Source organism: Streptomyces sp. NP160, from assembly GCF_006335115.1.
Taxonomy (GTDB): domain Bacteria; phylum Actinomycetota; class Actinomycetes; order Actinomycetales; family Quadrisphaeraceae; genus Quadrisphaera.
In genome coordinates, this window is record NZ_VDMJ01000001.1 from 1 (window position 1) to 48,593 (window position 48,593).

The 48,593-nt window shown below is 75.5% G+C and carries 42 protein-coding genes and 1 pseudogene; 23 read left to right on the forward strand and 20 right to left on the reverse strand.

Annotated elements, in window-relative coordinates:
- Together FHN55_RS00005 and FHN55_RS00010 are read left to right on the forward strand one after the other, a co-directional pair.
- Positions 1-437, forward strand: a 437-nt coding sequence (locus FHN55_RS00005) for an alpha-hydroxy acid oxidase (RefSeq protein WP_139709551.1), incomplete at its 5' end; no start/stop codon positions are given.
- Between the two features lie 62 nt (positions 438-499).
- On the forward strand, positions 500-1,648 hold the full coding sequence (locus tag FHN55_RS00010) for a 5-methyltetrahydropteroyltriglutamate--homocysteine S-methyltransferase (RefSeq protein ID WP_139709553.1): 1,149 nt from the start codon (positions 500-502) through the stop codon (positions 1,646-1,648).
- 180 nt (positions 1,649-1,828) lie between these two features.
- Here FHN55_RS00010 and FHN55_RS00015 read toward each other — a convergent pair whose 3' ends face one another.
- From FHN55_RS00015 to FHN55_RS00025, 3 genes are all read right to left on the reverse strand, one after another.
- Positions 1,829-2,863 carry a PDR/VanB family oxidoreductase gene (locus FHN55_RS00015; RefSeq protein WP_257570579.1) on the reverse strand — a complete coding sequence of 345 codons (1,035 nt, stop codon included), beginning with the start codon at positions 2,861-2,863 and terminating at the stop codon, positions 1,829-1,831.
- Positions 2,860-3,963: an aromatic ring-hydroxylating dioxygenase subunit alpha gene (locus FHN55_RS00020; protein ID WP_139709555.1), complete on the reverse strand. Its 1,104-nt coding sequence runs from the start codon at positions 3,961-3,963 to the stop codon at positions 2,860-2,862. Before FHN55_RS00020 ends, FHN55_RS00015 begins: the two co-directional genes overlap by 4 nt.
- 107 nt (positions 3,964-4,070) lie before the next feature.
- A complete protein-coding gene (locus FHN55_RS00025; protein ID WP_139709558.1) occupies positions 4,071-4,817 on the reverse strand; it encodes an IclR family transcriptional regulator in 747 nt (248 codons plus the stop codon).
- 100 nt (positions 4,818-4,917) lie between these two features.
- Here FHN55_RS00025 and FHN55_RS00030 point away from each other — a divergent pair, with 100 nt between their 5' ends.
- Positions 4,918-6,423, forward strand: a complete 1,506-nt coding sequence (locus tag FHN55_RS00030; RefSeq protein WP_139709560.1) for a benzaldehyde dehydrogenase — start codon at positions 4,918-4,920, stop codon at positions 6,421-6,423.
- A gap of 57 nt (positions 6,424-6,480) precedes the next feature.
- On the opposite strand, the gene FHN55_RS00035 is transcribed toward FHN55_RS00030, so the two are convergent.
- Positions 6,481-7,695 carry a 4-hydroxybenzoate 3-monooxygenase gene (locus tag FHN55_RS00035; protein WP_139709562.1) on the reverse strand — a complete coding sequence of 405 codons (1,215 nt, stop codon included), beginning with the start codon at positions 7,693-7,695 and terminating at the stop codon, positions 6,481-6,483.
- A 67-nt stretch (positions 7,696-7,762) separates the two neighbouring features.
- On the reverse strand, positions 7,763-8,548 hold the full coding sequence (locus tag FHN55_RS00040; protein ID WP_218974203.1) for an IclR family transcriptional regulator: 786 nt from the start codon (positions 8,546-8,548) through the stop codon (positions 7,763-7,765).
- A gap of 126 nt (positions 8,549-8,674) precedes the next feature.
- On the opposite strand from FHN55_RS00040, the gene pcaH reads away from it, so the two are divergent.
- The 8 genes from pcaH (at position 8,675) to FHN55_RS00080 (ending at position 17,646) form a co-directional block, all read left to right on the forward strand.
- Entirely contained in the window at positions 8,675-9,511 is an 837-nt protein-coding gene (gene pcaH, locus FHN55_RS00045; RefSeq protein WP_139709565.1) for a protocatechuate 3,4-dioxygenase subunit beta, read from the forward strand.
- Entirely contained in the window at positions 9,508-10,113 is a 606-nt protein-coding gene (gene pcaG, locus FHN55_RS00050; RefSeq protein ID WP_139709567.1) for a protocatechuate 3,4-dioxygenase subunit alpha, read from the forward strand. The genes pcaH and pcaG overlap by 4 nt, the downstream gene beginning before the upstream one ends.
- Positions 10,114-10,145: 32 nt before the next feature.
- Positions 10,146-11,396 (forward strand): lyase family protein, encoded by a 1,251-nt coding sequence (locus FHN55_RS00055; protein ID WP_218974204.1) that lies wholly within the window; start codon positions 10,146-10,148, stop codon positions 11,394-11,396.
- Positions 11,393-12,571: a 4-carboxymuconolactone decarboxylase gene (gene pcaC / locus FHN55_RS00060; protein WP_139709570.1), complete on the forward strand. Its 1,179-nt coding sequence runs from the start codon at positions 11,393-11,395 to the stop codon at positions 12,569-12,571. Before FHN55_RS00055 ends, pcaC begins: the two co-directional genes overlap by 4 nt.
- Positions 12,572-12,802: 231 nt before the next feature.
- Positions 12,803-14,599, forward strand: a complete 1,797-nt coding sequence (locus FHN55_RS00065) for an FAD-dependent monooxygenase (protein ID WP_139709572.1) — start codon at positions 12,803-12,805, stop codon at positions 14,597-14,599.
- On the forward strand, positions 14,596-15,687 hold the full coding sequence (locus tag FHN55_RS00070; protein WP_139709574.1) for a maleylacetate reductase: 1,092 nt from the start codon (positions 14,596-14,598) through the stop codon (positions 15,685-15,687). Before FHN55_RS00065 ends, FHN55_RS00070 begins: the two co-directional genes overlap by 4 nt.
- Before the next feature lie 23 nt (positions 15,688-15,710).
- Entirely contained in the window at positions 15,711-16,583 is an 873-nt protein-coding gene (locus FHN55_RS00075) for a dioxygenase (RefSeq protein ID WP_257570580.1), read from the forward strand.
- Positions 16,584-16,653: 70 nt separating this feature from the next.
- Entirely contained in the window at positions 16,654-17,646 is a 993-nt protein-coding gene (locus FHN55_RS00080) for an AraC family transcriptional regulator (RefSeq protein WP_139709577.1), read from the forward strand.
- 22 nt (positions 17,647-17,668) lie between these two features.
- Here FHN55_RS00080 and FHN55_RS00085 read toward each other — a convergent pair whose 3' ends face one another.
- Positions 17,669-18,556: a LysR substrate-binding domain-containing protein gene (locus FHN55_RS00085; protein ID WP_139709579.1), complete on the reverse strand. Its 888-nt coding sequence runs from the start codon at positions 18,554-18,556 to the stop codon at positions 17,669-17,671.
- A gap of 81 nt (positions 18,557-18,637) precedes the next feature.
- Here FHN55_RS00085 and FHN55_RS00090 point away from each other — a divergent pair, with 81 nt between their 5' ends.
- The 5 genes from FHN55_RS00090 (at position 18,638) to FHN55_RS00110 (ending at position 24,017) form a co-directional block, all read left to right on the forward strand.
- A complete protein-coding gene (locus FHN55_RS00090) occupies positions 18,638-19,837 on the forward strand; it encodes a thiolase family protein (RefSeq protein WP_139709581.1) in 1,200 nt (399 codons plus the stop codon).
- Positions 19,834-20,583: a 3-oxoacid CoA-transferase subunit A gene (locus FHN55_RS00095; protein WP_257570582.1), complete on the forward strand. Its 750-nt coding sequence runs from the start codon at positions 19,834-19,836 to the stop codon at positions 20,581-20,583. The genes FHN55_RS00090 and FHN55_RS00095 overlap by 4 nt, the downstream gene beginning before the upstream one ends.
- Positions 20,580-21,251 carry a 3-oxoacid CoA-transferase subunit B gene (locus FHN55_RS00100; protein WP_139709582.1) on the forward strand — a complete coding sequence of 224 codons (672 nt, stop codon included), beginning with the start codon at positions 20,580-20,582 and terminating at the stop codon, positions 21,249-21,251. Before FHN55_RS00095 ends, FHN55_RS00100 begins: the two co-directional genes overlap by 4 nt.
- Positions 21,252-21,425: 174 nt before the next feature.
- Complete coding sequence (locus FHN55_RS00105) at positions 21,426-23,828, forward strand: DEAD/DEAH box helicase (RefSeq protein ID WP_218974205.1); 2,403 nt, start codon at positions 21,426-21,428, stop codon at positions 23,826-23,828.
- 54 nt (positions 23,829-23,882) lie between these two features.
- Entirely contained in the window at positions 23,883-24,017 is a 135-nt protein-coding gene (locus tag FHN55_RS00110) for a hypothetical protein (RefSeq protein WP_306821772.1), read from the forward strand.
- A gap of 29 nt (positions 24,018-24,046) precedes the next feature.
- On the opposite strand, the gene FHN55_RS00115 is transcribed toward FHN55_RS00110, so the two are convergent.
- The 3 genes from FHN55_RS00115 to FHN55_RS00125 form a co-directional block, all read right to left on the reverse strand.
- Positions 24,047-24,796: a helix-turn-helix transcriptional regulator gene (locus tag FHN55_RS00115; protein WP_139709583.1), complete on the reverse strand. Its 750-nt coding sequence runs from the start codon at positions 24,794-24,796 to the stop codon at positions 24,047-24,049.
- 672 nt (positions 24,797-25,468) lie between these two features.
- Positions 25,469-26,002 (reverse strand): hypothetical protein, encoded by a 534-nt coding sequence (locus FHN55_RS00120; RefSeq protein WP_139709584.1) that lies wholly within the window; start codon positions 26,000-26,002, stop codon positions 25,469-25,471.
- Positions 26,003-26,206: 204 nt separating this feature from the next.
- Positions 26,207-27,493, reverse strand: coding sequence for a glycosyltransferase (locus FHN55_RS00125; protein WP_139709585.1), 1,287 nt, complete (start codon positions 27,491-27,493; stop codon positions 26,207-26,209).
- Positions 27,494-27,783: 290 nt separating this feature from the next.
- Here FHN55_RS00125 and FHN55_RS00130 point away from each other — a divergent pair, with 290 nt between their 5' ends.
- Positions 27,784-27,987 carry a hypothetical protein gene (locus FHN55_RS00130; RefSeq protein ID WP_139709586.1) on the forward strand — a complete coding sequence of 68 codons (204 nt, stop codon included), beginning with the start codon at positions 27,784-27,786 and terminating at the stop codon, positions 27,985-27,987.
- Positions 27,988-27,996: 9 nt separating this feature from the next.
- Here the strand turns inward: FHN55_RS00130 and FHN55_RS00135 are convergent, their stop codons facing one another.
- Positions 27,997-28,842 (reverse strand): OBAP family protein, encoded by an 846-nt coding sequence (locus FHN55_RS00135; protein ID WP_257570583.1) that lies wholly within the window; start codon positions 28,840-28,842, stop codon positions 27,997-27,999.
- 115 nt (positions 28,843-28,957) lie between these two features.
- Complete coding sequence (locus FHN55_RS00140) at positions 28,958-29,386, reverse strand: hypothetical protein (protein ID WP_139709587.1); 429 nt, start codon at positions 29,384-29,386, stop codon at positions 28,958-28,960.
- 343 nt (positions 29,387-29,729) lie between these two features.
- On the opposite strand from FHN55_RS00140, the gene FHN55_RS00145 reads away from it, so the two are divergent.
- A complete protein-coding gene (locus FHN55_RS00145; protein ID WP_139709588.1) occupies positions 29,730-29,996 on the forward strand; it encodes a hypothetical protein in 267 nt (88 codons plus the stop codon).
- A gap of 57 nt (positions 29,997-30,053) precedes the next feature.
- Here FHN55_RS00145 and FHN55_RS00150 read toward each other — a convergent pair whose 3' ends face one another.
- Positions 30,054-31,643 carry a methyl-accepting chemotaxis protein gene (locus FHN55_RS00150; protein WP_139709590.1) on the reverse strand — a complete coding sequence of 530 codons (1,590 nt, stop codon included), beginning with the start codon at positions 31,641-31,643 and terminating at the stop codon, positions 30,054-30,056.
- Between the two features lie 110 nt (positions 31,644-31,753).
- Positions 31,754-32,752 carry an SDR family oxidoreductase gene (locus FHN55_RS00155; protein ID WP_139709592.1) on the reverse strand — a complete coding sequence of 333 codons (999 nt, stop codon included), beginning with the start codon at positions 32,750-32,752 and terminating at the stop codon, positions 31,754-31,756.
- An 81-nt stretch (positions 32,753-32,833) separates the two neighbouring features.
- Between FHN55_RS00155 and FHN55_RS00160 the strand changes: the two genes are divergently transcribed.
- Positions 32,834-33,979, forward strand: a complete 1,146-nt coding sequence (locus FHN55_RS00160; protein ID WP_139709595.1) for a hypothetical protein — start codon at positions 32,834-32,836, stop codon at positions 33,977-33,979.
- Positions 33,980-33,986: 7 nt separating this feature from the next.
- Here FHN55_RS00160 and FHN55_RS00165 read toward each other — a convergent pair whose 3' ends face one another.
- Positions 33,987-34,793: a triose-phosphate isomerase gene (locus tag FHN55_RS00165; protein WP_257570584.1), complete on the reverse strand. Its 807-nt coding sequence runs from the start codon at positions 34,791-34,793 to the stop codon at positions 33,987-33,989.
- Between the two features lie 71 nt (positions 34,794-34,864).
- Between FHN55_RS00165 and FHN55_RS00170 the strand changes: the two genes are divergently transcribed.
- Positions 34,865-35,878, forward strand: coding sequence for an alpha/beta hydrolase (locus FHN55_RS00170; RefSeq protein ID WP_218974206.1), 1,014 nt, complete (start codon positions 34,865-34,867; stop codon positions 35,876-35,878).
- Here the strand turns inward: FHN55_RS00170 and FHN55_RS00175 are convergent.
- Positions 35,832-37,409, reverse strand: a complete 1,578-nt coding sequence (locus FHN55_RS00175; protein WP_180357536.1) for a PepSY domain-containing protein — start codon at positions 37,407-37,409, stop codon at positions 35,832-35,834. The two genes, FHN55_RS00170 and FHN55_RS00175, sit on opposite strands and share 47 nt — an antisense overlap.
- A 195-nt stretch (positions 37,410-37,604) precedes the next feature.
- On the opposite strand from FHN55_RS00175, the gene FHN55_RS00180 reads away from it, so the two are divergent.
- The 3 genes from FHN55_RS00180 to fgd all read left to right on the forward strand — a co-directional run bounded on the left by FHN55_RS00180 (position 37,605) and on the right by fgd (position 41,413).
- A complete protein-coding gene (locus FHN55_RS00180; protein ID WP_139709597.1) occupies positions 37,605-39,215 on the forward strand; it encodes a xylulokinase in 1,611 nt (536 codons plus the stop codon).
- Positions 39,216-39,293: 78 nt separating this feature from the next.
- Entirely contained in the window at positions 39,294-40,406 is a 1,113-nt protein-coding gene (locus tag FHN55_RS00185) for a GGDEF domain-containing protein (protein ID WP_139709598.1), read from the forward strand.
- Complete coding sequence (gene fgd / locus FHN55_RS00190; protein WP_139709600.1) at positions 40,403-41,413, forward strand: glucose-6-phosphate dehydrogenase (coenzyme-F420); 1,011 nt, start codon at positions 40,403-40,405, stop codon at positions 41,411-41,413. Before FHN55_RS00185 ends, fgd begins: the two co-directional genes overlap by 4 nt.
- A gap of 19 nt (positions 41,414-41,432) precedes the next feature.
- Here the strand turns inward: fgd and FHN55_RS00195 are convergent, their stop codons facing one another.
- The 5 genes and pseudogenes from FHN55_RS00195 to FHN55_RS24205 form a co-directional block, all read right to left on the reverse strand.
- Positions 41,433-44,540, reverse strand: a complete 3,108-nt coding sequence (locus FHN55_RS00195) for an aminotransferase (RefSeq protein ID WP_218974207.1) — start codon at positions 44,538-44,540, stop codon at positions 41,433-41,435.
- A gap of 84 nt (positions 44,541-44,624) precedes the next feature.
- A complete protein-coding gene (locus FHN55_RS00200; RefSeq protein WP_139709603.1) occupies positions 44,625-46,040 on the reverse strand; it encodes a heparan-alpha-glucosaminide N-acetyltransferase domain-containing protein in 1,416 nt (471 codons plus the stop codon).
- Between the two features lie 76 nt (positions 46,041-46,116).
- Positions 46,117-47,211 (reverse strand): magnesium and cobalt transport protein CorA, encoded by a 1,095-nt coding sequence (locus tag FHN55_RS00205; RefSeq protein WP_139709624.1) that lies wholly within the window; start codon positions 47,209-47,211, stop codon positions 46,117-46,119.
- Between the two features lie 200 nt (positions 47,212-47,411).
- Positions 47,412-48,005, reverse strand: a 594-nt coding sequence (locus tag FHN55_RS23155) for a LacI family DNA-binding transcriptional regulator (protein WP_218974208.1), incomplete at its 5' end; no start/stop codon positions are given.
- A 2-nt stretch (positions 48,006-48,007) separates the two neighbouring features.
- Positions 48,008-48,545, reverse strand: a pseudogene (locus FHN55_RS24205) (LacI family DNA-binding transcriptional regulator); the annotation flags it as partial.
- Between the last annotated feature and the right edge of the window lie 48 nt (positions 48,546-48,593).

Sequence of the window (48,593 nt, forward strand, 5' to 3'; positions counted from 1 at the left end):
TGTGGCCCGGCAAGCTCGCCATCAAGGGCGTGCAGTCCGTGGCCGATGCGAAGGCCTTCGCCGACGCCGGAGTGGACGCGGTCGTGCTGTCCAACCACGGCGGGCGCCAGCTCGACCGCGCCCCGGTCCCCTTCCACCTGCTGCCCGAGGTCGTGAAGGAGGTCGGCGCCGACCTGGAGGTCATCGTGGACACCGGCATCATGAACGGCGCCGACGTGGTGGCCTCGATCGCGATGGGAGCACGCTTCACCCTCATCGGGCGGGCCTACCTGTACGGGCTGATGGCCGGCGGACGCCCCGGCGTCGACAAGGCCATCTCCATCCTGTCCGAGCAGGTCGTGCGCACCATGAAGCTGCTCGGCGCGCACTCCCTCGAAGAGCTCACCCCCGACCACGTCACCCAGCTGGAGCGCCTCATCCCCCGCGCCCGCCGCTAGGTGCACCACCAGGCCCACCCCCTCCAGCTGGCGAGCGACGCCCGACGCGCCAGGCTGGGGAGATGACGTCGAGCACTGCCGCCCCGTCCGACACCGAGGTCGTCCCCTTCCACGCCGACCACGTGGGGAGCCTCCTGCGCCCGCCCGCGCTGAGGCGGGCCCGCGCCCAGCGCGCCTCGGGTGAGATCACCGCCGACCAGCTGCGCGACGTGGAGGACGCCGCCGTCCGCGACGTCGTGCGCCGCCAGGCCGACCTCGGCCTGCGCGTGGTCACCGACGGCGAGCTGCGCCGCCACTACTGGCACGAGGACTTCATCCTCTCCCTCGGCGGCGTCGAGGCCAAGGAGGCGTTCACGCGGCAGTTCCGCACGCTGGACGGCGAGCCGGTCGACGTGCCGCTCACCCGTGTGAAGGCCACCGCTCCGGTGCACCTGGAGCACACGGTCTTCGCCGACCACCTGGCGTTCCTGCAGGAGGCCGCCGCGGCGCAGGGCGCCGGGCAGGTGCCCAAGCTGACGATGCCCTCGCCCAACCAGGTGCACAACACCTTCATCCCGCTCGACGGCACCGAGGCCTACGGCGAGGGCGGTCCGGGCACGGAGGCGGACGCCCGAATGCGCGCCGACATCGCCGCCGCCTACGCCGAGCAGCTGCGCCGCCTGCACGCCCAGGGCCTGCGGTACGCCCAGCTCGACGACGTGTCGCTGACGTTCTTCGGGGACCCCAAGGGCGCGGGCCTCGCGGAGAGCCGCCTGCCGGCGTTCATCGACCTGTTCAACGCCGCCATCGCCGACCGCCCCGCGGACCTCAAGGTCGCCACGCACCTGTGCCGCGGCAACTACCGCTCCTCCTGGGCGCAGACCGGCGGCTACGAGCAGATCGCCGACACGCTCTTCAACAGCCTCGGCGTGGACGGGTACTTCCTCGAGTTCGACGACGAGCGGTCGGGCTCCCTCGACGTCCTGCGCTTCCTGCCGCCGGGCAAGCGCGTGGTGCTCGGGCTGGTCACCACCAAGGTGCCGGCCCTGGAGGACGAGGACGCCCTCGTGCGCCGCATCGAGGAGGCGGCGACGTTCGCGCCGCTGGAGCAGCTGGCGCTCAGCGGGCAGTGCGGGTTCTCCTCCACCGAGGAGGGCAACGACCTCACCGAGGACGAGCAGTGGCGCAAGCTCGACCTCATCGTCCGCGTGGCGAGGCGCGTCTGGGGCTGACCCCGCCCCCTCCGTCGGGCTCCCTCGATGGCACGGGGTGGCCCTGTGCCCGACCTACTGGCACAGGGCCACCCCGTGCCAGTCAGGGACTGGCGTGGATCCACCCAGCGGATGGCCGATCGCCCATGATCACGGCGGGTTCTGCTCGCAGCGTCCATGGTCACGGCCGGGCGGGGAGGGTCAGGGCAGGCGGAGCACCAGCTCCGCCTGCTCGCCATCCGTGGCGGCGACGCGGGAGACGCACACGCACACCGCAGTGCCCGCTTCCTGCTGGCGACGGCTGAGGAAGACGTCGCGGTGGTCGAGCACGCCCCGCACGGACGCCACCTCCAGGCGGCACAGCCCGCACTCGCCCTTGCGGCAGTCGTACATGAGGTCTGCACCCGCCCGCTGCAGCGCCTCCAGCAGCGTCGTGTCCGGGCCCACCTCCGTGCGCAGCCCGACCTCCGGGATGCAGGCGGTGAAGGGCTGCGGTGCGTACCAGCCGGAGCTGCCGAACGTCTCGAAGCGCAGCGTGCTCGCCGGCAGTCCGCGCGCCTCCCACCCGCGGCGCACCGCGTCCATCAGGCGGATCGGCCCGCAGACGTAGGCTTCCACGCCCCCGGGCACCCCACCGTCGCCGTCAGCAGCAGCGACCTCGTCGAGCAGCGCGGCGACGTCGAAGCCGCCGTCCTCGTCGTCCACGTGGAGGCGGTACCGCTCCCCCAGCAGCGCGGCCAGGTCGTCGGCGTACGCCGCCCGCGAGCGCGTCCGGACCACGTGGTCGAGCACCACGTCGGCACCCCGCGAGGCCAGGCGCCGGGCCATCGCCACCAGCGCCGTGACGCCGATGCCGCCGGCCAGCAGGTGGTAGCGGCCGGCGCCCAGGCGCAGCGGGAACCCCTGCAGCGGGGCGCTGCACTCGACGTCGTCCCCGACCACGAGGGAGTGGACGTAGCGCCCGCCGCCGCGCGACGTCGGGGTGAGCAGCACCGAGATGGCCGAGCGGGTGCCGTCGGCGCTGGCGTCCACCACCGAGTACGAGCGCACCTCCCGGCCGGCGGAGGTGTGCACGGCCAGCTGCAGGTGCGCGCCGGGCTCGGCGGGCCGCCCGGGCGCGTGCTCGAGGACGACGCGGCGCACGCCGTCGGCGACGTCGCGCGCCTCCACGACGCGCGCCGGTCGCAGCGCCGTGGCTGCCGCGCCGGAGAGCGCCGGCGCAGCGGGCGCACTCACGCGCGACCCTCCGCCCGGAGCATCTCGTCGAGGATGCGGCGCACCCACATGCCGCCGGCGTCGATGTTGAGCGAGTAGAACTCCTTGCCCGGGTTGGCGTCGATGGCGCGCTGCTGCGCGGCGAGCATCGCCTCGTCCTCGCCGAAGACGCCGTGCACGCCCTCGCGCAGCTGCGTGGTGATGAGCTGGCTGTCGAGGCGGTAGTCGCGCATGAACGCCCAGAAGTAGTGGGAGGTGCGCTCGGTCTCGGGCGTGATGGTGTTCATGACGTAGCCGTTGACGCCCTGGCTGCGGTCGCCCTCGGGGGCTCCGGTGCCGGTAGGGGCCACCCCGACGTCGATGCAGATGGTCGACGGGGCGTAGTAGTGGATGATCTGCCACCGGTCGACCCGACCGGAGAAGTCCGGGAAGCGGTCGCGGATGTTCTTCAGCCAGAACGGCGGCGGGGCCACGTCGCGCATCCAGCGGGTCACCGTCACCGAGCCGTCGGCCTCGCGGCGGGTGGTGAAGTCCGACTCGCTCAGCTCGTCCTGGCCGATGCTGGATCCGTGCACGAACTCCTCGTGCGTGAGGTCCATGAGGTTGTCGAGGATCAGCTGGTAGTTGCACGGCGCCTCGATGGTGAGGCCGTCCCCGGCCCACTCCGGGGAGTCCATCTGCTGCATGTCGGGGATGGACGCCGGGTCGGCCAGCAGCGGGTCGCCGGGCCACACCCACACGTACCGGTACCGCTGCTCGACCGGGTAGGAGGTCACCAGCGCGCTGGGGTTGACCGTCTCCTGCGCGGGCATCCTGGTGCAGCGCCCCGCGGAGTTGTACTGCAGCCCGTGGTACGGGCACTGGATGCCGTCCCTGCCGACCAGCTTCCCCATCGACAGCGGCGCCAGCCGGTGCCAGCAGGCGTCAGCCAGCGCCACCGGGCGTCCGTCGGCCGTGCGGTACAGCGCCATCGGGGTGCCGGCCACCGTGCGGGCGAGCGGCTTCTTCGCGGTCACCTCGTGGTCCCACGCCGCGACGTACCAGGCGTTGAGCGGGAACGGGAAGATCTTGGCGTTGACCTGTCCGGGCGCCGCCAGGACCTCGTCGTGCACGTCCGTCATCGGGGGCGCTCCTCACCGTGCTGGGTCACGTCGTCGTGGTCCACGGAGGGTCGACGACGACGACGACGCCCCGCAGCCGCCCTTCCGACAGGCGGAAGACCCGCCCGTCAGGACCGGGCGTCCGAGCGGGCCGCCAGGGCGCGGGAGATGCCCAGCGCCGCGGCCCTCACCGCCGGTACGAGCGGAGCGGCGGTGGTGCGGCCGGTCCGGTAGACGACCGACACCGCGGCCACCACCTCACCGCGCCCGGCGCGCACCGGGGCCGCGACGGAGGCCGCCCCCTCGGTGACCTGCTGGTCGCTGAACGCGACCCCGGTCCTGCGCACCTCGGCGAGCAGAGCGCGCAGGCGATCGGGGTCGGTCTCGGTGCGCTCGGTCCAGCGGCGCACGGGCACCGCGAGCGCACCGTCCTGCACGGCGGCGGGTGCGTGCGCCAGGAGCACCCGGCCCACGCCCGTGGACGGCAGCGGGAAGCGCGCGCCGACGCGCGTCATGACGCCCACGGAGTCCGGGCCGGTGAGCCGCTCCACGAAGACACTCTCGAGGTCCTCGCGGACGGCGAGCTGCACGTTCTCCCGCGTGGCGGTGTAGAGGTCCTCGAGGAACGGTAGGGCGGCCTCGCGCAGCTCCGGCCCGCGGGGCGCCAGCGATGCGAGCTCCCACAGCCGAAGGCCCACCGACAGCGTCCCGTCAGGTGCGCGCTCGAGCGCACCCCAGACGACCAGGTCGTTGACGATGCGGTGGGCGGTGGTCAGCGGCAGCCCGCTGGCCGCAGCGACCTCGGCCAGCCGCAGGCGCGGGTGGCGGGGGGTGAAGGCCCCCAGCACCTGCATCGTGCGGGTGGTGAGCGTCATGGCCGGGAGCCTCCCACCTGGCGGAACCAGGTGTGCGGGGGCACGGGGCCATCACCTACCGTCCGCTCACGCACGCAGTGCCCGAGCAGGAGGTTCGACGATGACCGCCACCGCTGAGACCAGCACCACCACGCACGCTCCGACCGCGAGCCTCATCGACGAGGCGGCCGTGAGCGGGAAGATCTTCATCGACGGTGAGTGGGTGGCCGGGGCCTCCACGCTGGCGTCGGTCGCCCCCGCCACCGGCGAGACCATCGCCACGGTCGGCCTGGCCGGCCCCGACGACGTCGCCCGCGCCGCCGAGGGCGCCGCCCGGGCGCAGAAGGCCTGGGCGGCCACGCCGCACCCGCAGCGCGCCGCCGTCCTGCGCCGCGCGGGCCAGCTGTGGGAGCAGCACGCTGAGGAGGTCATGGGCTGGAACGTCCGCGAGGTCGGCGCGATCCCGCCGCTGGCGGGCTTCGCCCTGCACGTCACCGCCGCCGAGTGCTACGAGGCCGCGTCGCTGCCCTCGGCGCCGCGCGGCACCGTGCTGTCCAGCGAGGAGCCGCGCCTGTCCCTGGCCGAGCAGGTGCCCGTGGGCGTGGTCGGTGTCATCTCCCCGTTCAACGTGCCGCTCATCCTCGGCATCCGCGCGGTGGCCCCGGCCCTCGCGCTCGGCAACGCCGTGCTGCTCAAGCCGGACCCCCGCACCGTGATGACCGGTGGCGTGGCGTTCGTGCGGATCTTCGAGGAGGCGGGGCTGCCCGCCGGCCTGCTGCAGCTGGTGCCGGGCGGCGCCGACGTCGGCGAGGCGCTGGTCACCGACCCGCGGGTGCGCGTCATCGCCTTCACCGGCTCCACCCGCGCGGGCCGCTCGGTGGGCGAGCTGGCCGGTCGCCACCTCAAGCGCGCCCACCTCGAGCTGGGCGGCAACAGCGCGTTCCTGGTCCGCGAGGACGCCGACGTCGACAAGGCCGTCAACCTGGCCACCTGGGGCTCCTTCCTCCACCAGGGCCAGATCTGCATGACGGTCGGCCGCCACATCGTCCACGAGTCGGTCTTCGACGAGTACGTCGAGAAGCTGGCCGCCAAGGCGGACTCGATGCACGTCGGCGACCCTGCCGCCGGGCAGGTGCACCTCGGTCCGCTCATCGACGAGGTGCAGCGCGACCGCGTGCACACCCTCGTGCAGGACGCCGTCGCCCAGGGCGCGGAGCTCCGCGCCGGCGGCACCTACGAGGAGCTCTTCTACCGCCCCACGGTGCTGGCGCACACCCCGAAGGACGCCCAGGCGTACTGCGAGGAGGTCTTCGGCCCGGTCGCGTCGGTGGTCTCGTACGCCACGGACGACGAGGCGGTCGAGCTGGCCTCGGCCACCGAGTACGGCCTGTCGCTGGGGATCGTCAGCAAGGACGCGCTCGGCGCGCTGGACCTGGCGCGCCGCATCCCCACCGGGATCGTCCACATCAACGACCAGACGGTGAACGACGAGGCAAACACCCCGTTCGGCGGCGTCGGCGCGTCCGGCACGGGCTCGCGGCACGGCGGCGCGCAGGCGAACGTCGAGGCGTTCACCGAGACCCGGTGGATCACCCTGCGCCGCGAGCCGGGCCAGTACCCCCTCTGACCCCCACTCCGTGATCATGGGCGGTCGGCCACCTCGGAGGTGGCCGACCGCCCGTGGTCAGGACCGGGTGGGGCGCTCCGGCCAGCCGGTGTAGCCCTCCGCGAGGAACGTCCGCCCGGCACGGCTGGAGACCAGCGAGCCCAGCTCGGCCTCCTGGCGGCGCACGTCGAACGGCGTCGCCTCCGGCAGCGCGTGGAGCATCGTCGTCATCCAGTAGCTGAAGTGCTGCGCCTTCCACACCCGCGCCAGCGCGCGGCCGGTGTACTCCTCCAGCGCGTCGTCGTCGCACTTCTCCACGGCCCGCTCCAGCAGCTCCGCGAGCAGCCTCACGTCGGCCAGCGCCAGGTTGAGGCCCTTGGCGCCGGTGGGCGGCACGGTGTGCGCGGCGTCGCCGGCGAGCAGCATCCGCCCGTGCCGCATCGGCTCGTGCACGAAGCTGCGGAAGCGCAGCACGGCCTTCGACGTGATGGGGCCTTGGACCACCTCGACGCCGTTCGGCGCCAGCCGCGCGGCCATCTCCGACCAGATCCGGTCGTCGCTCCAGGCGGAGGCGTCCTCCTCGGGGTCGCACTGGAAGTACATCCGCTGCACCGACTCGGTGCGCTGGCTGACCAGGGCGAAGCCGAGCGGGGAGTGGCTGTAGACCAGCTCGGGGGCGCTGGGCGGCGCGTCGCAGAGGATGCCGAACCACGCGAACGGGTACTCCTTGCCGGTCTGCACCCGGGCGCCCTCGGGGATCGAGCGGCGGCACTGGCTGCGGGAGCCGTCAGCACCGACGAGGTGGTCGCACACCACCTCCTGCGCGCTGCCGTCCGCCGCGGTGAACCGGATGCGCGGGGCGTCAGAGGTGGTGTCGAGCACCTCGGTGTCCCTGACCCCCCAGCGGACGTCCCCGCCGGCGCGCTCGCGGGCGTCGGCGAGGTCGGCGAAGACCTCCGTCTGCGGGTACAGCCACGCCGACGCGCCCACCAGGTCGGCGAAGTCGATGCGGTGGCGGCCGCCACCGAAGGCCAGCTCGATGCCCTCGTGCTCGTAGCCCTCGGTGAGCACCCGCTTGCTGGCGCCGGAGTCGACCAGCAGCCGGACGGTGTCGTGCTCGAGGATCCCGGCGCGCACCGTCGTGTAGATCTCCTCGCGGGTGCGGTCGTCGACCACCACCGAGGAGATGCCCGCGAGGTCGAGCAGGTGGGACAGCATGAGCCCGGCGGGCCCACCGCCGACGATGCCCACCTGGGTCCGGGTGACCTGCCGCGTGCCGCTGCTCTGCGTCATGGGCACATGGAACGCCCGGCCGCCGCGAACACCAACACCGGGGTTCCGCTGGGCGGAAGCCCCGCGCTCACACCACCCCGTCGTCCGCTCCGCCCACCGCCGGCGCCCGCTCGAGGGAGCGGGAGATGCCCTGGGCCGCCACCTGCAGCGCCGCCACCAGCCGGGGCCGGTCGCGGGTGAGGGTGGGGACGACGACGCCGAGCGCCGCCACCACCCGCCCGCGCTGCGAGACGGGGACGGCCACCGAGCACGCCCCGAGACCCAGCTCCTCCGCGGTGGTCGCGTACCCGTCGCGCAGCACGAGGGTGAGCTGGCGGCGCAGGCCCCCGGGCGCGGTGATGGTGAAGGGGGTGAGGCGGGGCAGCTCGCGGAACACCTCCGCCTGCACCGGCTCCGGCGCGTGCGCCAGCAGCACCTTGCCGACGCCCGTGGCGTGCAGCGCCAGCCGCGAGCCCACGGTGGCGACCACGGGCAGGGAGGCGTTGCCGCGCAGCCGGTCCACGTACAGGGCGCGCAGGCCGTCCCGCACCGCGAGGTGGACCGTGGCCCGGGTGGCGCCGAACAGGTCCTGCAAGTGCGGGGAGGCCACCTCGCGCAGGCCCGACTGCACCGGCGCCAGCAGGCCGATGTCCCACAGGCGCCGTCCCACGACGTAGTCGCCCGCCGGCGTGCGGGCCAGCGCCCCGAACTCGACGAGGTCGGCGACCAGCCGGTGCGCCGTCGGCAGCGGCATCCCGGCGCGCTCGGCCAGGGCGGTCAGGCCGAGGCGGCGGTGGTCCTCGTCGAAGGCCGCGAGCAGGCTGAGGGCGCGGGAGGTGACGCTCTCCCCCGCCGCCCGACCGCCGCCCGCCACGGGGCCCATCCTGGCGTGCGCGCTCCCCGGGACGTCACCCCCGGCTCGCAGCCCCACTCGATCGGGCTTCCGCTGGACGGAAGGGCGTGCGGGTGCTCCGTGCTGCGCGCGCCTACCGTCGCCGTCATGAGCAGCTCGCGGGTGATCCAGGGCGCAGCGACGCGCCACCCCAGCACGGGGCTCGTGCACCAGCACGTCATCGATGACGAGATCGCGCAGGTCCGCCGCGCCCACGAGGCCGCCGGGGTGGCCGAGCTGCAGCCGCGCCTCGACTACGCGCCGTACCGCTCCAGCCTGCTGCGCCACCCCACCAAGGACCTGCACCACGCGGACCCGGAGGGCGTGGAGCTGTGGGCGCCGTGCTTCGGCGAGCGCGACGTCGACCCCCTCGAGGCGGACCTGACCATCCAGGGAGGCGGGGAGCCGATCGGCGAGCGCATGGTCGTCACCGGCCGCGTGCTCGACGGCGACGGCCGCCCCGTGCGCCGCCAGCTGGTGGAGGTCTGGCAGGCCAACGCCGGCGGCCGGTACGTGCACAAGCGCGACCAGCACCCCGCCCCGCTGGACCCCAACTTCACCGGCGTGGGCCGCTGCATCACGGACGACCAGGGCCGCTACCGCTTCACCACCATCAAGCCGGGCCCGTACCCGTGGCGCAACCACCACAACGCCTGGCGCCCGGCGCACATCCACTTCTCCCTGTTCGGCACCGACTTCACCCAGCGCCTCGTGACGCAGATGTACTTCCCGGGCGACCCGCTGTTCGCGCTCGACCCGATCTACCAGTCCATCGTCGACCCGAAGGCCCGCGAGCGGCTGGTGGCCACCTACGACCACGACCTCACCCAGCACGAGTGGGCCACGGGGTACCGGTGGGACGTCGTGCTCACCGGCGGCCACCGCACCCCGCTCGAGGGCGACCTCGACGTCGAGCGCGGCGAGGACGAGGAGGCCGGCCGATGACCCTCACGACGACGAGCGCCGCCGAGCTGGGCAGCGCCTCGCTGGCGCCGACGCCCGCGCTGCCCCCGACGCCGGGCCAAACCGTGGGCCCGTTCTTCCACTACGCGCTGCCCTACGACGGAGACCGCCAGCTGGTCGCCCCCGGCATCCCCGGGGCGCTGCTGCTGCACGGCACCGTCACCGACGGCTCTGGGCTGCCCGTCCGCGACGCGCTGGTGGAGATCTGGCAGGCCGACCCCGCCGGGCGCGTGGTGCAGCGGCAGGGCTCGCTGCGCCGCGACGGGCACGCCTTCACCGGGTTCGGGCGGTGCACCACCGACCGCACGGGGCGCTACGCCTTCACCACGCTGCGCCCGGGGTCCGTCGAGGGCGGGCTGCCGTTCTTCGCGGTGACCGTCTTCGCCCGCGGCCTGCTGCACCGCTTGTTCACCCGGGCCTACCTGCCGCTGGAGGGCGCCGAGCCCGACGCGCTGCTGCGCGCCGCGGGCGACCGCGCCGACACCCTGCTGTGCGTGGACGACGAGGACGGCCTGCGCTTCGACGTCGCGCTGCAGGGCGAGCGCGAGACGGTGTTCCTGACCTGGCCGCGCGAGGGCCGGTGACCCCCTCCGACCGGCCCGGCAGGATCGGCGGTGTGGACGGCGTGACGGACTCCCCCCTGGACGGGCTGTGGTGGCCGGGTGACCACCGCGGCGGCGCTCTCATGACGGGCACCGCGCTCCTGGGGGCCGCGGTGCGCGTGGAGCAGGTGTGGCTCGACGCGCTCGTCGACGTGGGCGCCGCCCCGGCGGGGGCCCGCGCCGACCTCGGGGACCTCGCCGGGGAGCTCGACGCCGCCGCGCTGTCGCAGGCCTCCGAGGCCGGCGGCACCTTCGTGATGGCGCTCGTGGCGTCGCTGCGCGCGGCGCTGCGGGACAGCGGCCGGGAAACCGCCGCCACCTGGCTGCACCGCGGGCTGACCAGCCAGGACGTGCTCGACACCGCCGTCCTGCTCTGCGCCCGCGACGCGGTGCGCGCGGTGCGGCGGGAGCTGCGCGCGCAGGCGGAGCGCCTCGTCGTCGTCGTCGAAGAGCACCGGGGCACCTCGGTGGTGGCGCGGACCCTGACGCAGCCGGCCGTCCCGACGACCTTCGGCGCCAAGGCCTCCGGCTGGCTGCACGGGCTGCTCGACGCCGACGAGGCGCTGGCCGCGCTGCGCTGGCCCGTGCAGCTCGGCGGGGCCGCGGGCACGCTGTCCGCGGTCGTCGAGCTGGCGGGCGCCGACGGCGCCCGCGCGCTGCAGCGCGCGCTCCCCGCCGGGCTCGGCCTGGAGCCGGCTGCGCCGTGGCACACGCGACGCACCCCCGTCACGCGCCTGGGCGACGCCGCCACCACCGCCGCCGACGCGTGGGGGCGGATCGCCAACGACGTGCTGGCGCTGGGGCGGCCGGAGGTCGGGGAGCTGCGCGACGGCTCGGCCGGCGGGTCCTCGACCATGCCGCACAAGGCCAACCCCACCCTCGCCGTCCTCGTCCGGCGCGCGGCGCTGGCCGCCCCGCAGCTGGCGGCGACGCTGCACCTGGCCGCGGCCGAGCAGGTCGACGAGCGCGCCGACGGCGGCTGGCACGTCGAGTGGCAGACCCTCGCGCAGCTGCTGCGCCGCACGGTCGTGGCGGCGGGCCAGGCGAGCGACCTGCTGCGGGGGCTCCACGTGGACGCAGAGCGCATGGCCGCGCGGGTCGAGGACGGCGCCGACGCCGTGCTCGCCGAGCAGCGCTCGATGGCCGCGCTCACCGGCAGGCCGCCGGCCGCGACCTACCTGGGCCTGGTCGACGACCTCGTGGACGAGGCGCTCGCCCGGGCCCGCACGCACGAGCACCCCGTGAACGCGCAGGAGGACCTGTGAGCACCACCCTCGTCCGGCTGGCCGGGCACGACGGACTGCCGCTGCTCGTGGTCGGCCCGTCGCTGGGCACGAGCGTCGAGGCGCTCTGGTCCGCGGCGGCGGAGCACCTCGGCGACGCCTTCCACGTGGTGGGGTGGGACCTGCCCGGCCACGGGCGGAACCGCTGGGTGCCCCCCGCCGACGGGCCCGGGACCTCGATGGCCGACCTCGCCGCCGATGTGCTCGCCGCCGTCGACGCCCTCGCCGGTCCGGGAGCGGCGTTCGACGTGGCCGGCGACTCGGTGGGCGGCGCGGTGTCCCTCCAGCTGCTGCTCGACGCGCCCGGCCGCGTGCGCTCGGCGGTGCTGCTGTGCACCGGCGCCGCCATCGGCACGCCCCAGTCCTGGGAGGAGCGCGCCGCGGCGGTGCGGGCCTCCGGCACGCCGTCGCTGGTGTCCGCCTCGGCGCAGCGGTGGTTCGGCCCCGGCTTCGTGGAGCGCGAGCCGGCGCGCAGCTCGGCGCTGCTGCACTCCCTGTCCCAGGCCGACGACGCCGGCTACGCCGCGGTGTGCGGGGCGCTCGCGGGCTTCGACGTCCGCGACCGGCTGGCGGAGGTGGGCGCTCCCGTGCTCGCCGTGGCCGGCGCCCACGACGTCGCCACGCCTCCCGACGGCCTGCGCGAGGTGGCCGACCGCGTGCAGCGCGGACGCCTCGTCGTCCTCGACGACGTGGCGCACCTCGCACCGGTCGAGGTCCCGCAGCGCGTCGCCCAGCTGGTGCGGGAGCACGCCACGACGGCGGCGCGCAGTGCGATGACGCTGGCGCAGGTGCGCGACGCCGGGATGGCCGTGCGCCGCGAGGTGCTCGGCGACGCGCACGTCGACCGGGCCACCGCGGCCGCCACCGACCTCACGCGCGAGTTCCAGCAGTTCATCACCGAGTACGCCTGGGGGAGCATCTGGACCCGGCCGGGCCTGGACCGGCGGATGCGGTCGGTGGGCGTGCTCACCGCGCTCATCGCGCGCGGCCACCACGAGGAGCTCGCCATGCACGTGCGCGCCGCGCGCCGCAACGGGCTGACCGTGGAGGAGATCAAGGAGGTCGTCCTCCAGGCGGCGATCTACTGCGGCGTGCCGGACGCGAACACCGCCTTCCGGATCGCCCAGCAGGTGCTCGCCGAGCCCACCCCCTCGTGATCGTGGACCTCCGGAGCACACCGAGACCGTGATCATGGGCTTCCGGAGCGCCGGTGCTCGAGACGTCCATGATCACGGCGGCGGGGCGCGCGGGTCCTGGCCTGGACGCGCCATCCCTTCGCCTGTTCCCGCCACGATCGGCTCCACCCGCTGACACGGCCGCTGCGCGCACCGAGGCTGGGCGGGTCCGACGGTGGCGAGGTGCGCGACGGTGCGCGGTGGAGGCGTCCAGTGGCTGTGTTCGACGACGGGATCGCCGCGACGGCGCTCCCGACCGGCTCCCGGGTGGAGACCGACGTGCTGGTCGTGGGCTCCGGCCCGGCGGGCGCCTCGACGGCGCTCGCGCTGGCCACCTACGGCATCTCCACCACGCTCATCACCAAGTACCGGTGGACCGCCAACACCCCCCGCGCCCACATCACCAACCAGCGCGCCATGGAGTTCTTCCGCGACATGGGGCTGGAGGAGCAGGTCAAGGCGGTCTCCACCCCGCACCACCTCATCGGCGACACGGTGTTCTGCTCCTCGATCGCTGGGGAGGAGTTCGGCCGGATCCTCGCGTGGGGCACCAGCCCCGAGCGCGAGGGCGACTACGTCAAGGCCTCCCCCACCATGAACTGCGACGTGCCGCAGAACTACCTCGAGCCGGTGCTCGTCAGCGGTGCGGCCCAGCGCGGGGCGCAGGTGCGCTTCTCCACCGAGTACCTCTCCCACGAGCAGGACGCCGACGGCGTGACCACCACGGTCCGCGACCGCGTCACCGGGGCCGTCCACGAGGTCCGCTCCCGCTACCTGGTCGGCGCCGACGGCGCCCGGTCGAAGGTCGCCGAGGACCTGCAGCTGCCGATGGAGGGCCGGATGGACATCGCCGGCTCGATGAACATCACCTTCAAGGCCGACCTCGCGCGCCTGGTCGGCCACCGGCCCTCGGTCCTGTACTGGGTGGTGCAGCCGGGCGCCAACGTGGGAGGCATCGGGGCGGGCCTGGTCCGCATGGTGCGGCCCTGGAACGAGTGGCTCGTGGTGTGGGGCTACGACATCTCCCAGCCCCCGCCGCAGGTCGACGAGGCCGCCGCGCTCGAGATCGTGCAGTCGCTGCTCGGCACCACCGACACCGCCATCGAGATCACCGGCACGTCCCTGTGGGGCAACAACGAGCGGTACGCCACCGAGCTGCAGCGCGGCCGGGTGTTCTGCGCCGGTGACGCCGTGCACCGCCACCCGCCGTCGAACGGGCTGGGCTCCAACACCTCCGTGCAGGACGCCTACAACCTCGCCTGGAAGCTCGCCGCCGTGCTGCGCGGCCAGGCCGGCGAGCGCCTGCTCGACTCCTACACGGCCGAGCGCGCCCCGGTGGCGAAGCAGGTCGTGCTGCGCGCCAACCAGTCGAGCCGCGAGTTCGGCGGGTTCTTCGACGCGCTCGGGGTGACCAGCGCGGCTGACGAGGCCGGCATGGTCGCCGCCATCGAGGAGCGCAAGGCGGCCACGCCCGAGGGCCGCGCCAAGCGCGAGGCGCTGAAGAAGGCCATGGAGCTCAAGCACTACGAGTTCAACGCCCACGGCGTGGAGCTGGGGCAGCACTACGCCTCCGGGGCCGTCGTCAGCGACGGCACGACGCTTCCCGCGCCCACCCGCGACCCCGAGCTCTACTTCACGCCGTCCACCGTCCCCGGCTCCCCGCTCCCCCACGCGTGGGTGGGTGACAGCGCCACCAAGGTCTCCACGCTCGACCTCGCGCCCAGCACCGGCTTCACCGTGTTCACCGGCATCGCCGGCCAGGCGTGGGCCGACGCGGCGGTGCGTGTCGGGGCGGCGCTCGGCCTGGAGCTGCGGTCGGTGGTGGTCGGCCCGGGGCAGGCCGTCACCGACCTCTACGACGACTGGGCCCGCCTGCGGGAGGTCGACGAGGACGGCGTGCTGCTGGTGCGACCCGACAAGATCGTCGCCTGGCGGTCGCACCGGCTCGTCGAGGACCCGGCCGCAGCCCTGGAGGGCGCGCTGCGCCAGGTGCTGGGGCGCGACGCGTGAGCAGCACGGCGTTCGACCACACCTCCCTCGGGCAGCGGGTGCTCTTCGGCTCTCGCGCCGCGGTCGAGAACACCGCCCGGGCCGTGGCGGACCTCGGCGCCGAGCGCGTGCTGCTCATCGCCGGCAGGTCGTCGGCGCAGGCCGCGCGCGACGTGGCCGGGACGCTGCCCGTGGTGGCGAGCGTCGACGAGGTGGCCCAGCACGTGCCCGCCGACCGCGCGGCCAGCGCCGTCGCCCTGGCCGAGGGCAGCGACGCCGACCTCGTGCTCACGATCGGCGGCGGCTCCGCGACCGGTCTGGGCAAGGCCGTGGCCCTGCGGACGGCGCTGCCGCTGGTGGCCGTGCCCACCACCTTCGCCGGGTCCGAGGCCACCGACGTGTGGGGCATCACCACCGACGGGACCAAGAAGACCGGGTCGGACCCGCGCGTGCTGCCCCGGGCCGTGGTGTACGACGCGGCGCTGACCCTCGGGCTGGCGCCCCGCTCCGTGGCGGCGTCCAGCCTCAACGCGGTGGCCCACGCCGTCGACGGGCTGTGGGCCCCCCGGGCCGACCCGATCAACCGCGCGCTCGGCACCGAGGGCCTGCGGGCCCTCGTCCCGGCGCTGCAGAGCTTCGCGCGGGGACCGGCAGACGGCGACGACCTGCCCCTGCGCGAGCAGCTGCTCTACGGCGCGCACCTGACGGCCGTCGCGTTCGCCTCCGCCGGGTCGGGCCTGCACCACAAGGTCTGCCACGTGCTGGGCGGCGCCTTCGGGCTGCCGCACGCGGAGATGCACGCGATCGTGCTGCCGCACGTCACGGCCTTCAACGCCCCCGCCGCCCCCGACGCCGGGGCCCGCCTCGCGGAGCTGTTCGACGGGGTCCCGGCGGCGGTGGGCCTGCGGCAGCTGCTCGCCGACCTCGGCGGTCCGCAGGCCCTGCGCGACGTGGGGCTGCACGAGGAGGACCTGCGGCGCGCCGCGGAGCTGGTGCTCCCGAGCGTGCCCCCCAGCAACCCCCGTCCCGTCGACGTCGACGCGCTGGAGTCCCTGCTGCGCGCGGCGTGGGCGGGCGACCCCGTCGACGGTGGAGGAGCCGACCAGTGAGTCCGTCAACGAGCCCAGCGAAGGTGTCCGACGAGCAGCGGGCGCGCGAGGAGGAGCTGGTCGAGCTCGTCGTCGCGTCCTTCGACGGCGCCCCCGACGAGCGCACGCGCCACCTGCTCCAGGCGCTGGTGCGCCACCTGCACGCCTACGTCCGCGAGGTGCGGCTCACCGAGGCGGAGTGGGGCGCGGCCATCGCGTTCCTCACGCGGGTCGGCCACACGACCACCGAGAGCCGCCAGGAGTTCGTGCTGCTCAGTGACGTGCTGGGCCTGTCGATGCAGACGGTGGCCGTGAACAACGAGGCCTACCGCAACGCCACCGAGGCGACCGTCTTCGGGCCGTTCTTCGTCGACGAGGCACCGCAGGTGGAGCAGGGCGGCGACATCGCGGCCGGGGCTCCCGGCGAGCCCGCGTGGGTGGAGGGGACCGTGCGCGACGTCGACGGGAACCCGCTGCCCGGTGCCCGCATCGAGGTGTGGGAGGCGGACGAGGAGGGCCTGTACGACGTCCAGCACGACGACGGCCGCACCTACGGGCGGGGCCGGCTCGTGGCCGACGACGACGGGGGGTACCGCTTCTGGGGGCTGTTCCCCACGCCGTACCCGATCCCGGACGACGGACCGGTCGGCGACCTCCTGGCCAGCACCGGCCGCTCCCCGCTGCGCGCCTCCCACCTGCACTTCATGGTCTCCGCACCGGGCTGCCGCACCCTGGTGACGCACATCTTCGTGCGCGGTGACGAGCTGCTCGAGCGCGACTCGGTGTTCGGGGTGAAGGAGTCCCTCGTCCACGACTGGGAGCACCACCCCGCCGGCTCGCCCACCCCCGACGGGCGCGACCTCGGCGGCCGGGGCTGGGCCAGCACGCGGTTCGACGTCGTCCTCGCCCCCGCCTGAGCCGCCCGCCGGGTGACGGCCGCGCGACCGGCGCAGCGGCACGGGCTGGTGCCCACCGCGCCGGTGTACGGTGCCGCCCTCCGGCGACGGCGCTGCCGTCGCCCCGGGCGACGCGACGAGGCGGTGCTGGCGGGTGCTGGTCGAGGGCTACCGGACGTTCTCCACGTTCGGACTCCCCCAGGAGCAGCGGGTCGCCCGGTGGGAGGAGCACAACGCCAGCGCCCTGATCGACCTGCGGGCGCGGACCCTCGACGGCACGGCCCTCGAGGGGCGCGAGGTGGTGCTCGACCTCGGCGGCGTCCACCTGGCCGACGTCGCCGCCAGCGCGCACGTGGTGGAGCGCTCCGCGCAGCAGATCGCCTCCAGCGGCGTGGACGGCGTCGCCTTCTACTTCGCGCTGCGCGGGGAGTCGTTCTTCTACCACTCCGGTGGGGTGCAGCTGCAGCGCCCGGGGACGCTGCTCGTCTGCGACGTCAGCCGGCCGTTCATGCGGGGCTTCGCCCACGGCCTGGAAGAGCTCGTGGTGCGGGTGTCCCGCGCCACCTACGAGCAGGTGGTGGGCCGACCGCTGCCGGCCGAGCCCCTGGTTCTCGGGTTCGACGACGTCCCGGGCAGCGCACACGCCGCTGCGCTCGCGCGTCTGGTCCGCACCACGCTGGCCAGCCCCGGACCCGACGAGCGCGCCGCCGCGCAGCGGCAGCTCGGCCACCTGATGCACGCCGTCCTCCACGGCTCGACCACCAGCGACGACCACCGCCGCGCGGCGCTGGCCCACATCGACCGCCACCTCTGCGAGCGCGACCTGTCCGTGGGCGCCGTGGCGCGCGCCGTGGGCCTCAGCGAGCGGCAGCTGACCAGGGTCTTCAGCGAGACGGGCACGGGCGTCGCCCGGACGGTCCTCGACCGGCGCCTCGAGCTGGCCCACCGGCTGCTGAGCGGCCCGGGGCGGCCCGTCGTCTCCGCGGTGGCCGAGCGCTGCGGCTTCGTCTCGGCCTCGCACTTCTCCCGGGTCTTCCGCGAGCGCTACGGGTGCTCCCCCGCCGAGGTCCGCGTCGGCTCCTGAACGGCGGGAGGCGCGACGACGGTCAGGGCGTCGCGGCAGCGGTGCGGACCGCCTCCGCGACGCGCTGCACCAGCGCCGAGGGCCCCTCCCGGTGGACCAGGGCCAGGGGCACCTCGACCGGAGCGCCGGCCAGGGGACGGTGGACCACGCCGTCCAGGCGCAGCGCGCGCACCGCCTCGGGCACCAGCCCGAAGCCGAGGCCCGCGGCCACGAGCGCGACGAGGGTGCCGGTCTCCCCCACCTCGATCACCTCCGGCTCGAAGCCAGCGGCCCGGCACGCGTCCAGCACCAGCGGCTGCAGGGTCGAGCGGCGTCCACCGGGGTGCGCCACGAGCGGCTCGCCCGCCAGCTCGGCCAGGCCCACCCGCTCCTGCCCCGCGAGGCGGTGGCCGGCCGGCAGGGCGACCAGGAGGGGCTCGCGGCGCAGCTCCTGGACCACGAGGCCCGCGGGCGGCGGGCCCGCGGGTCGCAGCACGGCGAGGTCGAGGTCGTCGGCCACGACGCTGTCGAGCAGCGCGGGCGCCAGCTGCTCGCCGTGCAGCTCCAGCTCGACCTCGGGCAGCTCGCTGCGCACGCGGCGCGCGACGGACGGCAGCAGCTCGTACGTCGCCGTCCCGACGAACCCGAGCCTCACCCGCCCGGCCCTCCCCGCGGCCACGAGGGCGAGGTCGGCGGCCGTCCGGTCCAGGGCGGCGAGCACGCCCCGGGCGCGCTCCTGCAGCAGCCGGCCCGCGGCCGTCAGCTCCACCCGCCGCGTGGTCCGCTCGAGCAGGCGGGCGCCCACCTGCTGCTCCAGGCTCTTGAGCTGCTGGGACAGCGCAGGCTGGGCGACGTGCAGGCGGGCGGCGGCGCGGCCGAAGTGCTGCTCCTCGGCGAGGACGACGAAGGAGCGCAGCAGCCGGGTCTCCACGACCCCATTGATGCACTGTTCTTATCAAAAGTGCCACAACTCGTCTTGGACGTCGATCGATCGGGCCTCTAGCGTCGAGGCATGCCCTCGGCCCACCTCTACGCCAGCGCGCGCACGCCGTTCGGCCGCTTCGGCGGAGCCCTCGCCGGCGTCCGCCCCGACGACCTCGCCGCCACCGCCCTCACGGCAGCCCTCGCGAAGGCCCCCGCCCTGGACCCCGCCCGCATCGACGACGTCGTCTGGGGCTGCGCCAACCAGGCCGGCGAGGACAACCGCAACGTCGGCCGCATGGCCGTGCTCCTCGCCGGGCTGCCCACGAGCATCCCCGCGACCACCGTCAACCGGTTGTGCGGCTCCTCCCTGGACGCCGCCGCGCTCGCCTCGCGCAGCATCGAGACGGGCGACGCCGACGTCGTCGTCGCCGGGGGCGTGGAGTCGATGTCGCGCGCGCCGTGGGTGCTGCCCAAGCCGGAGCGGGCCTACCCGGCCGGCGACGTGACGGCGGCGTCCACGACGCTGGGCTGGCGGCTGGTGAACCCGGACATGCCCGCCGAGTGGACGGCCCCCCTCGGGGAGTGCAACGAGCAGCTCGCGCAGCGACTGGGGATCGGCCGCGAGCGGCAGGACGAGTTCGCCGCCCGCTCCCACCAGCTCGCCGCGAAGGCGTGGGCCGACGGCTTCTTCGACGACCTCGTGGTCGGGGTCGACGGCGTGGACCTGCCGCGTGACGAGTGCGTGCGCGACGGCTCCACCCCGCAGACCCTGGCCAAGCTCAAGCCGTCCTTCCGCAGCCCCGCCGACGGCGGCACCATCACCGCCGGCAACGCCAGCCCGCTCACCGACGGCGCCTCCGCGCTGGTGATCGGCTCGGAGGCCGCCGCCACCGCCCTGGGAGTCGCTCCCCTGGCGCGCATCGCCGGCCGCGGGGCGCACGCCCTCGACCCGAGGGACTTCGGCCTCGGGCCCGTCGAGGCCGCGAACCAGGCCCTCGCCCGCGCCGGCATCAGCTGGTCCGACGTCGGCGCCGTGGAGCTCAACGAGGCCTTCGCCGTGCAGTCCCTCGCCTGCCTGGACGCCTGGGACGTCGACCCCGACCTCGTCAACACCCGCGGCGGCGCGATCGCCCTGGGCCACCCCCTCGGCGCCTCCGGCGCACGGCTGCTGGGCACGCTCGCCGCGGTGCTCCGCGAGCGCGACGCCCGCTGGGGCGTGGCGGCGCTGTGCATCGGCGTGGGCCAGGGCCTGGCCGTGGTGCTGGAGAACCAGGAGGCCAGCCGGTGAGCCGCACGCAGTTCCACACCGGGACGACGGCCGCCGAGGCCGCCGACGCCGCGCTGGCCGCCTCGGGCATCACCTCCGGGATGACGGTGCTCGTCGGCGGGTTCGGGATGGCCGGCATGCCGGTGGCCCTGGTCGACGCCCTCATCCGCCACGGCGCCGACGACCTCACCGTGGTGAGCAACAACGCCGGCAACGGCGACACCGGCCTGGCCGCCCTGCTGGCCGCCGGCCGCGTGCGCAAGGTGGTCTGCTCCTTCCCCCGCCAGCACGACTCCTGGGTCTTCGACGGGCTCTACCGCGCCGGCCGCATCGAGCTGGAGGTGGTCCCCCAGGGCACGCTCGCCGAGCGGATGCGCGCCGCGGGCGCCGGCATCGGGGCGTTCTTCTGCCCCACCGGCGTCGGCACGCTGCTCGCCGAGGGCAAGGAGACCCGCACCATCGACGGGCGCGAGCACGTGCTCGAGACGGCGCTGCGCGGTGACGTGGCGCTCATCGGCGCGCACCGGTCCGACGGCGTCGGCAACCTGGTCTACCGCAAGACCGCCCGCAACTTCGGGCCCGTCATGGCGACGGCGGCCGCGGTCACCGTGGTCCAGGTGGACGAGGTGGTCCCCACCGGGGCGCTGGACCCGGAGGCCGTGGTCACCCCGCGCATCTACGTCGACCACGTCGTGGACCTCTCGCCGGCGACCGGCCCGACGACCGACCCGACGACCGACCCGACGACCGAGGAGCCGCAGGCATGAGCACCGTCACCAGCACGCTCGAGCACCTCGACCGCGGGCCGCTCTCGCGCGACGAGATGGCCGCCGTGGTGGCCCGCGACATCCCGGACGGCTCCTTCGTCAACCTCGGCATCGGGCAGCCCACGAGCGTCGCGGGGCACCTGCGCCCCGAGGCGGGCGTGGTGCTGCACACCGAGAACGGCATGCTCGGCATGGGCCCGGAGGCCCACGGCGAGGAGGTCGACCCCGACCTCACCAACGCCGGCAAGGTGCCCGTCACCGAGCCGCCGGGAGCGGCGTACTTCCACCACGCCGACTCCTTCGCCATGATGCGCGGCGGCCACCTCGACGTCTGCGTGCTCGGGGCGTTCCAGGTCTCCGCGAACGGTGACCTCGCCAACTGGCACACCGGCGCACCGGACGCCATCCCCGCCGTCGGCGGCGCGATGGACCTGGCGAACGGCGCCAAGGACGTGCTCGTGATGATGACGCTGTTCGCCAAGGACGGCTCCCCCAAGCTCGTGCCCGCGTGCACGTACCCGCTCACGGGCGTCGGGTGCGTCAGCCGCGTCTACACCGAGGTCGCGCTCTTCGACGTCAGCGGGCCGCAGGTCGTGGTCCTGGAGACCTGGGGGACGTCGGTGGAGGAGCTGGCCGGCCGCCTCGACGTGCCGCTGCACCGCGCCTGAGGCTCCCGGCAGCGGCACCGGCGGCCGCCGCGGGCGCCTACCATGGAGGGCGAACGCCCCCTGACCTGACGACCCGGGCACGACGCCTGGTGGTCCCGCGGCCGGCTCCTGAGCGAGCGCCGCCCAGTCAGCGGGCGCTGACGTGGCGCTCCGGCGCCTCGACGCCTCCAGGAGGTGGCATTGGCCCAGGGCCAGCGCGGGGACGACGGTCGCCGCAGCAACGGCGGCTCCACCCGCGGCGACTCACGCCGCGACTCCCGCGACAACCGCGGTGGCAGCGGCGGCGGGCGCCGCGGCGGCGCCCCGACCCGCCAGCGCAAGGACGTGGTCGCCGTCCTGTCCGACGGCGTGCGCGAGGTCCAGTCGGCGGTGAAGGCGGGACGCCTGACCCCCGCGGTCCGCTCGCGCTTCCAGGCGGTGGCGCTGCTCCTGCGCGAGGAGCGCGCCCGCGTGCAGGCGGCCCCCCTCGCCGAGGCCCGGCGCGCCGAGCGCCTCAAGCGCCTCGACGGCGTGGCCCAGCAGCTGGCGGTGGCCGCGGTCCGCGACGCCGGGCTGCTGCACCTGCTCACCGACGACGCCGTCATCGCCCCCTCCTCCCGCGCCCTGCTGCGCGAGATGCAGCGCGAGGCCGGCATCACCCCGCCCGCTGCACCGGAGGCTCCCTCCCAGCAGGTGTCGGCACCGGTCGCCTCGCCGTTCGCGGCGCCGGGCGAGGGCTCCGCGCCGGCTGCCTCCGAGCGCGCCGTGGTGCCCACCTCGGTGGCCTCCCGGCAGCTGGCCAACCCCTTCCTGGCGCCCGTCTTCACGGCCCAGCCCGACCACGCGTTCCTCCCCCGCCGCCTGGGCGGCTGGGACCTCGTGGCCGCGCTGCTGAGCGCCTTCGAGCGGGCCGGCGGCGGCGACGCCGCGTGCATGGAGCTGCCCGCCCCCACCGCGCAGTACACCCCCGCGGGCAAGGAGCTCATGCAGCACCAGGGCGAGCTGGTGGCCGCCGCCGCGCAGGGGCACCGCACGTTCCTGCTGGCCGACGAGCCCGGCCTGGGCAAGACCGCGCAGGCGCTGCTCGCGGCGGAGGCGGCGATGGCGTACCCGCTGCTCGTCGTCGTCCCGAGCGTGGTGAAGACCAACTGGGCCCGCGAGGCCGGCCTGTGGGTGCCGCACCGCTCCACCACCGTGGTGCAGGGCAGCGGCGAGAGCGTCAACGGCTTCGCCGACGTCGTGGTGGTCAACTACGAGGTGCTCGACCGGCACCTGGGCTGGCTGGGCGACTTCGGCTTCCGCGGGATGGTGGTCGACGAGGCGCACTTCATCAAGAACAAGACCTCGCAGCGCTCCCAGAACGTGCTGACCATCGCCGACCGCGTCCGGGCCCGCACGCCCGACCCGCTGGTCATGGCGCTGACGGGCACGCCGCTCATCAACGACGTCGACGACTTCCGCGCCATCTGGCAGCTGCTCGGCTGGACCGACGGCACCCGGCCGGTGCCGCGGCTGCTGGAGTCCCTGGAGGACCTCGACAGGACCCCGGCCGACCCCGACTTCTACCCCGGGGCCCGCCGGGCGGTCATCGACCTGGGCATCGTGCGCCGCCGCAAGGTGGACGTGGCCGCCGACATCCCCTCCCGCCGCGTGGCCGACCTCCCGGTGGACCTCGACGGGCCCGCCGGCCGCTCCGTGCGCGCCGCCGAGCGCCACCTGGCGCTGCGCATGGTGGAGCGCTACGAGCGGGCCATCGCGCACCGCGCCGCCGCCGGGCTGGACGGTGCGCTGGCCATGGGCGCCGAGGACGACGAGCGCGTCGACGTGGTCCCGGCTGCCGCCGGACAGCCCTCCGAGGACGTCCCGCAGGAGCTGTCCGACGCGGTGGAGGAGGCGTACGAGGCGCTCGGCGCGACCTTCGCCGCCCCGGAGGTCCCGGTCATCGACGCGGCGCTCGTGCGGCGGGTGGCCAAGGCCGAGCTCAAGGACGGCGAGACCGCCGACGGCGAGAACGTCTTCAGCGTGGTGCGGCGCATCGGCCGGGCCAAGGCGGAGCTGGCGGCGGACTACACCGCGCAGCTGGCGCGCAGCGCCGGCAAGGTCGTCTTCTTCGCCAAGCACGTCGAGGTCATGGACGCCGCCGAGGAGCTCTTCGAGCGGCAGGGCCTGCGGTACGCCTCGGTGCGCGGCGGCCAGACGCCGGAGGTGCGGCAGCGCAACGTCGACGCCTTCACGGGTGACCCCGACGTCGCCGTCGTCGTCTGCTCGCTCACGGCGGCCGGCGTGGGGCTCAACCTGCAGGTGGCCTCCGACGTCGTGCTCGCCGAGCTGTCGTGGACCGACGCCGAGCAGACGCAGGCGATCGACCGGGTGCACCGCATCGGCCAGACCGAACCGGTGACGGCGTGGCGGGTCATCGCGGCGCAGACGCTCGACGCCCGGATCGCCGGGATGATCGACGCCAAGGCGGGGCTGGCGGCGCGCGCGCTGGACGGCTCCGACGAGGAGGTCGCCGACTCCGTCGACGTCCAGCTGGAGGCGCTGGTGGGCCTGCTCACCGACGCCCTCGAGGAGAAGCTCGGCGTCCCCACCTCCTGACGCGGCGCCAGGTCCTCGAGGCCGGATCCGGCCTCGAGGACCCGACGCCTGGGCATGACCGTGGCCGACCGCCGCGCGCCCGCGCCGGACGGGTGCCGGACGTCGGCCGCGCTCGAGCTCGACCGCGACCGCTTCCGGGACCTCGTGGTGGACGCCCTGGAGCGCATCGGCGAGCCGCACGCCGGCTGACCGGCCGGACGGTCGAGACCCGGCGTGCGTCAGGTGCGCAGGGTGCGGCTGGGCGGTACCCCGTAGGAGCGCTGGTAGGCGGCGCTGAACCTGCTGGCGCTCGCCCAGCCCCACCGACGGGCCACCGCCGCCACGGTGTCGCCCGCGGTGGCCTGCGCGGTCTGCAGCTCGCGGTGGGCCCGCTCCAGCCGCACCCGCCGCAGCAGGGCCGTGGGGGTGGTGCCCAGGTGGCGCGCGAAGGCCAGCTGCAGCGCGCGAGGTCCCACGCCCGCCGCTCGCGCGATGTCGCTGACGGTCAGCGGCTGGTCGGCGTGGGCCTCCAGGTGGGCCACCGCCCGGCGCACGACGGCCGGCGCCACCCACCCCGGCCCGGCGGCAGCCGAGGCGCTCAGGGCGGTGTTGGGGAAGGTGACCAGCGCGGTGGCGGCCACGAGGTCGGCCAGCGCAGCGGCCACCAGCGGACTGGACCCGGCTGCGCTGGGCGCGGCCAGCTGGGAGCGGGCGAAGGCCGTCACGTGCAGCCAGCCCCGGCGCAGGCCGTCGTCCAGCGGCGTGTGCCCGTCGAAGCGCAGGTCACCACCTCTCGGGGAGCCCGCGGGAGCGCCGACCCGGTCGCCGGCAGGACTGGCGTCGACCCCCTCATCAGCCCCCTCGTCTGCTCCCAGGCCGAAGCGCTCCACGGCCACCCGCTCCAGCACCCCCAGGGGCAGGCGCACGGTGTGCAGCTCCAGCGCCTCGTAGCGGGCGCTCAGGTGGTCGGTGGTGGAGAAGCGGTACACCCCCTCCGGGAGCCATCGGCACCGCTGCGCGACCGGCGGTGTACAGGCAGGTCCCCCGCACCCAGGTGGCGACCATGAAGCAGTCCGGCGGTGCCATGGTGGCGTGCATCCCCATGGAGATGCTGAGCTGGTCGGCGGCCACCTGACCCGCCCTGGCCGAGCGCAGGCGGCAGGTGAAGCCCGCGGCGTCACCGCGCAGGCGGATCGGTCGCTCGGAGGTGTAGACGTCGGTCAGGACCGCTTGGGCGACGTCCGGCCGGTGGGTGGTGAGCTCGTCGACCTCGACCGGCATGCGCCCGTCCTCCGTCGAAGGACCAGTCAGCAGGCTGCCGTGCTGGACCCGCGAGAGACCTCAAGGTAGGCCGGGTCCCAGCCGGCCGGTAGCCGTTGTGCGAAGGCCTCCGCCGCTGCGCGAACGCTGACGGCTCAGCCGCGCGCCGGCTGGCGGGGTGGGCGGTGTACTGCTGTGACGCGGCCACCTCCCGTCCCGGGACGGAGCTGGCGCGAGGTCCGGGGACTCGCACGACCGGGTCCCCGGACCGCCCCCCACCTGCTGGCGGTCCGCACGCGGGCGAGCCCGCCCCAGCCGCCCGGCACGAGGACCGCCGGGGGCGAGCGGCCGGCGAGCACGTCCGGGGACGTGCCGCCGGCCGCTGGTCCGGGCGCCCCCCGTCAGCGGGTGCGGTCTGCGGTGAGGGCCGCGTGGTCGGCGTGGTCGGCGTCGTCGCCCTCGACGTCCCGGGCGAGCAGGCCGGAGCCGATGGCCCAGACAGCCGCCCCGAGGATCCCCACGTAGACGCCGATCTGCGCCACGAGGTCGTCACCGCGCTCGAGGCCGCCCATCGGGTTGAGGGCGAAGGCGACCGTCTGCAGGGTCGCCGCGATGCCGACGGCCATCGAGACCAGCGTCAGACCGCGGTGCTGGCCGCGGCGCGCCCGCTTGGCGGCGTACGCCATCGCCAGCACCAGCCCGATGCCGAGGTAGGCGATGAAGGGGACCAGGGAGTCCGTCTCGTAGCCGGTGCGGCCCTCGGAGGCGCCGTCGCGGTCGACCCACTGCAGGAAGGGGCTGACGTTGAAGACGACGACGCCGAGCGCGGTCACCGCGAGGCCGGTGCCCTTGGCCCGGCGCGTCAGGCGGGTGGCGCCGTCGGAGCCCGCCGACCCCGAGGTGCTGGTCGAGCTGGTGGTGTGGTGATCGGCCATGGTGGGGACCTCTCCTGCATCGGACGTTCACTGAGCGCGGTCCGCGCGAGCGGACGGCAGAGCGATCGAGCGAGCGGTGGAGGGGGTTCTCACAGGCCGTCAACCGGTGCTGTTCGCACTCAGGGCTGTCGGCGGGGTCTTCCACGCGACGCCGTCCACGCTAGGCACGGCCTGGGGTCCGCGCGACAGGATCACGCGCTCCGCTCAGCGCGCGGGGCGCGGGGACGCACGGCGTGGCGGCTCCGCGCGGGCGAAGACCCAGCGGCGAAGCAGCAGGAAGCGCAGCGCGGTGGCCACCACGTTGGCCAGCACCAGCGCCGTCAGCTCCACGGCGCGCGAGGGGTCCGCCAGGGCGTGGAGCACCGCCAGCGCCCCCGACGTCAGTCCCAGCGCCGCCGCGAAGACCACCAGCCCCTGGGCGTGGTCACGCACCAGTCCCCCGCCACCGGTGACCCCGAACGTCAGCCGCCGGTTGGCCGCGGTGTTGGCCAGCGCCGTGAGCAGCAGCGCGACGAGGTTGGCCCCCTGCGGCCCGACGGTGCCGCGCAGCCCCAGGTACAGCGCCAGGTAGGCGAGCGTGCTGAGCACGCCGACGGCGCCGAACCGCACCACCTGCCCGAGCAGTCCCCGGGGCACGCCGGGGACCGCCGGCTCCAGGGGCGCGCGCCCGAGCTGGGTGCGCAGCGCGGCCAGCGGCAGCGAACCGGTGGCGAAGGCGCGGCCCAGGCGGAGGATGCCGCGCACGTCCTCGGTGGCGGTCCTGACGATGTCGACGCTGCTGTCGGGGTCGTCCACCCAGTCCACCGGCACCTCGGCGATGCGCGCCCCGGAGCGCTCGGCGAGCACCAGCAGCTCGGTGTCGAAGAACCACCCGGTGTCCTCCACCAGCGGCAGCAGCTGCTCGGCGACGTCCTTGCGGACCGCCTTGAAGCCGCACTGCGCGTCGCTGAACCGCGCACCCAGGCTGCGGCGCAGCAGCACGTTGTAGGAGCGGGAGATCAGCTCCCGCTTGGGGCCGCGCACCACCCGGCTGCCACGAGCCAGGCGCGAGCCGATGGCGATGTCGGAGTGCCCGGAGACCAACGGCGCCACCAGCGGCAGCAGCGCGGCCAGGTCGGTGGACAGGTCCACGTCCGTGTACACCAGCACCGGGGCGTCGGAGGCCGACCAGACCGCCTTCAGCGCCCGGCCGCGGCCCTTGGCGGGCAGGTGGACGGCGACCACCCCGGGCAGCGCCGCCTGCAGGGTGTCGGCGACCGCGGCGGTGGCGTCGGTGCTGGCGTTGTCGGCGATGGTGATGCGGAACGGGTAGGGCAGCGCGGTGGACAGGTGGGTGTGCAGGCGGCGCACGCAGGGCTCGAGGTCGTCCTGCTCGTTGAAGACCGGGACGACGACGTCGAGCAGCGGCCTCCCGGGCTGCGCCACGAGCAGCGTGCGCGAGGGCTGCAGGGAGGGGCTGGACCCGGCACCGTCCAGCAGGGACGTCGTCATGCACCGAGGTTCGGCGCGCTGCCTCGTGCGCCGGTGTGCCGCTGCTGTGGCGCCGCTGTGCCTCGCCCCCGCGGCCGGTTCCGGCACCTCGCGGCGGCCACGGCGCGTCTGCCCGGGCGGTGGGTCGGCGATCAGCGCTCACCCGCCCGCCGCGCTGAGGGTGCCGGGCTGTCGCGGGTCCGCCGAAGGAGGGTGCGGAGGTCCGGGGCGCAGCGCCCCACGGGAGGGTCGCGTCCGCCAGGATGCTCGACGGAGGTCCCTCGCCCGAGGGGCCGCTCCTGGGGGTCGCTGTGGAGACGACGGGACGTTGCGGCGGCCGCCAGGGGCTGCGCCACCAGTGCGGGCTGGCCGCCCTGCACAGCGGCGACCACCGCCTCGGCGAGCGCACGTGGCCGCGCAGCCCGCGGGAGCAGGCCGCCTACGAGCGCCAGCTCGAGGAGCTGAGGGCGCTGCGCGACCAGGCCATCCGCTGGCGGCAGCGCGCCGGCGAGTAGCGCCGCGGGTCAGGGCGCGCCGCGGGCGGGTCGGCGCACCTCCACCTCCTCGAACCGCAGCTGCGGGGTGGTGCCGCCCTCCCAGGCGTCGGCGCCCGGCAGGGGCTCACCCACCTCGATGCCACGACGGCGCCGCCGCCGGCGCGCCGTGGACGTGCCGAGCCTGGCGTCACGCGCGTCCAGCAGCTCCGGGCGCAGCTGCCCGTCCCCGGTGAAGGCCATCATCAGCTGGGGTGGGCCGAGCGGGACCTCGCGGTCGCGGTCGTGCTGCCAGGTGTGGAACGTCTTGCCGTAGGTGCCGGCCAGGTGCTCGACGTGGGCGTGCTCGGCGGCCCCGGGGGCTCCCGGTGCGACCAGGGTCCCCGAGCGCACCTCGTGGCGGTGGCTGTGCCACAGCCGCCGCTCCTCCTCCGGCAGCTCCCGGAACCGCTCCTCGCTGACGATGTACTCCACGCCGATGAGGCGGGCGTCGGGCGCGTCGCTGTCGTAGATGACGCACTGGTGCAGGCCGTCGCGGCGGTGGCTGCACAGATGGGTGGCCTCCACCTGCCGGCCGAGGTCGTGGGCGTAGAAGTGGAAGCCGTTCAGGTGGGTGCTCACCGCCTCCAGCGGGCGCTTGCGCTGCACCAGCGCGGCGGCGGTGTCGAGTGCGCGCAGCCTCAGGGACGGCCCGTGGCCTGCGCGGGCCACCTGCACCACCCGGCGGGCGAGCACGGCTGCGGAGGCGAGCAGGGCGCCGGTGGCCGCTCCCCGGGCGAAGCCCCACCTCCCCCGCGCCGGCTGTCCCGGCGCGGGGGGCAGTGCGCGCCGGGTGGGGCGTGCGGGCGGACGGGTGCGGGCCGGGCTGGTGGGCACGGGGCCTCCTCGAGCGTCGCAGCGGGGCCCGGCGGGCTCGACCCCTCCTGGCCCTACCCCGCACCGGCGCCGGCACGCCCGCCGCGGGGCTCGGGCGGCTGCGCCGCCCGAGCCGTCAGGACGTGACCTGCTGCACCAGCTGCACGATCCACGGCCAGATGTCGCGGGCCCGGTCCACGGCCTGGTCCGCCGTGGCGATGATCGGCCAGACCGACGCCGCCAGGGACACGAGCCAGGCGACCACGGCCAGCGTCCACGACAGCCACCCCTGGCGGGAGGCCGCGGCGGCCACGAGCAGCCCGAGGGCCAGCAGGTAGCCGAGCACCACCACCGCGGTGATGGAGCCCACCGGGACGGACAGCACCGGTCCCGCGCTGGCGGCGGCGCCCACGAGCCCCAGGACCGGGCCGAGCACCAGCAGCGCGGTGAGCACCACGAGCACGGCCCCGACCAGCGCGGCGACGAAGCGGACGGGCAGCGCCCTGCCGCCGCGTGCGCGCGTGCGGAAGGTGGTGCGGGACGAGTACGAGACGGAACGAGCCACGACGGCCTCCTCGGTCTGGAGCCGGCGGCGCTGACGTGGCGCCGCTGCCACCGCGGCGTCGCGGTGGCCTGGTCGTTCTTACACCGTAAGGAGACAGGCCGCCCCTCGAGGCGAGCCAGCGCCGCGCCGGCGGAGGTGGTCGTCCTCGCGGGACCGCACGAGCTCGTCGTCGCGCCAGCCCGGGGTGCTCACCACCAGCTCCAGCGCAGCCCGGTACGCGGCGCGGACGCCGCGCTTCCGGTGCGCGGACGACTCCCGAAGTGCAGACGGCGACGCGGGCACGGGGTCCGCGGCTGCGAGCGCCGAGCGGGTGATGCTCGCTGCTCCCCCTGGAAGGACCCGCATGACCCTCGCGCTGCCCGACGGCGACGACCTGGTGGACCTCGTGCACGACGCGGACCACGTGGCCCTCGTGGACCTGAGCGACGTGGCCACGTGCGCCGCCCGCCGGCGCGGGCGCGGCTGCGCCCTGCCGGTCCTCCACGACGGGCAGCACGACGACGGCGAGCGCACCTGGCGGCGCAGCGGGCCCGACCAGCGACGGCGTGACGCCCTCGTCGTCGTCGTCGAGCGGCTCCGCCAGGAGGTGGCGGAGCCGCTCTCCGTGTGAGGAGGTGCCCCACGCGGTGTGCCGGACGGTCTGTCACACGGTCTGTCACACGGTCTGTCAGACGGTGAAGGCCGCCACCGCCTCGCGCAGGTCGCGGGCGGTGCGACGCAGGTCGTCCGCGGTGGTGGTCGTGGCCGAGGCGCTCGCGGTGGTCTCGCGTGCCGCGGTGGCGACGCCCCCGATGTTGGCGCTGATCTCCTGGCTGCCGGAGGAGACCTCGGTGACCGAGCGGACCATCTCCGCCGTCGTCGCCGACTGCTCCTCCACCGCCGAGGCGACGGTGGCCTGCAGCGCGTCGATGCGGCCGATGACCTCGCTGATCTGCTCGATCGCCGCGGTGGCGTCGGCGGCGTCGGCCTGGGCGGTCTGCACCCGGGCGGAGATCTCGTCGGTGGCCTTGGAGGTCTGCTGCGCCAGGTCCTTCACCTCGCCGGCCACCACCGCGAAGCCCTTGCCGGCCTCCCCGGCGCGGGCGGCCTCGATGGTCGCGTTGAGCGCCAGGAGGTTGGTCTGCTCGGCGATGGAGGTGATGAGCTTGACCACCTCGCCGATCTCGCGGCTGGAGGAGCCGAGGCGCTCCAGGATGGCGCTGGCCGACTCGGCGTTGGCCACGGCGTCCGCGGCCGTCTGCGAGGCGGTCGACGTGGAGGAGGCGATCTCGCCGATCGCGGACGTCATCTGCTCGCCGGCGGCGGCGATGGTGGCCATCGACGCCGAGATCTCCTCCGACGCCGCGGCCACCAGCTGGGCCTGGGCCGCGGACTCCTCCGCGCCGGCGGAGAGCTGCGCGGAGACGTCGGTGAGGCCCTCGGACGTGCGGGACAGGTCGGCGGCGCGCTCGGTGATGGTGCGCACCACCCGGGAGAGGTTCTCCAGGGAGGCGTCGGTGGCGGCGGCGAGCTGGCCGACCTCGTCCTTGCTCGTCACGCCCGTGCGCTGGTCCAGCCGCCCGTCGGCCATGCCCTCGACGACCGACAGCACGCGGGTCAGCGGGCGGGAGATCGAGCGGGAGAGCGCTACGGCCACGGCCACGGCGATCGCCAGGGCGACCACGGCGGCGGCCACCATCATGGTCATGCCGGTGCGGAAGGCCTCCCGGCCCGCCGCGGCCGCGGCGGCGCCGCTGTCGAGCTCGGCGGCGTACAGGCCGTCCATCTGCTCGGAGACGGTCTTGGTCAGCGGCGTGACCACCTCGTCGCGGTGCTTCACGTACCCGGCGTTGTCCTTGGCCTGGGTGTAGGTGAACAGGGCCTTGCGCGCCTCGCGCCACTGGCCCACCGCGTCCCAGGCCTGCGCCCGCTGCGCCTCGGTGGCACCGGTGCGGCCCTCCGCGTAGCGCTGCCAGTCCTGGTCCAGGGCCGCCTCGTGCTCGGCGTTGCCCTCCAGCGCCAGCTGCATGGTCTTGGGGTCGTTCATGCCGGCCTGGGCGCGGGAGGTGTCCTGGCGCAGCAGCTGGATGTCCAGGCGCGCCGCGGCCAGCGCCTCCAGCGAGACCAGGTTGCCGGAGTACATCGCGTCGAGGCGCTCCTGGGCCTGCGACAGCCGGGCGGCCCCGACGCCGAGCACCACGAGGAGCAGCACGCAGACCACGCCGAAGGCGGCGAAGAGCTTGGTGGCGACCTTGAGGTCGCGCAGGCGAGTGAACACGGGTGTCTCCCGGTCGAAGGGGCAGGTGAACCCTTGATCGGCGGGGAGGACGAGGAACTTCAGCCCGCCTGCGTGATCAACATCGCAGGTCAGGCCGGGTGTTCCGGCGGTCAGCCGACCCGGAAGCGCTCCACGAGGCCGTCGACGGTCGCGCCCCAGCGCTCGTCGAGGGTGCGGCGGGAGGCGTCCTCGTCGTGCCAGGCGACGATCTCCTCCGCCCCCCGCTCGAAGGGCACCACCGCGCGCCACCCGGGCGCGAGCGCCTTGACCTTGCTGTTGTCGAAGACCATCGAGTGGGCCTTGTCGCCCAGCAGGCCGGCGCCCCACTCGGGGTCGACGGCGTTGATCGCGTCCGAGGGCACGTGGACGATCTCGGGGTCGGCGACACCCGCGGCACGGCCCAGGGCCCGGGCGATCTGGTCCCAGGTCCAGGCGTCGTCGCCGGTGATGTGGAAGGCCTCTCCCAGCGCCCGCGGCTGCGCGAGCAGCGGCAGGAGCGCCCCGGCGAAGTCGGTGTGGTGGGTCAGGGTCCACAGCGAGGTGCCGTCACCGGGGACGACGACGGGCTGCCCGCGCCGCATCCGCTCCACGAACGACCAGCCGCCGTCGAAGGGCACGAGGGTGCGGTCGTAGGTGTGCGAGGGGCGCACCACCGTCATCGGGAAGCCCTCCTCCCGGTACAGCGACGTGAGCAGGTCCTCGCAGGCGATCTTGTCGCGGGAGTACTGCCAGAACGGGTTGCGCAGCGGCGTCGACTCGGTGACGGGCAGCCGCTCGGGCGGGGTCTGGTAGGCCGAGGCGGAGGAGATGAACACGTACTGGCCGGTGCGGCCGCGCACGAGGTCGGTGGCGGTGCGGACGTGGTCGGGGGTGAAGGAGAGCCAGTCGACGACGGCGTCGAACTCGAGGTCTCCCAGCGCGTCGCGCGCGGCGGCGGGGTCGCGGACGTCGGCGGTGTGCTGCACGGCCTCGGGCGGCAGCGGCCGCAGCGAGGTCGTGCCGCGGTTGAGCACGTGCAGCTCGTGGCCGCGCTCCACGGCGAGCGCGGAGGCGGCGGAGCTGATGATCCCGGTGCCGCCGATGAAGAGGATCCGCAGGGGGGTGGCCATGCGCCTCACCCTGCCCGCGGGCGCCCCCACCCGCAGGTGGATCTCCTCGGCGCCAGCATGAGGAAGGTGGATCATCGGTGCGTGGTCGTCCACCGCCTCCCCCTGTGGCAGCGGCTGCTGTGCACGGTCGTCCCCGCGCTCACGTTCGTGCCGCTGGTCGCGAGGGGCCGGCAGGACGGCGGGTGGCCGCTGGCGCGGACGTCGCTGGCCGCTCTCGCCCTGCTCGCCGTGCTGGTGCGCTCGTGGCAGCTGCGCGTGGTGACGGGCCCCGGCGTCGTCGTCGTCAGCTGGTTCCGCACCCACCGCCTCGACTGGCGCGAGGCCGAGCGGTTCACCGCCGAGAGCGGCGGGGTCGAGGTGGAGCTGGTGGACGGGCGCAGCATCGGGGTGGCGGTCTTCGCCACCACCGTCGGAGCGTCGTCGTGGCTGGTGGAGCGCAACGAGAGCGCTGCGGAGCAGCTGCAGCGGGCACGTCGCCGCCACCGCGACGGCGCCCGCCCCGGCCGCCGCGCACGCGCCGCCGCGGGGGCGGACGAGATCGCGCCGCAGGGGGTGCGCGACGCCGGGAAGATCCCTAGCCTCAGCCCGGTGACGACGCTCACGAGAACGGTTCGCGTCCCCGTCGTCGTCGACCGCGCCCCTCTCGACGACGACGACGTCCACCGCGCCCGGCTGCTCGCCGAGCGCCTGCTGGCCACCGTCGACGACGGCGGCAGGCGCTGGCACCACACCAGCGCCGTCGCCGCCAGGGCCGCCGAGGCCACGCCCGCGGTCGCCTCCTCGCAGGCGGCGCTCCTGCTGGCAGCGGCGTGGCTGCACGACGTCGGCTACGCACCCCAGATCGCGCACGTCGGCTTCCACCCCGTCGACGGGGCCGTCCACCTGCTCCGCGCCGGCTGGCCGCTGGCCCTGGCCGGTCTGGTGGCGCACCACTCCGGCGCTCGGTTCGTGGCGGGCGCGCGGAGGCTGACGCCCGTCATGAGGGCGTTCAACCGCCCCGAGCACTGGTACGGCCCGGTGGCGGACGCGCTGTCGTGGGCCGACCAGACGACCAGCCCCACCGGTGAGCTCGTCACCGTGGAGGAGCGGGTGGCCGAGGTGCTGCGCCGGCACGGGCCCGGCAGCGCGCAGGCCCACTGCCAGCGCGACCGCGTGCCGGCCCTGCTCGAGGCGGCGCGGGCCACCGAGCGGCGCCTGGCCGCGACCAGCTCGCTCGACCTGCGCTGACCACCAGTCAGCGCGCGGCGAGGTCGAGCAGCGCCACGAAGCCCTCCGCGCGCCAGGCGGTGCGGCCCACGAAGAGCCCGTCCACGCCGGGCACCTCCAGCACGCCGGTCGCCCCCTCCACCGTGACCGAGCCGCCGTAGAGCACCGGGTTGCGCCGCGCCGACCCGCCGAGGTCGCCGACGAGGCCCGCCAGCGCGGCCACCACGGGCGCCACCTCCTCGGGGCGCGCTTCGCGGCCGCGCTCACCGATGGCCCACACGGGCTCGTAGGCGAGCACGCACCGCTGGTCGCCCGCGGCGTCCAGCGCCGCCCGCGCCTGGGTGAGGACGACGTCGACCGAGCGGCCCGCGTCGCGCTGCTGCGCCGTCTCCCCCACGCAGACCAGCGGCAGCAGGCCGTGCCGGAGCACCGCGGCGACCTTGAGCGCCACCCGCTCGTCGGTCTCGGCGAAGTGCTCGCGGCGCTCGGAGTGGCCCAGCTCCACCAGCTGGGCGCCGGCGTCGGCGAGCTGCGGCACCGACAGCTCCCCGGTCCACGCCCCGGCGTCCTCCCAGTGCGCGTCCTGGGCGCCGACCAGCACCCACGAGGTGCCGGGAGCCCGCAGCGCCGCGGCCACGTCGGCGATGGCGGTGGCCGGCGGCACCACGAACGGCTGGACGCCCGCCCACGCGCCCTCGCCGAGGCGCTCTGCGGCGGCGACCAGCGACCGCGCCCACGCGACCCCCTCGGCACGGGTCTTGGTCATCTTCCAGCTGGTGCCCACCCACCGGCTCGGAGCGTCGGCGGCGTCGGCGGCGGGCGAGGGGGTTTCCACCCGCCCGATCCTGTCCCGGCGCTGGCCGCCTGGCACGCTGCGGGCACCAGCAGCACGGCGAGGAGGCAGCGGTGGACGTGACGCAGTACGACCCGGAGCTCAGGCGAGCAGCGGCCCTGCTGGGTCTCCTCACCCCGCGCAGCTCCCGCAGCCACCGGCGGCAGGTGAGGGTCGTGAACGCCGTCTCCGCCACCAGCCGCGCGCTGCGACCGACGCCGGCGCGCAAGGACCTCGGCGGCGGCGTCGAGCAGCTGCAGCGCTGGCTGCCGCGGCGCGACGGCGGCCGGACGCGCGCGCTCGTCGTCCGGCGCCAGACCGCCGCCGGTCGACCGCATCAGCCAGCAGCGCCCAGCGCCGCGGTGCTGTGGATCCACGGCGGCGGCTACGCCGTGGGCTCCCCGGAGATGAGCGTGGGCACGGCCCGCCGGCTGGTTGACGCGACCGGCTGCGTCGTCGTCCTGCCCGACTACCGCCTGTCCGTGGTCGAGCCGTACCCGGCCGCCCTGCACGACTGCTACGACGCGCTGCTGTGGCTGCGCGACCACGCCGCCGAGCTCGGCGCCCGCCCGGACCAGCTGGTGGTGGGCGGGGAGAGCGCCGGCGGCGGGCTCACGGCGGCCACGTGCCTGCTGGCCCGCGAGCGCGGCGAGGTGGCGGTGGCGTTCCAGGTGCCGCTCTACCCGATGATCGACGACCGCCCGACGCCGTCGTCGACGGGCAGCACCGCCCCGGTGTGGAGCTCGGTGACCAACGACGCCGGCTGGGACGCCTACCTGGGACGGCTGCGCGGCAGCAGCGACGTGCCCGCCACGGCCGCCCCCGCACGGGCGGAGGACCTGCGCGGGCTGCCGCCCGTGCTGACCTTCGTCGGTGACGCGGAGCCCTTCCACGACGAGGTGGTCACCTGGACCGAGCGCCTGCGCGAGGCCGGGGTGCCGGTGGAGTCACGGGTGTTCCCCGGGTGCTTCCACGCCTTCGACCTCATGGCACCGCGGGCGCGGGTCAGCCGCGAGGCGACGGCGTTCCTCGTGGACGGTTTCAGCCGCTGGTGCGCCGAGCTGTCGGCGCCCCAGCCCGCCTCCTGACGACGACCGCCCCGACGACCGCGTCGACCACGAGGAACGCCAGCAGGCTCACCCCGAGCACCGGCATCGCCCAGCCGACCGCCGCGGTGGCCACCACGACGACGGCGAGCGCCGGCAGCGGCAGCCACCGGTGCGCACCTCGCTGCGCCGGGCGGCCGACGCCCCAGCGGGTGGCCCGGTCGGGGCGGCGCTGCCACCACATCCGGTAGCCCCACGCGGTGGTGGCCACGGTCCCGGCGGCCAGCGCCAGCAGCACCAGCTGGTTGGCGAGGCCGAACAGGCTGCCGGAGTGCGCGTCGATCCCCCAGCGCGCCACCTTGGCCATGAACGGGTAGTCGGCGAAGGTCACGACGTCGACCACCTGCGCCTGCGGCGAGCCGCCGGCGGCCAGCGGCGCACCGACGGTGACCGCCGCGCTGCCGACCTGCTCGGGCCAGCTGCGGTGCACCTCGTCGACCCTCCAGGTCGAGCCGGCGTCGGCGGGGAGCCTCACCTCGACCTGCGGCGAGGTCAGGCCCGCGGCGCGCGCCGCGGCCAGGACGGCGGTGACGTCGGCGGGCAGGTCCCCGGTCGGGGCGTCCGCAGGCGTCCCGGGTGCCGAGCCGTGCCCTTCGTGGCCAGCTGCGGTCCCGCTGACGGCCGCCGCCGCGCCCGGGAGGGCGGTGTCGACGGACGGGGTCTCCCACGCCAGGGCGGCGCGCAGGGCGGTGACCCGCTCACCGGTGGAGGCGGACCAGGTCAGGCCCGTGGCCGACAGGGCCAGCAGGCCCAGGAGCATCCACGTGCCGGTGACGCCGTGCAGGGAGCGGGTGCGGGCCCGGCCGGTGGCTCCCCGCTCGAGGAGCAGGGTGCGGCGCAGGCGGTGGTCCTTGACACGGCGCGTCGTCCACAGGGCGAGGCCGGTCACGGCCAGCACCGCGAGCCAGGAGGCGGCCAGCTCGCTGTAGAGCCGGCCCACCTGGCCGAGGTGGAGGTCGCGGTGCAGCTCGCTGACCCACGCGCGCAGCGGCAGCGAGCCGCTGGTGCCGTAGACGGGCAGCTGCCCGAGCACCTGCCCGCTGCCGGGGTCGACGAACACCGCCAGGCGGTACCCCTCCCCCAGCGACGGGTCGGCGAAGAGCACCCGCGTGCTGTCCGACGGCGACGGGGCCGGCCGCACGGCCAGCAGCGCCTCCTCGCCACCGGCGCCGCGCGCGGCGAGCGCGGCACCGACCTGGGCGTCCAGCGCGACGGCGGTGGCGGAAGGGGCCACGTGCAGCACCCGGTCGTGGACGACCTGCTCCGCGGTCGGGGCCAGGGCGTACAGGCCCCCCGTGGTGGCCGCCACGAGGATGAACGGCGCCACCAGCACGCCGGCGAAGAAGTGCAGCCGCAGCACGAGCGGGCGCAGCCTCGCCCCGGCGGACGGCTGACCGCTGGCCGCTCCACCCGCCGGTGCACCGGCCCCCGGGGTGCGCGGCGACGGCAGGCGCACGGCTGCCCCGCCGGGGTCGGCGCGGTCGGGGTGCGGGGTCAGGTCCGAGGCGGTCACGGCGGGTCCTCCGGGGAGCGGCAGCGCGGCGCCAGCTCGCCGGTCCGCAGCGCGATCACGCTAGCCGAGCGGAACGGCGCGGCCGCGTCGCTGCGCCGGCTCGGCGCGCCGCCGACCGGGTGACCTCCGCCGGTCCGGCCCGCGGCAGCGGGACCCCCGGTGTGAACGCTCTCACGGATCGGGCAGGCTGTGCCCGTGGCGACGCAGTCATCGACGGAGATCACTGAGGGACGCGCGGTGCTGGGCATCGAGCTCGGCTCGACGCGCATCAAGGCCGTCCTCATCGGACCGGACCACGGGGTGCTGGCCACCGGCGGCCACACCTGGGAGAACCAGCTGGTCGACAAGCTGTGGACGTACTCCCTCGACGACGTCCGCGCGGGCCTGCAGGACGCCTACGCCCAGGTCGCCGCCGCCGTGCGCGACCAGCACGGGGTGGAGCTGACGCGCCTGGCGGGCCTGGGCGTCTCGGCGATGATGCACGGCTACCTCGCCCTCGACGCCGACGCCGAGCTGCTGGTGCCGTTCCGCACCTGGCGCAACACCAACACCGGCGAGGCCGTCGAGCAGCTGTCCGCCGCCCTCGACTTCAACGTGCCGCACCGCTGGTCCATCGCGCACCTGCACCAGGCCGTGCTCGACGGCGAGGAGCACCTGCCGCGCCTGGCGACCGCCACCACGCTGGCGGGCTACGTGCACCACGCCCTGTCCGGTGAGCACGTCCTCGGGGTGGGCGACGCCAGCGGCGTCTTCCCCATCGACAGCGCCACCGGCACCTACGACGCCGAGAGGCTGGCCACCGCGCAGCGCGTCCTGGCCGAGGCCGGTTTCACCGGCCAGCTCACCGACGTGCTGCCGCGGGTGCTGTCCGCCGGTGAGGTGGCGGGCCACCTCACCGAGGCCGGGGCCCGGCTGCTCGACCCCAGCGGTGCGCTGCAGGCCGGTGCCCCGCTGTGCCCGCCCGAGGGAGACGCCGGCACCGGCATGGTGGCGACGGGGTCGGTGGCGCCCCGCACCGGCAACGTCAGCGCCGGCACGTCGATCTTCGCGATGGTCGTCCTCGAGGGACCGCTGTCGCAGGTCCACCGCGAGCTCGACCTCGTGACCACGCCCGCCGGAGACCCGGTGGCGATGGTGCACTGCAACAACGGCGCCTCCGAGCTGAACGCCTGGGCGGGGCTGTTCAAGCAGTTCGCCGCGGCCGCCGGCTCGCCGCTCGGCGACGCGGAGGTGTTCCGCACCCTGTTCGAGGCCTCCCTCGAGGGCGCCGCCGACGGCGGCGGGATGCTCGCCTACAACTACCTGTCCGGTGAGCCCATCACCGACCTGGAGGAGGGGCGCCCGCTGTTCCTGCGCACGCCGGGCAGCCCGTTCGACCTGTCGACGTTCATGCGGACGCAGATCTACGCGGCGTTCGCGACGCTGCGGATCGGGATGGACGTGCTGACCGCCGAGGGCGTCCGACTGGACCGGATGTTCGCCCACGGCGGGGTGTTCGGCACGAAGGGCGTCGCGCAGCGCCACCTCGCGGCGGCCATCGACACCCCGGTGTCGGTGGGCGACGTCGCCGCCGAGGGCGGTGCCTGGGGCATCGCCGTGCTCGCGGCGTTCACCGCGGCCCGGGCCACCTCCGGCGGGGCGGGCGAGCAGCGGGCGCTCGCCACCTACCTGGACGAGACGGTCTTCGCCGACGCGCAGCTGGAGACCCTCGAGCCCGACGCGGACGACGTCGCGGGCTTCGACGCCTACCTGCGCCGGTACGTGGAGGCCCTCCCGGTGGAGCGCGCCGCCGTCGAGCACTCCTGAGCCGTCCGGGAGCAGGCCCTCCGTCCACCGGAGGGGGGCCTGCTCCCGGACGGCCCGCGTGCCGATGACCCCTGGGTGATGGGGGTCACGACCCGGCTGGACCGCTCCGCCGCGTTCGACTGGCGCACCGGGCTGCTCGCCGTCCTCTTCGGCTGCGGCGTGGTCGAGGTGGGCATCGGCGTGCAGCTGAGCCGCACGGGCGTGCTGGCCGTGGAGACCTCCACGATGCTCGTGGTCTCCGGGGTCTGGGTCGGGCTGTTCGCCTGGTGCCTGCTGCGCCGCCGCCTGACCGAGGGCGAGGCGCTCGTGCAGCTGTGCGCCATGAGCACGCTGCTCGTGCTCGAGTCGCTGCTGGTGCCGGACCCCACGTGGCAGTGGGTCTGCGCCACCGTGCTCGTCGTGGTGCCCGTGGCGGGGGTCGTGTTCCTGCGCCCGTGGCTCCTGGGGCTCCTGGCGGTCGGCGTGGCGGCGGGCCAGGCGGTCGTGGTGCTCGCCCGCCACCAGGACCCGCTGCTCGCCACCTACGCGCTCTCCGCGGTGCTGCTCTGCTCGCTCGTGCCCGTCGTCGTCGTCTTCGTCCTCGCCGCCGCGGTTCGCTCGGCCCAGGCGCGCGCCGAGCTGCTGGCGCGCACCGACGCCCTCACCGGGCTGCTCAACCGCCACGGGATGGGCGAGGCCGCCGACGGCGCCGTGCGCGCCGCGGTCCAGCGGCAGGGCGTGCTGGGGGTGCTCGTGGCCGACGTCGACAGGTTCAAGGCGGTCAACGACTCCTGGGGCCACGCCGTCGGCGACCAGGTGCTCGCCCTCACCGCGCGCACGCTGCGCGCCGTCCTGCGCGACGGGGACCTCGTGGTCCGCCTGGGCGGTGAGGAGGTGGCGGTCGTGGGCACGTGGAACGACGACGACGCGCTCACCCGTGCCGCCGAGCGGCTGCGCGCCGCTGTCGAGGCGCAGCACGAGCCCGGTGTGCCGGCCGTGACCGTGAGCATCGGCACGGCGAGCTGCCGGCCTGGACGCAGCCGGGTCGGCGACGGCGGGCCCACCGCGGCCGAGCTGCTGGCCCGCCTGGTCGACGAGGCCGACCAGGGCCTCTACGCCGCCGAGCACGCCGGCCGCAACTGCGTCCGCACCAGCCCCTGCTCGGCACCCCCCGAGCAGACCGCGGCGCCGGGGGCCAGGATCGGTGCATGAGTGATGCGCGTCGTGAGCTGAAGCTCGGCTACAAGGCCTCCGCCGAGCAGTTCGACCCCGCCCAGCTGGCCGACTACGCCGTCCAGGCCGAGGAGTCCGGCCTGGACTCCGTGTGGATCTCCGACCACTTCCAGCCCTGGCGCCACGAGGGCGGCCACGCCCCCTCCGCGCTGAGCTGGCTGCCGTGGGTGGCCGCCAAGACCACCCGCGTCGCCCTCGGCACCTCCGTGCTCACCCCCACCCTGCGCTACAACCCCGCCGTCATCGCCCAGGCCTTCGCCACCCTGGGCTGCCTGGCCCCAGGACGGGTCATCCTCGGCGTCGGCACCGGAGAAGCCCTCAACGAACACGCCGTCGGCGCCACCTTCCCCGAGACCCGAGAGCGCTTCGCCCGCCTGCGCGAAGCCGTCCGCCTCATCCGCAGGCTGTGGACCGAGGACCGCGTCACGTTCGAGGGTGAGTACTACGCCCTGCACGACGCCACCATCTACGACAAGCCCGACGTGCCCGTGCCGGTCTTCATCGCCGCCGGCGGACCGGGGGTGACCAAGTACGCCGGGCGGGCCGGGGACGGCTACATCTGCACCTCCGGCAAGGGCATGGACCTGTACTCCCAGACCCTGCTGCCCTCCCTCCAGGAGGGGCTGCAGGCCTCCGGGCGCACCGAGGCCGACATCGAACGCACCATCGAGGTCAAGGTCTCCTACGACCGCGACCACTCCCGGGCCCTGGAGAACACCCGGTTCTGGGCGCCGCTGTCGCTGAGCGCGGAGCAGAAGGCCCAGGTGCACGACCCGGTGGAGATGGGCCGCCTGGCCGATGAGCTGCCCATCGAGCAGGTCGCCCAGCGCTGGATCGTCTCCGACGACCCGAGCGAGGTGGCCGGCGCGGTGAAGGGCTACGTCGACGCCGGCTTCGACCACCTGGTCTTCCACGGCCCCGGGGCCGACCAGACCCGGTTCCTGACCCAGTTCACCGAGGACGTCCTCCCCCTGCTGCGCGGCTGACCGCTCCGCGCCGCCGTCGTCAGGCGATCTCGGTCAGGGCCCTGTCGACGGCGGCCACGAAGAAGTCGACGGCGGCGGCGTCAACGCACAGCGGCGGCTTCACCTTGAGCACGTTCTGCCGGTCGCTCGTGGGCTGCATGAGCACGCCGAGGTCGAGGAGGCGGTCGCACAGCGCGGCCGTCTCCTCACGGGCGGGCTCGAGGGTCTCGCGGTCGCGGACCAGCTCCACGCCGAGGTAGAGGCCTTCGCCGTGCACGGCGCCGACCAGCGGGTGCCGGTCGGCGAGGGCCTCGAGCCCGGCCTTGAGCCGGGCGCCGGTGGTGCGGGCGTTCTCCTGCAGCTGCTCGTCCTCGATGACGTCGAGCACGGCCGTCGCCACGGCGCAGGAGACGGGGCTGCCTCCGGTGGAGGCGAAGAAGTAGCCGGCGTCGCGGTAGCGGGCGGCCACCTCGCGGGTGGTGATGACGGCGCCGACGGGGTGGCCGTTGCCCACCGACTTGGCGACGGCGACGACGTCGGGCACCACGCCCTGCTGCTCGAAGCCCCAGAACGTCGAGCCGAGGCGGCCGTAGCCGACCTGCACCTCGTCGGCGATCGCCAGGCCGCCGTGGCGGCGCACCGCCGCGTACACCGCCTGCAGGTAGCCGGGCGGCAGGGGCAGTCCGCCGGCGTTGCCGTAGAACGCCTCGGCGATGAACCCGGCCGCAGGGGCGCCCGCGGCGGCCAGCGCGTCGACGGCCGCGACGGCGTCGGCGGCGTAGCGGCCCAGGTCGTCGCCGCGGGCCGCGCGGTAGCGGCCGCGGTAGGTGTTGGGGGCCTCCACGGTGTGCACCCACGCCGGGCGGGTCTCCAGCGCGGCGGGGTTGTCGGCCACCGACGTCGAGACGGCGTCGGAGGCGAAGGTCCACCCGTGGTAGGCCTCGCGCACCGCCACCACGTCGGGCCGGCCGGTGGCGACGGTGGCCAGGCGGACGGCCAGGTCGGTGGCCTCCGAGCCGGAGTTGACGAGGAACACCGTGTCGAGGGGGTCCGGGAGCAGGGACGCGAGGCGCTCGGACAGCTCCACCACCCCGGCGTAGTGGAAGCGGGAGTTGGTGTTGAGCCGGGCCAGCTGCCGGCCGGCCGCGGCGGCGATGCGCGGGTGGGCGTGCCCGGCCACGGTGACGTTGTTCAGCATGTCGAGCAGCACCCGGCCGTCCGTGGTGGCCAGGTGGTGGCGCCAGCCGCGCTCGACGCGGGGCGGCTCCACGACGCCGCCGTAGTAGTGCTCCTGCACCTCGGCGAGCACCCCGGCGTCGCGCCGCTCGAGCAGCGCGCGGGCGGCCTCGCGGGCCGAGGGCTGCTCCGGGGCGGCGGGCAGCCCGAGCAGCGCGGCCGGGTCGGCGGTGTGCGCCAGCCAGCCCGGCGCCTCCGCTGCGGTGACCAGCAGCGGCACGGCCTCGACACCAGCACCGGTGCCGCCCGTGCCGCCCGTGCCGCCCGTGCCGCCCGTGCCGCCCGTGCCGCCGACGAGGTGCTGCACGGAGAACCGCTCCCCCGGGGCCACCTCCGCCAGCGCGCGGCCGGCGCCCACGGGACCCGGCTCGGTCAGCAGCTCCGGGTCGGGGTGGTCCAGGGTGAGGACCAGCCGGTGCTCACCGGCGGAGAGCACGAGTCCGTGGGCGGTGCGCTCCACCGCGCCCGACCACGGCGCGCGCAGCACCAGCGGACGGGCGGGCCAGACCTCCACCCCGGTGGCCACCGTGGCCGGAGGCGCGGCGGACAGCGCCGGGCTGCCCGCCAGGCGCGCCTCGCCCCAGCGGGTCACCGCGGCACGGGCGCCCCGCTCCAGGTGCGCCGCCGCCAGCTCGGCCACCAGGTCCGGGCGCAGGAACGCCCCGCCGTCGAGGGCGTCGGAGTCCCACGCGAGGTCGAGCACGGCGGCTCCGGCCAGGTCCGCCACGAGGGCCTCGACGACGGGCGCAGCACCGCCCCGCGCCGTGGCGGCCGCGGCGTCCGCCGCGAGCTCGTGCCGCAGCAGCGCCGTGACGACGTCGACGGGCAGAGCGGTGGCCTGCTCGTAGATGCGCCACTCGTTCTGCTCCAGCCGCGAGCTGGCGTAGGTGTTGCCGCCGTCGACCTCCACCTGGTGGCTGCCGCTCGTGACGAGCACCGCGGCGCGCAGCACCACCAGCGGCCACAGCGCCGCCACCTCGGCCGCCGACAGCGGGCGCACCGCGTGGTAGGCGCGCACCGCCGGGAGGACCGCCGAGGGGCCGGCGTGGAGCACGCCGTCGTGGTGGAGCAGGGAGGAGACCGTGATCGCCAGCTCGGCGACCGTCCACGTGCACACCAGGTCGGAGACGTCGATGAGGCCGTCCAGGGTGCGGGCGGCCGCGGGGACGCCGCGCGCGGCGCCGGCGGCGGGGTCCTCGAGCACGAGGTTGTCGTCGGTGAGGTCCAGGTGCACCGCCTGCCGCGGCAGGCGGTCGGCCACGGCGGACACCCGCGCCCAGGCCGCGCGGGTGGTGGCCAGCACGCCCTCGCGCCGGTCCGCGGGCAGGGACGCGGCCATCAGCTCCACCGCGCGCGGCGCGTGCTGCGGGTCCCACTCGAGCGTCCGCTCCAGGCCGGGGTGGTCCCAGCCCGCCAGCGCCAGGTCGACCCGTGCCGCCACCTCTCCCATCCGCGCGACGAGCGCGGGGTGCAGGTGCCCGCGGTCGACGGCAGTGCCTCCGGGCAGGAAGCGGATCAGGCGCGCCGTGACCTCGCCGTGCGGGGTGGGCACGCGCTGGCGCAGGGGTGCGCCGTCGGCGCCGCGGAGCACCGTGGCCACCCGCAGGTCCGGGCAGCGGAGAGCCAGGAGGTCAGCGGCCTCGTCGTGGGCCTCCACCTCGATGGCGCTGACCGAGGGGTTGGTGACCTTCAGCACCGCGACCACCTCGCCGGCCCCGCCCGCGCCGTCGTCCCCGTCCTCCCCGTCAACACCGTGGTCGCCGCGGGTGAGGAGGAAGTTGGCGTCCTGCTGGCTGCCCAGCGAGCGCGCCCGCACGTCCAGCCCGAAGCGCTCGCGGGCCACGGCCCGGGCCCACCCCTCGTCGAGGGGCAGCGGCGGCACGTCGTCCGCGGTGAAGTCGAAGCCGGGCACGGCGGAGGATGACACCCTCCTGCACCGCGGATCAACGGCACCCCCTCACGCCGCTCTCGGCAGCGCCAGCCCGTCACCGGACGGTCACGCGCGGGTGGCGCGCCGTGCTGTCCAGCTGAGGAGCCGCTCCAGCGGACCGCGGCCGGCGAAGCGGGTCCACAGGGGGCACACCACGAGGGCGGTGCCGGCGAACAGCGCCCACAGCTGCCAGCTGCCGGCCAGCCACGACGGCTCCCCGGAACCGCCGTAGGCGTCGTGGGAGGTGAGGGCCAGGGCCACCACGTGCGCGCAGTAGGCGGTCAGCGGCATCGCGCCGACCGCCACCAGCGGGGTGACCACCCAGCTCCCGCGGCGGCGGCCGAGGGCGTCGGCGAGCCACAGGCACGCGCCCAGCACCGCCAGGGCGACGCCACCGGACCCGAGCACCTCCGGCGTGGTGGCCGAGTGCGCCTGGGCGCCGAGGAACTGGGCGGGGCTGAGGGCGTCGCGCCAGCTGGTGGTCCCCGAGCCGTCGGCGCCGGGGTCGCCCTGGGTGCCGTCCGGGTTGAAGGCGCTGGGCCCGTCGTCGGAGGCGCAGTAGACGGTGCCCTCCGACCAGCGCTGGCACGTGGAGCCCGACAGGTCGACGTCTTCTCCGGGCTCCAGCCCGGGGTCGGAGCCGCCCGAGCCGGACGTCTCCGCGTCGCTCGCCGAGGACGACGACGCCCACGACGACGCCCACGACGACGCGGACGACGACGCGGGGTCGACGGCGGGGAAGGCCTGCGTCACCGCCCAGGAGCCGCCGTAGCCGAGCACCGCGAGGCAGACACCGCCCACCACCAGCGCGCGGCGCACCCGCGCCGCGGACAGGTCGCAGCGGCCCACGGCCAGGCCGGTCAGCACGAACGCCGCCCACACGACCACGGGGTAGGGCCCCTGCACCGCCAGCGCGCCGAGCTCACCGCCGAAGCCCACCCAGCCGTTGACGCCCTCCACCGCCTGCAGCAGCGCCCGCAGGGAGGGGACGACGACGGCGACGCCCGCCGCGGTGAGCAGCAGGGTGCGCGGGCGGGCCCGCAGCAGCGGCACGCACAGCACGAGCAGCAGCGCGTAGTGCTCGAGGATGACCGCCACCGGGGAGCTGAGGAACTGCAGCAGGCCCCCGAGGGCGAAGAGGCAGACGGCCCGCACGAGCACCCGCGTGCGCGCGGCCACCACCTCGTCGTCACCGGGAGGGGCGCTCCGCCCGGTCATGAGCGCCACGGAGACGCCGGCGAGCGTGGCGAAGAGGATCGAGGAGCGGCCGTGCACCACCCCGCCCCACGTCGCGGGGTCCCCGGCGAGCAGGGTCGGGGCGGCCGCGGCGTGCGCGGCGAACATGCCGAGCACCGCCAGGCCGCGGGCGAGGTCCACCCCTCGCAGTCGCGACCGCTTCCCGGGCGCGGGCACCGGGGTGGCCGTCGCGTCGCCCTGCGGGCGGGGGGCGGGCAGCAGCGCCTCGGCGCCCGTCGTCGTCACGCGCGAACGCTAGTGATCGCGAGCCCCCGCGGCCGTCAGCCCGCAGGCTGACCGCACCGGGCGTCGTGTCATCCCGTCAGAGCCAGCCGCGGCGCCGGAAGGCCGCGTACAGGCCCACGGACAGCACGAGCATCAGCCCGAGCGCGAAGAGGTAACCGCCGAAGGTGTCCTTCTCCGGGAAGTCGAGGTTCATGCCGTAGATCCCGCTGATCAGGCTGGGCGTGAAGAGGATGGCGGCCCAGGAGGAGATCTTCTTGACCTCCTCGCCCTGGGCGTAGCTGGCCTCGGTCATCGCCTTGATCTCCTCGTTCTGGCGCTGGCCGACGAGGATGGCGTTGACCTGGAGGATGTCGCGCAGCTGGCCCCGGTAGCCGTCGATGCGCTCGGCGGTCACGGTGACGTGGTCGGCCACGTCGCGCAGGTAGCGCTGCAGCTCCTCGTCCACGCCGTACTTCTCGAACCCGGCGGTGAGCCCGGACAGGATCGACACGAGCGGCGTCACCGCGCGCTGGAAGTCGACCACCTCCTGGGACAGCTCGTAGATGCGCCGTGAGACCTGGGGGTCTCCGCTGAACACCTGCGACTCGATCTCGTCGATGTCGGTCCCCAGGCCCCGCAGCACCGGGCCGTAGCCGTCGACCACGGCGTCGAGGATCGCGTAGAGCACCGCCTCGGTGCCGCGGGCGAGCAGCTCGGGGTCCGCCTCGAGGCGCCGCCGCACGGCCGACAGGTCAGGGCTCTCCGCGTGGCGGACGGTGATGACGAAGTCCGGGCCGATGAACAGGTGCAGCTCCCCGAACTCGACCTCCTCGGCGGCGTCCAGGTAGCGGGCGGCGCGCAGGACGACGAAGAGCGTCTTGCCGTAGCGCTCCAGCTTGGGCCGCTGGTGGGCGACGACGGCGTCCTCCACGGCCAGCTCGTGCAGGTCGAACTCCTCCGCGAGCGCGGTGAGCTCCTGCGCGGCGGGGCGGTACAGACCCATCCACGCGGTGCGACCGGGCTCCTCGCGCAGCGCGGCGACGGTGGCCGTCAGGTCCTTCGGGGAGGCGACGCGCTCACCGCCGCGGTAGACGCCGCTGTCGACGAGGCTGCTGCCGCGGACGGGACGGGCCATGGGGATGGCGCCGTCCTGGGAGAGGTCGCGCGAGGGGACCATGCCGCGTCGGCCCATCGAGGGCAGCGGCAGCCGGCGCCTGGCCACGAGGCACCTCCCGGGGTTTCGAGCGGACGTCGCCGACAGTGTGCCCCGGCCCCTGACCGGCACGGGGTGGCCCTGTGCCAGTCCTACTGGCACGGGGCCACCCCGTGCCAGTCGAGCAGTGGCGCAGAGCCCCCCAGTGCACCTGGTCAGGGACCGCGTCGAGCGCCGCGTCAGGCGGTGGACTGGCGCTCGACCACGCGGGCCTGCCCGACCACGTCGCGGGGCTCGGCGCCGGGGTCGGCGATGCGCCGCACGAGCAGCTCGACGGCGGCCTCGGCCATCGCCTCGTGGCCGGGGTCGACGCTGGACAGCGACGGCACGCTGAAGCGGGCCTCCTCGACGTCGTCGAAGCCGATGACGCGCACGTCGTCGGGGACGCGCACGCCGCGGTCAGCCAGGGCGCGCAGCACGCCGAAGGCGAGGGTGTCGGTGGCGCAGAGCACCCCGTCGACGCCGGGGTGGTCGGTGAGCAGGTCGTGCCCGGCCCGCCAGCCGTCGGCGAGGGTGGAGCCGGTGTAGAGCGAGGTGGTGGTTGCGCCGGCGACCTCGCGGGCGGCGGCCAGGAAGCCGCGGGCGCGCTCGACGAAGGCGGCGCCCTCGGACAGGTGGCGCTCGGCGTCGTCGTCGAGGCTGTCCAGCGGCGGCGCGCCGACCACCGCGAGGCGGCGGCAGCTGCGGGCGAGCAGCACGCGGGTGGCCGCAGCAGCGCCCTCGCGGTTGGCCATGCCGACCCTGTCCACGCTGCGGTGCAGCTGCTGCTCGCCNNCGCCGAGGACGACGAGCGGGAGGCGCCCGGAGAAGGTGCGCAGCTCCGCCTCGGACAGGCCGATCGGTGAGAGCACGAGCCCGTCGTAGGCCGCGACGCGGCTGTCGCGGAAGACGGAGGCCTGCCGCTCCCACGTGGCGCCGGTGTCCTCGACCACGGCCGCGAGCCCGGCCTCGGCGAAGCGGCGCACGAGGCGGCCGCACAGCTGGGCGTAGTACTGGCTCTCGAGGGTCGGCACGACCACGCCGACGACGCCCGTCCGCCCCTGCCGCAGGCTGCGCGCGGCGGTGTTGACCTGGTAGCCGAGCCGCTCGACCGCGGACATCACCTTGACGCGCGTGACCTCCGAGACCGGGCGGGTCCCCGAGAGCGCGTTGGACACGGACATGGGCGACACGCCGGCCGCCGCGGCGACGTCGCGGATGGTGACCACGTCGAGAGCCTCCCTCGTCCTCGTCGTCCTCGACACTCCGCCCGCGTCTTGACGGCGGGCGGCCCCTGGGGGTTCTATATCGATACAGCACCTATATCGATACATGCTCACGACCAGCAGATCAAGACCCGCTCGACGACGAGCACCCGGCCC

What these genes read in the sequence shown, in the direction of transcription:
- FHN55_RS00185 (WP_139709598.1), top strand. Translation starts at nt 39,294, where the DNA reads ATGGGGGTCACGACCCGGCTGGACCGCTCCGCCGCGTTCGACTGGCGC.
- fgd (WP_139709600.1), top strand. Translation starts at nt 40,403, where the DNA reads ATGAGTGATGCGCGTCGTGAGCTGAAGCTCGGCTACAAGGCCTCCGCC.
- FHN55_RS00035 (WP_139709562.1), bottom strand. Translation starts at nt 7,695, where the DNA reads ATGACGCAGAGCAGCGGCACGCGGCAGGTCACCCGGACCCAGGTGGGC.
- FHN55_RS00020 (WP_139709555.1), bottom strand. Translation starts at nt 3,963, where the DNA reads ATGACGGACGTGCACGACGAGGTCCTGGCGGCGCCCGGACAGGTCAAC.
- FHN55_RS00120 (WP_139709584.1), bottom strand. Translation starts at nt 26,002, where the DNA reads ATGGCCGATCACCACACCACCAGCTCGACCAGCACCTCGGGGTCGGCG.
- pcaH (WP_139709565.1), top strand. Translation starts at nt 8,675, where the DNA reads ATGAGCAGCTCGCGGGTGATCCAGGGCGCAGCGACGCGCCACCCCAGC.
- FHN55_RS00025 (WP_139709558.1), bottom strand. Translation starts at nt 4,817, where the DNA reads ATGACGCTCACCACCCGCACGATGCAGGTGCTGGGGGCCTTCACCCCC.
- pcaG (WP_139709567.1), top strand. Translation starts at nt 9,508, where the DNA reads ATGACCCTCACGACGACGAGCGCCGCCGAGCTGGGCAGCGCCTCGCTG.
- FHN55_RS00030 (WP_139709560.1), top strand. Translation starts at nt 4,918, where the DNA reads ATGACCGCCACCGCTGAGACCAGCACCACCACGCACGCTCCGACCGCG.
- FHN55_RS00090 (WP_139709581.1), top strand. Translation starts at nt 18,638, where the DNA reads ATGCCCTCGGCCCACCTCTACGCCAGCGCGCGCACGCCGTTCGGCCGC.
- FHN55_RS00010 (WP_139709553.1), top strand. Translation starts at nt 500, where the DNA reads ATGACGTCGAGCACTGCCGCCCCGTCCGACACCGAGGTCGTCCCCTTC.
- FHN55_RS00155 (WP_139709592.1), bottom strand. Translation starts at nt 32,752, where the DNA reads ATGGCCACCCCCCTGCGGATCCTCTTCATCGGCGGCACCGGGATCATC.
- FHN55_RS00110 (WP_306821772.1), top strand. Translation starts at nt 23,883, where the DNA reads ATGACCGTGGCCGACCGCCGCGCGCCCGCGCCGGACGGGTGCCGGACG.
- FHN55_RS00205 (WP_139709624.1), bottom strand. Translation starts at nt 47,211, where the DNA reads ATGGGCCGACGCGGCATGGTCCCCTCGCGCGACCTCTCCCAGGACGGC.
- FHN55_RS00100 (WP_139709582.1), top strand. Translation starts at nt 20,580, where the DNA reads ATGAGCACCGTCACCAGCACGCTCGAGCACCTCGACCGCGGGCCGCTC.
- FHN55_RS00145 (WP_139709588.1), top strand. Translation starts at nt 29,730, where the DNA reads ATGACCCTCGCGCTGCCCGACGGCGACGACCTGGTGGACCTCGTGCAC.
- FHN55_RS00125 (WP_139709585.1), bottom strand. Translation starts at nt 27,493, where the DNA reads ATGACGACGTCCCTGCTGGACGGTGCCGGGTCCAGCCCCTCCCTGCAG.